Origin of the sequence: Sulfurimonas hydrogeniphila, from assembly GCF_009068765.1 — a bacterium.
Lineage (GTDB): Bacteria > Campylobacterota > Campylobacteria > Campylobacterales > Sulfurimonadaceae > Sulfurimonas > Sulfurimonas hydrogeniphila.
The window spans coordinates 1,380,036-1,437,706 of the sequence record NZ_CP035534.1; the positions used below are offsets into that span (position 1 = coordinate 1,380,036).

58 protein-coding genes (1 of these 58 only partly in view) are annotated in these 57,671 nt (G+C 37.7%); 18 read left to right on the forward strand and 40 right to left on the reverse strand.

Annotated elements, in window-relative coordinates:
* From ETP70_RS07330 to ETP70_RS07385, 12 genes are all read right to left on the reverse strand, one after another.
* Nucleotides 1-1,660 carry the 5' portion of a Kae1-like domain-containing protein gene (locus ETP70_RS07330; RefSeq protein WP_151900572.1) on the reverse strand. The gene continues 266 nt to the left of window position 1, outside the view, so 1,660 of the gene's 1,926 nt are visible here — the first part of the coding sequence; its start codon is at nucleotides 1,658-1,660; the stop codon falls past the left edge of the window.
* Nucleotides 1,661-1,701: 41 nt separating this feature from the next.
* Nucleotides 1,702-2,436 (reverse strand): cytochrome b/b6 domain-containing protein, encoded by a 735-nt coding sequence (locus tag ETP70_RS07335; protein ID WP_151900573.1) that lies wholly within the window; start codon nucleotides 2,434-2,436, stop codon nucleotides 1,702-1,704.
* An 11-nt stretch (nucleotides 2,437-2,447) separates the two neighbouring features.
* Entirely contained in the window at nucleotides 2,448-4,226 is a 1,779-nt protein-coding gene (locus ETP70_RS07340) for a nickel-dependent hydrogenase large subunit (protein ID WP_151900574.1), read from the reverse strand.
* Nucleotides 4,226-5,461: a hydrogenase small subunit gene (locus ETP70_RS07345; protein WP_151900575.1), complete on the reverse strand. Its 1,236-nt coding sequence runs from the start codon at nucleotides 5,459-5,461 to the stop codon at nucleotides 4,226-4,228. Before ETP70_RS07345 ends, ETP70_RS07340 begins: the two co-directional genes overlap by 1 nt.
* Nucleotides 5,462-5,596: 135 nt before the next feature.
* Nucleotides 5,597-6,898 carry a nickel-dependent hydrogenase large subunit gene (locus ETP70_RS07350; protein ID WP_151900576.1) on the reverse strand — a complete coding sequence of 434 codons (1,302 nt, stop codon included), beginning with the start codon at nucleotides 6,896-6,898 and terminating at the stop codon, nucleotides 5,597-5,599.
* Nucleotides 6,876-7,781 carry an NADH-quinone oxidoreductase subunit B family protein gene (locus tag ETP70_RS07355; protein ID WP_151900577.1) on the reverse strand — a complete coding sequence of 302 codons (906 nt, stop codon included), beginning with the start codon at nucleotides 7,779-7,781 and terminating at the stop codon, nucleotides 6,876-6,878. Before ETP70_RS07355 ends, ETP70_RS07350 begins: the two co-directional genes overlap by 23 nt.
* Nucleotides 7,759-8,355 carry a TetR/AcrR family transcriptional regulator gene (locus tag ETP70_RS07360; RefSeq protein ID WP_151900578.1) on the reverse strand — a complete coding sequence of 199 codons (597 nt, stop codon included), beginning with the start codon at nucleotides 8,353-8,355 and terminating at the stop codon, nucleotides 7,759-7,761. The genes ETP70_RS07355 and ETP70_RS07360 overlap by 23 nt, the downstream gene beginning before the upstream one ends.
* A gap of 71 nt (nucleotides 8,356-8,426) precedes the next feature.
* Nucleotides 8,427-8,945, reverse strand: a complete 519-nt coding sequence (locus ETP70_RS07365) for a thiamine phosphate synthase (protein WP_151900579.1) — start codon at nucleotides 8,943-8,945, stop codon at nucleotides 8,427-8,429.
* Nucleotides 8,945-9,373 carry a hypothetical protein gene (locus ETP70_RS07370; RefSeq protein ID WP_151900580.1) on the reverse strand — a complete coding sequence of 143 codons (429 nt, stop codon included), beginning with the start codon at nucleotides 9,371-9,373 and terminating at the stop codon, nucleotides 8,945-8,947. Before ETP70_RS07370 ends, ETP70_RS07365 begins: the two co-directional genes overlap by 1 nt.
* Nucleotides 9,374-9,544: 171 nt before the next feature.
* Nucleotides 9,545-9,739: a hypothetical protein gene (locus tag ETP70_RS07375; protein WP_151900581.1), complete on the reverse strand. Its 195-nt coding sequence runs from the start codon at nucleotides 9,737-9,739 to the stop codon at nucleotides 9,545-9,547.
* A 4-nt stretch (nucleotides 9,740-9,743) separates the two neighbouring features.
* Entirely contained in the window at nucleotides 9,744-10,805 is a 1,062-nt protein-coding gene (locus ETP70_RS07380) for a transposase (protein ID WP_188109961.1), read from the reverse strand.
* 203 nt (nucleotides 10,806-11,008) lie between these two features.
* Nucleotides 11,009-12,268, reverse strand: a complete 1,260-nt coding sequence (locus ETP70_RS07385; protein WP_188109950.1) for a transposase — start codon at nucleotides 12,266-12,268, stop codon at nucleotides 11,009-11,011.
* 201 nt (nucleotides 12,269-12,469) lie between these two features.
* Here ETP70_RS07385 and fliK point away from each other — a divergent pair, with 201 nt between their 5' ends.
* From fliK to ETP70_RS07400, 3 genes are read left to right on the forward strand one after another with little or no spacing between them, the layout of a single operon-like run.
* On the forward strand, nucleotides 12,470-13,402 hold the full coding sequence (gene fliK / locus ETP70_RS07390; protein ID WP_151900583.1) for a flagellar hook-length control protein FliK: 933 nt from the start codon (nucleotides 12,470-12,472) through the stop codon (nucleotides 13,400-13,402).
* A complete protein-coding gene (locus ETP70_RS07395) occupies nucleotides 13,399-13,656 on the forward strand; it encodes an EscU/YscU/HrcU family type III secretion system export apparatus switch protein (protein WP_151900584.1) in 258 nt (85 codons plus the stop codon). Before fliK ends, ETP70_RS07395 begins: the two co-directional genes overlap by 4 nt.
* A gap of 59 nt (nucleotides 13,657-13,715) precedes the next feature.
* A complete protein-coding gene (locus tag ETP70_RS07400) occupies nucleotides 13,716-15,512 on the forward strand; it encodes a sensor domain-containing diguanylate cyclase (protein ID WP_151900585.1) in 1,797 nt (598 codons plus the stop codon).
* On the opposite strand, the gene ETP70_RS07405 is transcribed toward ETP70_RS07400, so the two are convergent.
* From ETP70_RS07405 to ETP70_RS07415, 3 genes are read right to left on the reverse strand one after another with little or no spacing between them, the layout of a single operon-like run.
* Complete coding sequence (locus ETP70_RS07405; protein ID WP_151900586.1) at nucleotides 15,502-16,521, reverse strand: aldo/keto reductase; 1,020 nt, start codon at nucleotides 16,519-16,521, stop codon at nucleotides 15,502-15,504. The two genes, ETP70_RS07400 and ETP70_RS07405, sit on opposite strands and share 11 nt — an antisense overlap.
* The gene (gene polA, locus ETP70_RS07410) at nucleotides 16,521-19,244 is read right to left on the reverse strand and encodes a DNA polymerase I (RefSeq protein ID WP_151900587.1); all 2,724 of its coding nucleotides are present in this window, start codon (nucleotides 19,242-19,244) and stop codon (nucleotides 16,521-16,523) included. Before polA ends, ETP70_RS07405 begins: the two co-directional genes overlap by 1 nt.
* A complete protein-coding gene (locus ETP70_RS07415) occupies nucleotides 19,241-20,062 on the reverse strand; it encodes an HDOD domain-containing protein (RefSeq protein ID WP_151900588.1) in 822 nt (273 codons plus the stop codon). Before ETP70_RS07415 ends, polA begins: the two co-directional genes overlap by 4 nt.
* A gap of 79 nt (nucleotides 20,063-20,141) precedes the next feature.
* Between ETP70_RS07415 and ETP70_RS07420 the strand changes: the two genes are divergently transcribed.
* From ETP70_RS07420 to ETP70_RS07440, 5 genes are read left to right on the forward strand one after another with little or no spacing between them, the layout of a single operon-like run.
* Entirely contained in the window at nucleotides 20,142-22,769 is a 2,628-nt protein-coding gene (locus ETP70_RS07420) for a plasma-membrane proton-efflux P-type ATPase (protein WP_151900589.1), read from the forward strand.
* Entirely contained in the window at nucleotides 22,769-23,527 is a 759-nt protein-coding gene (gene ppk2, locus ETP70_RS07425; protein WP_151900590.1) for a polyphosphate kinase 2, read from the forward strand. Before ETP70_RS07420 ends, ppk2 begins: the two co-directional genes overlap by 1 nt.
* Nucleotides 23,524-24,789 (forward strand): MgtC/SapB family protein, encoded by a 1,266-nt coding sequence (locus ETP70_RS07430; RefSeq protein ID WP_151900591.1) that lies wholly within the window; start codon nucleotides 23,524-23,526, stop codon nucleotides 24,787-24,789. Before ppk2 ends, ETP70_RS07430 begins: the two co-directional genes overlap by 4 nt.
* Nucleotides 24,790-24,799: 10 nt before the next feature.
* Nucleotides 24,800-25,708, forward strand: coding sequence for an LOG family protein (locus ETP70_RS07435; RefSeq protein WP_151900592.1), 909 nt, complete (start codon nucleotides 24,800-24,802; stop codon nucleotides 25,706-25,708).
* Nucleotides 25,709-25,721: 13 nt separating this feature from the next.
* Nucleotides 25,722-26,465, forward strand: coding sequence for a DUF6629 family protein (locus ETP70_RS07440; RefSeq protein ID WP_151900593.1), 744 nt, complete (start codon nucleotides 25,722-25,724; stop codon nucleotides 26,463-26,465).
* Here the strand turns inward: ETP70_RS07440 and ETP70_RS07445 are convergent.
* The 6 genes from ETP70_RS07445 to ETP70_RS07470 all read right to left on the reverse strand — a co-directional run bounded on the left by ETP70_RS07445 (nucleotide 26,462) and on the right by ETP70_RS07470 (nucleotide 30,728).
* The gene (locus ETP70_RS07445; RefSeq protein WP_151900594.1) at nucleotides 26,462-27,169 is read right to left on the reverse strand and encodes a sulfite exporter TauE/SafE family protein; all 708 of its coding nucleotides are present in this window, start codon (nucleotides 27,167-27,169) and stop codon (nucleotides 26,462-26,464) included. The genes ETP70_RS07440 and ETP70_RS07445 overlap by 4 nt on opposite strands.
* 1 nt (nucleotide 27,170) lies before the next feature.
* A complete protein-coding gene (locus ETP70_RS07450) occupies nucleotides 27,171-27,674 on the reverse strand; it encodes a hypothetical protein (RefSeq protein WP_151900595.1) in 504 nt (167 codons plus the stop codon).
* A 157-nt stretch (nucleotides 27,675-27,831) separates the two neighbouring features.
* Nucleotides 27,832-28,308, reverse strand: a complete 477-nt coding sequence (locus ETP70_RS07455; RefSeq protein ID WP_230973238.1) for an HD domain-containing protein — start codon at nucleotides 28,306-28,308, stop codon at nucleotides 27,832-27,834.
* Nucleotides 28,305-29,132, reverse strand: a complete 828-nt coding sequence (locus ETP70_RS07460) for a tyrosine-type recombinase/integrase (protein ID WP_151900597.1) — start codon at nucleotides 29,130-29,132, stop codon at nucleotides 28,305-28,307. The genes ETP70_RS07455 and ETP70_RS07460 overlap by 4 nt, the downstream gene beginning before the upstream one ends.
* Nucleotides 29,133-30,128, reverse strand: a complete 996-nt coding sequence (locus ETP70_RS07465) for a hypothetical protein (protein ID WP_151900598.1) — start codon at nucleotides 30,126-30,128, stop codon at nucleotides 29,133-29,135.
* A gap of 3 nt (nucleotides 30,129-30,131) precedes the next feature.
* Complete coding sequence (locus ETP70_RS07470; protein ID WP_151900599.1) at nucleotides 30,132-30,728, reverse strand: YfgM family protein; 597 nt, start codon at nucleotides 30,726-30,728, stop codon at nucleotides 30,132-30,134.
* Nucleotides 30,729-30,847: 119 nt separating this feature from the next.
* On the opposite strand from ETP70_RS07470, the gene gatC reads away from it, so the two are divergent.
* From gatC to ETP70_RS07485, 3 genes are read left to right on the forward strand one after another with little or no spacing between them, the layout of a single operon-like run.
* A complete protein-coding gene (gene gatC, locus ETP70_RS07475; protein WP_151900600.1) occupies nucleotides 30,848-31,138 on the forward strand; it encodes an Asp-tRNA(Asn)/Glu-tRNA(Gln) amidotransferase subunit GatC in 291 nt (96 codons plus the stop codon).
* A gap of 4 nt (nucleotides 31,139-31,142) precedes the next feature.
* Nucleotides 31,143-31,484 (forward strand): arsenate reductase family protein, encoded by a 342-nt coding sequence (locus ETP70_RS07480; protein WP_151900601.1) that lies wholly within the window; start codon nucleotides 31,143-31,145, stop codon nucleotides 31,482-31,484.
* Nucleotides 31,481-32,578, forward strand: coding sequence for a type IV pilus twitching motility protein PilT (locus ETP70_RS07485; RefSeq protein WP_151900602.1), 1,098 nt, complete (start codon nucleotides 31,481-31,483; stop codon nucleotides 32,576-32,578). The genes ETP70_RS07480 and ETP70_RS07485 overlap by 4 nt, the downstream gene beginning before the upstream one ends.
* Here ETP70_RS07485 and ETP70_RS07490 read toward each other — a convergent pair.
* Genes ETP70_RS07490 through ETP70_RS07510 form a run of 5 tightly spaced genes read right to left on the reverse strand, consistent with a single transcriptional unit; the run spans nucleotide 32,575 to nucleotide 38,515 of the window.
* On the reverse strand, nucleotides 32,575-33,573 hold the full coding sequence (locus ETP70_RS07490; protein ID WP_151900603.1) for an SAM-dependent methyltransferase: 999 nt from the start codon (nucleotides 33,571-33,573) through the stop codon (nucleotides 32,575-32,577). The two genes, ETP70_RS07485 and ETP70_RS07490, sit on opposite strands and share 4 nt — an antisense overlap.
* Before the next feature lie 12 nt (nucleotides 33,574-33,585).
* Entirely contained in the window at nucleotides 33,586-34,821 is a 1,236-nt protein-coding gene (locus tag ETP70_RS07495) for a TolC family protein (protein ID WP_151900604.1), read from the reverse strand.
* Nucleotides 34,778-35,959, reverse strand: coding sequence for an acetylornithine transaminase (locus ETP70_RS07500; protein ID WP_151900605.1), 1,182 nt, complete (start codon nucleotides 35,957-35,959; stop codon nucleotides 34,778-34,780). The genes ETP70_RS07495 and ETP70_RS07500 overlap by 44 nt, the downstream gene beginning before the upstream one ends.
* Nucleotides 35,960-35,973: 14 nt before the next feature.
* Nucleotides 35,974-37,716, reverse strand: coding sequence for a molybdopterin-containing oxidoreductase family protein (locus ETP70_RS07505; RefSeq protein ID WP_151900606.1), 1,743 nt, complete (start codon nucleotides 37,714-37,716; stop codon nucleotides 35,974-35,976).
* Nucleotides 37,706-38,515, reverse strand: a complete 810-nt coding sequence (locus tag ETP70_RS07510) for an efflux RND transporter periplasmic adaptor subunit (protein ID WP_151900607.1) — start codon at nucleotides 38,513-38,515, stop codon at nucleotides 37,706-37,708. Before ETP70_RS07510 ends, ETP70_RS07505 begins: the two co-directional genes overlap by 11 nt.
* Nucleotides 38,516-38,630: 115 nt before the next feature.
* Here ETP70_RS07510 and ETP70_RS07515 point away from each other — a divergent pair, with 115 nt between their 5' ends.
* Entirely contained in the window at nucleotides 38,631-39,572 is a 942-nt protein-coding gene (locus ETP70_RS07515) for a chemotaxis protein (RefSeq protein ID WP_151900608.1), read from the forward strand.
* Nucleotides 39,573-39,588: 16 nt separating this feature from the next.
* On the opposite strand, the gene ETP70_RS07520 is transcribed toward ETP70_RS07515, so the two are convergent.
* The 10 genes from ETP70_RS07520 to ETP70_RS07565 all read right to left on the reverse strand — a co-directional run bounded on the left by ETP70_RS07520 (nucleotide 39,589) and on the right by ETP70_RS07565 (nucleotide 50,043).
* Nucleotides 39,589-40,755: a sensor histidine kinase gene (locus tag ETP70_RS07520; protein ID WP_151900609.1), complete on the reverse strand. Its 1,167-nt coding sequence runs from the start codon at nucleotides 40,753-40,755 to the stop codon at nucleotides 39,589-39,591.
* On the reverse strand, nucleotides 40,742-41,725 hold the full coding sequence (locus tag ETP70_RS07525; protein ID WP_151900610.1) for an ATP-binding protein: 984 nt from the start codon (nucleotides 41,723-41,725) through the stop codon (nucleotides 40,742-40,744). Before ETP70_RS07525 ends, ETP70_RS07520 begins: the two co-directional genes overlap by 14 nt.
* A gap of 7 nt (nucleotides 41,726-41,732) precedes the next feature.
* Complete coding sequence (locus ETP70_RS07530; protein WP_151900611.1) at nucleotides 41,733-42,158, reverse strand: STAS domain-containing protein; 426 nt, start codon at nucleotides 42,156-42,158, stop codon at nucleotides 41,733-41,735.
* Between the two features lie 9 nt (nucleotides 42,159-42,167).
* Nucleotides 42,168-43,847, reverse strand: a complete 1,680-nt coding sequence (locus tag ETP70_RS07535; RefSeq protein ID WP_151900612.1) for an EAL domain-containing response regulator — start codon at nucleotides 43,845-43,847, stop codon at nucleotides 42,168-42,170.
* Between the two features lie 4 nt (nucleotides 43,848-43,851).
* Nucleotides 43,852-45,144 carry a methyl-accepting chemotaxis protein gene (locus tag ETP70_RS12715; RefSeq protein ID WP_151900613.1) on the reverse strand — a complete coding sequence of 431 codons (1,293 nt, stop codon included), beginning with the start codon at nucleotides 45,142-45,144 and terminating at the stop codon, nucleotides 43,852-43,854.
* Nucleotides 45,116-45,601 (reverse strand): PAS domain-containing protein, encoded by a 486-nt coding sequence (locus tag ETP70_RS07545; RefSeq protein WP_151900614.1) that lies wholly within the window; start codon nucleotides 45,599-45,601, stop codon nucleotides 45,116-45,118. The genes ETP70_RS12715 and ETP70_RS07545 overlap by 29 nt, the downstream gene beginning before the upstream one ends.
* A gap of 67 nt (nucleotides 45,602-45,668) precedes the next feature.
* Complete coding sequence (locus ETP70_RS07550; protein WP_151900615.1) at nucleotides 45,669-46,373, reverse strand: response regulator transcription factor; 705 nt, start codon at nucleotides 46,371-46,373, stop codon at nucleotides 45,669-45,671.
* Nucleotides 46,374-46,647: 274 nt separating this feature from the next.
* On the reverse strand, nucleotides 46,648-47,976 hold the full coding sequence (locus tag ETP70_RS07555) for a sodium ion-translocating decarboxylase subunit beta (RefSeq protein ID WP_151900616.1): 1,329 nt from the start codon (nucleotides 47,974-47,976) through the stop codon (nucleotides 46,648-46,650).
* A gap of 4 nt (nucleotides 47,977-47,980) precedes the next feature.
* Nucleotides 47,981-49,792, reverse strand: a complete 1,812-nt coding sequence (locus ETP70_RS07560; protein WP_151900617.1) for a biotin/lipoyl-containing protein — start codon at nucleotides 49,790-49,792, stop codon at nucleotides 47,981-47,983.
* Between the two features lie 8 nt (nucleotides 49,793-49,800).
* The gene (locus tag ETP70_RS07565; RefSeq protein WP_151900618.1) at nucleotides 49,801-50,043 is read right to left on the reverse strand and encodes an OadG family protein; all 243 of its coding nucleotides are present in this window, start codon (nucleotides 50,041-50,043) and stop codon (nucleotides 49,801-49,803) included.
* A gap of 274 nt (nucleotides 50,044-50,317) precedes the next feature.
* Here ETP70_RS07565 and ETP70_RS07570 point away from each other — a divergent pair, with 274 nt between their 5' ends.
* On the forward strand, nucleotides 50,318-50,623 hold the full coding sequence (locus ETP70_RS07570) for a hypothetical protein (RefSeq protein ID WP_151900619.1): 306 nt from the start codon (nucleotides 50,318-50,320) through the stop codon (nucleotides 50,621-50,623).
* Between the two features lie 9 nt (nucleotides 50,624-50,632).
* A complete protein-coding gene (locus ETP70_RS12415; RefSeq protein ID WP_188109962.1) occupies nucleotides 50,633-50,803 on the forward strand; it encodes a hypothetical protein in 171 nt (56 codons plus the stop codon).
* 22 nt (nucleotides 50,804-50,825) lie between these two features.
* On the opposite strand, the gene ETP70_RS07575 is transcribed toward ETP70_RS12415, so the two are convergent.
* Together ETP70_RS07575 and htpG are read right to left on the reverse strand one after the other, a co-directional pair.
* Nucleotides 50,826-51,335, reverse strand: a complete 510-nt coding sequence (locus ETP70_RS07575) for a hypothetical protein (RefSeq protein ID WP_230973239.1) — start codon at nucleotides 51,333-51,335, stop codon at nucleotides 50,826-50,828.
* A 98-nt stretch (nucleotides 51,336-51,433) separates the two neighbouring features.
* Entirely contained in the window at nucleotides 51,434-53,326 is a 1,893-nt protein-coding gene (gene htpG, locus ETP70_RS07580) for a molecular chaperone HtpG (protein ID WP_151900621.1), read from the reverse strand.
* Nucleotides 53,327-53,453: 127 nt separating this feature from the next.
* Between htpG and ETP70_RS07585 the strand changes: the two genes are divergently transcribed.
* On the forward strand, nucleotides 53,454-53,765 hold the full coding sequence (locus ETP70_RS07585; RefSeq protein ID WP_151900622.1) for a hypothetical protein: 312 nt from the start codon (nucleotides 53,454-53,456) through the stop codon (nucleotides 53,763-53,765).
* A gap of 7 nt (nucleotides 53,766-53,772) precedes the next feature.
* Here ETP70_RS07585 and ETP70_RS07590 read toward each other — a convergent pair whose 3' ends face one another.
* Both ETP70_RS07590 and ETP70_RS07595 read right to left on the reverse strand, forming a co-directional pair.
* Nucleotides 53,773-54,219: a hypothetical protein gene (locus tag ETP70_RS07590; protein WP_151900623.1), complete on the reverse strand. Its 447-nt coding sequence runs from the start codon at nucleotides 54,217-54,219 to the stop codon at nucleotides 53,773-53,775.
* Between the two features lie 37 nt (nucleotides 54,220-54,256).
* The gene (locus ETP70_RS07595) at nucleotides 54,257-54,709 is read right to left on the reverse strand and encodes a hypothetical protein (RefSeq protein WP_151900624.1); all 453 of its coding nucleotides are present in this window, start codon (nucleotides 54,707-54,709) and stop codon (nucleotides 54,257-54,259) included.
* 101 nt (nucleotides 54,710-54,810) lie between these two features.
* On the opposite strand from ETP70_RS07595, the gene ETP70_RS07600 reads away from it, so the two are divergent.
* Genes ETP70_RS07600 through ETP70_RS07610 form a run of 3 tightly spaced genes read left to right on the forward strand, consistent with a single transcriptional unit; the run spans nucleotide 54,811 to nucleotide 57,608 of the window.
* Nucleotides 54,811-56,760, forward strand: coding sequence for an ABC-F family ATP-binding cassette domain-containing protein (locus ETP70_RS07600; RefSeq protein ID WP_151900625.1), 1,950 nt, complete (start codon nucleotides 54,811-54,813; stop codon nucleotides 56,758-56,760).
* Complete coding sequence (gene queF, locus ETP70_RS07605) at nucleotides 56,753-57,250, forward strand: preQ(1) synthase (RefSeq protein ID WP_151900626.1); 498 nt, start codon at nucleotides 56,753-56,755, stop codon at nucleotides 57,248-57,250. Before ETP70_RS07600 ends, queF begins: the two co-directional genes overlap by 8 nt.
* A gap of 1 nt (nucleotide 57,251) precedes the next feature.
* Nucleotides 57,252-57,608 carry a hypothetical protein gene (locus ETP70_RS07610; RefSeq protein ID WP_151900627.1) on the forward strand — a complete coding sequence of 119 codons (357 nt, stop codon included), beginning with the start codon at nucleotides 57,252-57,254 and terminating at the stop codon, nucleotides 57,606-57,608.
* Nucleotides 57,609-57,671 lie beyond the last annotated feature (63 nt).

Here is a 57,671-nt window from a genome sequence, read left to right on the forward strand (position 1 = left end):
TTGAGAGAAAAGCCGCATGGTCAAAACGGTTGTCACTTACATGGGTGTCAATTTGGATACCGCCTTTGCCTACAAATTTCATCGCTTCATTGACAACGCCCCGCATTGTTTCATCTTCAATTCCGAGTAAAATTGCCACTGCTTCAAAAAGCTTCACATCTTTTTTCTTTTGCAGATGAAGCAGCTTTTTATAAATGCGGGGCATGTTTTTTTCCAAATTGACGACAAGTCTGTCAGACCCTTCTCTGAGATTTTTTATATCTTCTATGATGTTTTTGCCATCAAAAGCCTTGGGAGGCACAACTCTGAGAACATTTTTACCGTCATAATACAAAAAAGAGGGTTCTTCGTCAAAATAGGCTCCGACACATTTTTGTCCGAAAACCTCATGTTCTGCAATCACAGACATAAAAGAAGCCTCTTCGGGCATAAAAATATGCTGATTTGGATGATACACTTCTTCTGTCCCCTCTATGACATTTACCTGTTCTACATGTAAAGAGTCAAAGTGTTGCATTTCATCAAAAAACATCTGATTTTCTTTTGCAAAGCCGATATATTCGTCAGCGATAGACAAAACATTTCGTTTTTTCAGATTATGTGAAGGGAAAGAGACTCTCTCTCCCTGGGCAATAAAAGAGACATCTTTGTTTAAAAAGACTCTCATGTCTTTTTGCGGATTGATTTCAAGGTCATAATCCATCAGCATATCAGCCTCACAGGCAGCATCAGCATCTTCATAGGCAATAAAATCTACGCCAAGTTTTTGCAATTCTGCTCCCAGCAAAATACAAAATCCGTCATCAGGATACTTTACATAGGCAGTATTGCGTCCAAGCTTTTCTTTAAGTGCTTCATTTTTAAGCGTTACATGTAAGATCGGTCGCTCAATACCAAGCAGCGCATTAAACTCCTCTGTAATCAAGGAGAGATGGTCTGTTATTTTGGCCGCATTTATCATCATAAGTACAGAATCATCATGCATTGTATCGGCTTTGTAAAAAAGACGATATCCCATCGTTGTTTTTATGAGCAGTTTTTTATCATCATTGAGTGCTTTTGCCGCCACCTCAAACATCGTACGAAAACTTCCTGCATCATTGGCATAGCGTTCACTCGATTTGTTCACAAGACGTACCGGTACACCACACTCCTGGCAGCTGTTAATGTGATGCGATTCTCTCAAACCGGCACTTTGCATCTCTTCCTTACACGATGCACAGGGAACAACAAATTTCATAGAGGTGTTTTGTCGTGCATAAGGATAGGCATGTAAAAAACTGTAATTGCCTCCGCAACAGCTGCATGATGTAAAAGGATAGTAATATCTGCGTGAGCTTACATCAAACATCTCTTTTTGACAGGAGGGACAAAGTCCCAGGTTTAAAGGGTATTCATTCTTTAATTCTGTCTTCGAAGAGACTTCTTCCTCGTTTGCATAACTTTTGGAAGCTTTTAAAAAGATGGAAGCCGGCAGTTTTTGTGCAATTGTATCAAGACACGCTTGTAGATTTTCATGTTCTGATGCAAAAGCACAAATAATTTTTCCTTCTCTTTGCGATATGTCCGCAACAATATCACAGGTTTTTACAATAGATACGACTGTATTATAAAGATAGTTTTGAGAAGATGTTGTGTGTAATTCCAAGATGAATGCCATTGAATGCCTTTAAAATGATTTTTCTGTGTCAGAAAGAAGCGCTATGCTTCTTTCTCTTTAACAAATTTGGTACCGCTGACAACAATACCAATGTCTCCCTCTTTCCAAAATATGGTACGCCATACCTGATAATAGATATGAAAAGCCACCCAGGAAAGGATAAACCACATAGTCATGTGATGCACTATGCGCACATCCATAATATTTGTTCCCGTTGCCGTTGAACCAATCATCCATGATGAAACCGGCAGGGTCCAGTCTGTCACCAAATGCAACATCCAGGGCCACCATGACCCTATAGAACTCAGCCCGGATTCAAGCCCGTGTACATAGAGTTGCAGTCCTGTCAAAAGCATCCATGCAAGCATTAAATGAAACAGCAAAAAGAAAACAGTATTGAAACTGTCACTGTGAGTAGAATCAAACTTTTTACGGCGGTTCAGCATAACAAGGTTGATGATAACTTCAAAAAACTCTTTGATGTTTCCTGCCGTCGGGATGATCTTTTTATATGGTTTTTCAAATCTTGAAAAGAAATAAAGATACGCGATAACAATACTGCTGACGTCAAATATGATTGCAATCATAAAATGCACCCATCGGTTCCATGCCATCACATACTTCATAACAGCAGGCTCAGCAATCAGTGTCTGATAATAAGGATGCCCTATATAGAGTCCGGTTACCACCGCACCTACCATGCTGAATGCGACAACCCAGTGGTTAAGTCGCATAAAAGCTGTCATCCTTTTGACTTGTTTGTATTTAGGTTTCATAATTGTTCTCCTTAGATACTGCAACCGGTATCTATTTTATAGACACCGAGTTCCTTACCCTTTGTATCAACAACATGCACTGCACACGCGATACAAGGATCAAAACTATGAATGGTACGTATAATCTCCAGAGGCTGTTCGGGATCAGCCACCTTTGTACCGATAAGTGCTGCTTCGTATGCTCCCAAACGGCCTTTGTAATCCCGTGGTGCAGCATTCCATGTTGAAGGCACTACTGCCTGATAATTTGAAATTTTTCCGTTTTCTACTCTCACCCAGTGACCGAGTGCTCCGCGAGGTGCTTCGGCAAGTCCCATTCCTTTTGTCTTCACACTTACTTTGTCAAAATCAAACTCTGTCCATGTTCGCAAATCTCCGCTTGCAGCATTTGCAGCCAACTCATCTACCCACTCAACCATAACATCAGCCATAAGCTCTGTCTCAATAGCACGGGCTGCTGTACGTCCGACTGTACTAAAGAGTACCGCTGTCGGTAAATTACCGCGTTTTAAGAAGTTCATGACATATTTTGTTATTCTCTCATCTTTTTTGGCAACACCGACAACCATACGGGCCAAAGGTCCGACTTCAACACGGGTATCATTATAAATCGGAGACTTGATCCAGGAGTATTTCTCATCAGTTTTAAGGTAGGCTATGCCATCCTCTTTTTTATCAAGTCCGGTATATTCCGGAATGGTTGTACCATCATACGGATGTTCGGGTTTTCCTGTACCTGCATACCATGAGTGTGTAACATCTTCTGCAATTTTTTGCGGATCAACATCTTCAACTTTTGACAAATCACCACCATAAACCAGTCCGCTTGGAAAAAGTGTTTTTGCCTTGTAAAAACCGGTATCGTCAAGTCTAAAATCACCATAGGTCATATAGTTAAGCAGACCTCCGCCGGTTCCGCCGACACCTTTGCCCTGCATAAGTTCAGTAAATGTTGCTTTCGAATCCGTTGCCTCATCGGCATACATTGTTCCAGCCATATAAACATCCGGAAGATAGGCCTGCTTGACAAACTTTGTGGTATCTTGTAAAAGCTGCTTGAACAAAGCAATTCTTGCAGGATTTTGAATATCCTGTACACAGGTCACCCCACCGACAACTATAGACTGAGGATGCGGATTTTTCCCGCCAAATATAGCCTGCATTTTTGCCATATCTCTTTGAATATCCAGTGCTTTGAGGTAATGCGCAACACCAATGAGGTTTTGTTCCGGAGTCAGTTTATAATGTTTGTTCCCCCAGTAACCATTCCCGAAAATTCCAAGACGGCCCTGTTTGACAAACTTGGCTACTCTCTCTTGGACCTCTTTAAGATCTCCATATCCTTCATACGGGACTGTTCCGGCTACTGCAGCCCATTTTTCTGCTTCTTTTGCCGCTTTTTTCGGATCTGCCGAGAGTGCTGAAACAACATCCACAAAGTCAAGTGCATGCAGGTGATAAAAATGCACCAAATGGTCATGCATATAGAGTGCCCCCTGAATAAGGTTACGCACCAAACGCGCATTTTTAGGAACAGTAATGTCAAAAGCATCTTCTACTGCCTCAATACTTCGCTGATAATGCGTTCCCGTACAAACACCACAGATACGCATAGCCAACAATCCCGCATCGCGTGGATCACGGCCTTTTAAAATTGTCTCAATCCCTCTAAAGAGTGTTGAGGAAGCATACGCATCTACAATTGTATTGTTCTCATCTATAATTGCCTCTATTCTTAAATGACCCTCGATTCTTGTTATAGGGTCAACTACTATATGTTTCTTTGCCATTATGCTTCTCCTCCATCTTCTTTCTTCCCTGCTACTGCACTGGCCACTGCATGAATACCTATACCTATGCCCGCTGCGGTCAAGAGTCCCAAACCAAACTCATCAACAGTTTTTTCCACACCGCCGGTAGGTGCTTTAATTTTCGCATCTGCCATTGGTCTCTCATACGCATATTTATCCCAGAAATCCGGTTCTGAACAGCCGATACATCCGCGGCCCACACCAACAGGCCAGTTCACACCCTCGTTATATCTTACTATGGAACAGTTGTTAAATGTCATTGGACCTTTACAACCGACTTTGTAGAGACAGAAGTTGTTTTTTGCACCCTCGTCACCCCACTCTTCCACATACTCACCTGCATCAAAGTGCGCTCTTCTTTCGCAGTTGTCATGAATTCTATAGCCAAAAGCAAACTTCGGACGAAGCAGTGAATCCAGTTCCGGAACCTGTCCGGTTAGGATGTAGTGTAAGATAACCCCTACCATATTTGCAGGATTGGCAGGACAGGCAGGAATGTTGATAAGAGGTTTGCCCTGTATGACATCCATCACACCTACCGCACCTGTCGGATTTGGAGCAGCCGCAGGCACTCCTCCAAAAGTCGCACAACTTCCGACTGCAACAACAGCAGCTGCATGTTTTGCCACACGCAACAAGTGGTCATGCATAGTCTCACCGCTTGCACCTATAGTTCCAAACTGTCCGTTCATGCCAAGCGGTACCGCTCCCTCAACAAACAGAAGGTATTTGTCTTTGAAAGTCTCCATCGCATCTTCAAGCTGTTTTTCAGCCTGATGTCCTGCAGCAGCCTGAAGTGTTTCATGAAACTCCAAAGAGATGATATCAAGCACAATTTCATCAATTTTCGGTCCGTCTGAACGCAGTAATGCCTCAGAGTTTCCGGCACAGTCTGAGAGTTCCAGCCAGATAACAGGCGCTCTGTTCATAAGCAGCGCAGCGTCAGCTACAAGCGGAGTAAAAGAAGCCGGAAGCATAAGCATACCGGTTACTGCACTTGCCCACTTTAAAAAATCCCTTCTCTCGATTCCCTGCATCTCCAAAACATCAGTAATGTCCAATCTGTTATTAATCGGTTGTTGCGTTTTTAACTCTTCAATACGGGCTTGACACTTCTCAAACAGCTTTTCATAATAAGCATCCCCTTTGTTCGTCTCAACGCGTGCACTTTTTGATGTAAAGAGTTTTTTTACACCTTCAATTCTATCCGCCATAGCTGACTCCTTCTCTATAAATGAATAATCATTCACTATCTTACAAAAGAATAACTTAAACAAATATAATATTTATTAAATTGAACTAAATTTATATTTTTCTTATATGGTTTTAGAACTAAACAGCTGTCTGAACTAGTGAGTAGTACACACAGAACAGACATCAAAAGTGCGAAATATGAATTTTGCATCTGCCTGTGAGCAATGCAGCATTGCCTGTTGTGCGGGGGAAGGATTTTCTTTTGTAGCGCTTGCTATATTGTACTGTGTCGGAGTGATGATTTCATAAGACTTTATAATACCCTCTTTTATTTGTACTCTGTGAATTAACGGTCCCCTGGGTGCTTCCACAACACCTTCTCCCGTTCCTGAGATGTTTTTAAGAGGAATAGTCTCTCTACAGGATGCTTCACTGATATTTATCTCATCCAAAAGTTTTTTGCAAAATCCAAGAAGATATGCGGTCTCATAAATGCGTGCCATAACACGGGTATAGGCACTGTCTTTAAATCTTCTGTGCATATTTTTTATGAGCTTAAACTCTTTTGCCATGCAACGTGCAAGCGGACCTGTTTCGTAAAACTGGTTTTTATAAAGCGCATTTTTTGCATAACTCTTCTCATCCGGCGCATAGGCATCCTGTGTCTCTACATATTTGGAAGCTACCTTGAAAAGCTTCGTCCCTTTTACTTTTGCAGCATGAGAAAACTCATGTATGCCTATACTTAAAAATGTATCTTTTGCATGACCTTTTTTGTGCATCTCCAAATCTATCAATAACTGCTCAATTTTTGCAAAATCACTCTCAAGCGGTGCAAAGTCTTTACATGATTCAAAAGATAAAAACTCCTCAACACTCGCGCCTAAAGTCTCTGCTTCAAAATACTCTGTCAGTTTTTGCAAATGACTTTTTGCCTTTGTAAGGTCCACATAGGTAAAATCACTTGTAATCCCTCCGGGAACCATATAAGAGGAATGCGGCCACTGTCCGGCAAAAATTGCCAGGATTTTTGTTGCAAAAGAGGCTCCGTAAGCTCCTTTAAGCGGAGTATTGAGCAGTTCTTCGGACTCTGAAAGTTCTCTGAGGTGCGGAACAAGCACCAAATATATCCATTTCAGATGGTTTTGAATAATTTCTAAAACCAGTGTTATTTCACGTACCTTTGCTGCTTTGTTTGTTATCTCAACAACAGAATCGCTGTTTTTATAGGCATCTTCTATTGCCCGCACACTTGCCAAAAGATGGGAATGCCCGCAAATACCACACACTCTTGGGGTAATTACCAAAGCATCCATAGCATTTTTGCCCTCAAGCATCTTTTCCATACCTCTGAAATGTGGAAAGGCTATGGTTACAAAATCGACGATATTGCCTTTCATATCAAAATAGAGTGAGGCTTCACCCTCTATCTGTTCAAGTATTGTTTTTGTAATCAATCAGAGGCTCCTCAAGTCGTTTTATGTGGAATGTTTTTGCAATACCTGTTACAGTCAGGTAGGCTCTCTTTGGTACACCGACAGGAGCATCTGCCGGTATGGACATATTTGTTTTTGTCTCAAAAAGATTTGTTCTTGGAAAGTCACTCTCTGTACAGCCAAAGCAGGGTGTTCCCGATCTTGTTTTGGAGTTCACACCATTCCAGAGAATTGTATTGCATGATCCGTGTGTCATCGGTGCACGACAACCCTGCTTGTAAAACAGGCAGCCTTCTTTTTCTCCAAAATGGTTTGCATCCACTTTCCACTCAAAATATTCGTTTCGTGTGCAGCCGTGATGCACCAGGGAGCTGTAAAGTTCTTGTGGTCTGTGCTCTTCATCAAGAACAATCTTGCGCCTGTCAATAATCATATTCAGTGTGAAACCCAGCCACTCCGGATGAACCGGGCACCCGGACAGGTTGATTATTTTTGCATTATATTCCTGCAGAGGACCGTTTTTTTCTGCTTCATTAAAAAGTATACCGGAATTTGTCTGGGGAGAAGTTGCCTTGAATATGCCGCCAAAACTGGCACAGGTACCGACTGCTATAATGTATTTGGCATTTTTTGCATAATGGCGGAGTATTTTGTCTACAAAAACACCTGCCCTTTTTAAAGACGGATCATATGCCCCTTCAAATATCAAAACATCACAGCCTGTTTTGCACTCTGCCATTTCGCTTAAAGCATATTTTGAGGGTAAAAGGGGATGCTGTAAAAATTCTGTCTTTTCTAAAAGTTCGCCTAAATAATCCAGATTTAAAAAAGAGTGGGCATTCCCGTTACATGTAAGGCCCTGCAGCCAAAAAACCTTTAATTTATGTTCTTGTTTTGAGTGCATTATAAATGTTCTCAGAAATTGACTGTTTATAATCATCCAATGGTTCAGGAAGAATTTTCTCACCGTAAAGAAATACCATACCGCCCAGATAGCCCATGAAAAGCCCAAAAGCTGAGAAGAAATCCTGATCATGCAACTCACCTGAAGCCACACCCTTTTCAAAAAATATCATCATTTCCGTAATAAAAGGAGAAACACATATCATTCCCTCACATCCGTCTTTAAACACTTCCCTGTTTGAAAGATAGACACGCAAAAAATATTCTATCATTTCAGGCCGTTCTTTGGCCGTATCAAAATACATGGAGACAATTTTTTCAATTTTTTCCTGTGTACTTATATCACTCTCATTGATAGCACGGATATTTTTGCCCAAATATTCAGAGATATACATAATGAGTTCTTTTGCCAGAATATCTTTTGAACTAAAGTAGTTGTAAAAATTACCGACACTCATACCGACTTTTTTCGCTATGTCAGGAATGGTGGTAATATAAAATCCGTTTTCAGAAAAAAGTTCCAGTGCCGCAGAAATTATTCCGTTTTTACGCTCTTCTTTTGTTGTTCTTGCCATACTCTTCCCAATAATTATATTTTCTGATTATAGCACCTTATCAGTGTAAGTGCAAAAATTATCTACCTAAATCAGCCTAAAAAGTAACGTATAGAAGCAAATCCGTAGACCTTTGTTTCACTTATCGCATCAATCTGCTCTTGCGTGACAATCCCGCCAAGGGCAAAAATTTTGACATCTGTCATCCCTGCTATACTTTGCAAATCCTGCACACCTTTGGGTTCACCCTTGTCTGGAGACGAAAATACGGGACTGTACGTCACATAATCAGCTCCCATCGCCTCGGCTACATGTACTTCATCATGCGTATGTGTACTGATGATGACTTCAAGCCCCAGTTCTTTTGCCTTTGGAATATCATCAAACTGTTGTGATGTCAAATGCACACCATCTGCACCCAATTCCTTAGCCAAGTTATAATCTTGATGCAAAAACACCTTGAGTTCGTGCAGGGGTTTGCACATTTGCACAAAGTTTTGTGCTTCTATGGCGTAGTTTTCATTCTCTTTGTCACGGTAGAGTGCAAAATCAGGCATATATTTTCTGAGTTGAAAATAAGAAGGAGCGGATGTTATGAGGTACTTTTTCATTATTTTTTCAACAAAGGATTTTGAAAATCTATTTTCTGCACATCCACATTTTTTGCATAACGCTCTGCCATTGCACTGACATGATAATCCAGCCTGTCAAGCAAATAAAGTTCGGGTTTTGTATATTTTGCTTTTGCCTCTTCTATATAATTTTGCAAAAATGCCAAAGCTTCTGTTTCATCTTCAAACTTTATCTCGGCTATCATCTTTTGTATCATCTCATATTCATCCCCGCAGGCAGACAAAAAATCATAACTCAAATCCATAGTTTTAAGGTTGTGATGTGCTTTGGAAAAAGCGAAATGGTTATACAGCATACAGCCTACAAAGTATTCAATATCCGAGGGTTCATATTCGGAGTACTGATTTGCTTCTTTTGCAAAATGTTTATGCCAGATATCTAAAATCTTTTCTATTTTTTTATCCATTTTTTCTCTCTCTGTTTTTTATAATTTTTGTAAAAGTTCTTATGTTTTCGGGAAACGATGCTTTCGCTTCGTCTTTTAGGCTTTAAAGACTAAAGCCTAGATTAAAACCTCACTACCCTTAAGTTAAGCATTTTTTGGAACCGGTACTTCAGTCATAAGTATCTACACAACTTAAAACTCCATCTGCATAAAGTCATTGAGTTCTTTTTTAATGCTATGGAGTTCTTCAATATCATAAAGTTCAAGCATATCCATAGCAGAGAAGAAGTTCCATAAACCTGCTAACAGAGCCGGAGAGGTAGATATCTTCTTTCTTGCTACCAATCTCCCGCTTAATCGAACTAAAAACTTTCTAATTGCCAGCATGTTTTTACATATTTGTATGTTCAATTTCCCATACAAGCAAACAGGCATAAGAGGCAACAAACAAGCGTTTAAATATAGCCTGTGCACTCTCTTGCTGCCATTTTTCCAAATTAAACCCTGAGCTTTTTAACAGTTTAAAATACGTTTCTATATTCCATCTGTAATAATACCACAATCCTATCCTTGTTATATCAACATCTTTTGGAAGATTGCTTAACAGAAGCCAGGTAGCAACTGTATTGTTCTTCTCATCTATGAGTCTTTGGACTATAAATCTGTTTTTTATTGGCTTGCCTTTTACTTTTTGTTTTATTGTTTTACCTTGTGGCGTATCTGTCTTTTGATAGCTGTCTCTTGTTATAAGTATATCTACCGTATTAACATAAATTTTTACTTTTTTATTTTGATACTGTATAGTTTTTACATATTTGCCTTTATCCATTTTTTTGGACAACTCTTTTTGGGTAATATCTTCATCTTCATACCTGACTTTGACATTGTCTAATGCTCGTACTATATATAAATCCTCTTTTTGCAGTCCTCTGAAAAACCCCGCACTGTCTGCTTCTCTGTCAATTACATGTACAATTTTCTTTTGTATGTTGAGGGATTGATTGATATAAGCTATTCTTTGTGTTAATTCACCGAGATGGGTAAGATGACTCTTCATTGTAGGATTATAGCTTGAGAGCACTTTATCTTGTGTCTTTAGGTTCTGTACCAAGGGAAGGATTGGTTTGCCGCTGCTGCTCTCAATTGCAAGGGAACTTTGCAACTCATATCCTCTTGATGAAGCATTATTTACATTGCTTCTGCGTTTTCGTATACAATCTGTTTTTGCCGTATGGTTTTTATAATTTATGAGTGACCAGTCATGGGCTACAAGTATATATTCATCACTGCTTTTATTAATAGTTTTAATCCCTCTTGTAAGCATTGGCTCATTGAGTGACTCTATATCTACATGCTCATTATTGTAAAATCTCCAAGCACTTTGTGCTTGTGAAAATCCTTCAGTCTTTTGTAGCAGGTTTAATCCATTGGTACTGTGTTGTTTATGATTCATATGACTTTTTACCAGTCTCATATATCTTTTTTTTTAAACGCTCTTCCATTGCATAAACTCTCTTGTTTTTTAAAATCTTATGCAATATCTATTCCGCTTTCTTTGCTTTTTTGAGTTGTGTAGATACTTATGACTTCAGTGCCGGCTGTTGCAATAATCTTGCCACTCTCAGCCGGCACTGAAGTCATAAGTATCTACACAACTTAAAACTCCATCTGCATAAAGTCATTGAGTTCTTTTTTAATGCTATGGAGTTCTTCAATATCATAAAGTTCAAGCATATCCATAGCAGAGAAGAAGTTCCATAAACCTGCTAACAGAGCCGGAGAGGTAGATATCTTCTTTCTTGCTACCAATCTCCCGCTTAATCGAACTAAAAACTTTCTAATTGCCAGCATGTTTTTACTATTTGTATGTTCAATTTCCCATACAAGCAAACAGGCATAAGAGGCAACAAACAAGCGTTTAAATATAGCCTGTGCACTCTCTTGCTGCCATTTTTCCAAATTAAACCCTGAGCTTTTTAACAGTTTAAAATACGTTTCTATATTCCATCTGTAATAATACCACAATCCTATCCTTGTTATATCAACATCTTTTGGAAGATTGCTTAACAGAAGCCAGGTAGCAACTGTATTGTTCTTCTCATCTATGAGTCTTTGGACTATAAATCTGTTTTTTATTGGCTTGCCTTTTACTTTTTGTTTTATTGTTTTACCTTGTGGCGTATCTGTCTTTTGATAGCTGTCTCTTGTTATAAGTATATCTACCGTATTAACATAAATTTTTACTTTTTTATTTTGATACTGTATAGTTTTTACATATTTGCCTTTATCCATTTTTTTGGACAACTCTTTTTGGGTAATATCTTCATCTTCATACCTGACTTTGACATTGTCTAATGCTCGTACTATATATAAATCCTCTTTTTGCAGTCCTCTGAAAAACCCCGCACTGTCTGCTTCTCTGTCAATTACATGTACAATTTTCTTTTGTATGTTGAGGGATTGATTGATATAAGCTATTCTTTGTGTTAATTCACCGAGATGGGTAAGATGACTCTTCATTGTAGGATTATAGCTTGAGAGCACTTTATCTTGTGTCTTTAGGTTCTGTACCAAGGGAAGGATTGGTTTGCCGCTGCTGCTCTCAATTGCAAGGGAACTTTGCAACTCATATCCTCTTGATGAAGCATTATTTACATTGCTTCTGCGTTTTCGTATACAATCTGTTTTTGCCGTATGGTTTTTATAATTTATGAGTGACCAGTCATGGGCTACAAGTATATATTCATCACTGCTTTTATTAATAGTTTTAATCCCTCTTGTAAGCATTGGCTCATTGAGTGACTCTATATCTACATGCTCATTATTGTAAAATCTCCAAGCACTTTGTGCTTGTGAAAATCCTTCAGTCTTTTGTAGCAGGTTTAATCCATTGGTACTGTGTTGTTTATGATTCATATGACTTTTTACCAGTCTCATATATCTTTTTTTTTAAACGCTCTTCCATTGCATAAACTCTCTTGTTTTTTAAAATCTTATGCAATATCTATTCCGCTTTCTTTGCTTTTTTGAGTTGTGTAGATACTTATGACTGAAGTACCGGTTCCGAGAAAACATCTGTTTTTTGCGTATTATACTCAAGTATGATAAACTTATACTATGATAAAATTAAACAATGCCTCCTCCAAACAGTTACATGTAATCCTTCCAAATACAAACAAAGCATTGGCGGAGGTGTTGAAAAATGCCTCGCCTCAGGAGATGCAGACGCTGACACAGTCAAAAGATTTGGGCTCCGTCTTAGAAGCTTTATTGCAACGCTCTGTCAATTCAACAGCAAAACAGGATAAACTTTTGCTTGATTTGCTGCAGAACAATCCGACACTGAAAAATTTGACAAACATAAACTCGACACTCAAAGAACTCTTACAGACCTTACAACAGAACAAAAATCCGCTGCCCTTGGAAAAAACACTTGAAGGTTTTTTAACAGATATCAAAGAGATAAACCCAAAAGAGCTAAAAACAAAACTGCAAAATTCCGGTATTTTTTTAGAAGCAAACATAAAAAATTCACAAAACCCTAAAGAACTTTTTTCATCGGACTTGAAGGCTGTTCTTTTGCAAACCCATGAAGCATTGACGAATTCATCACAGCCAAATAAACACGAAATACTCAAACATATAGATAAACTTCTGCTTCAGATAGATTACAGCCAACTGCTTTCGCACCTGGCAAATGCCTCATCGCTTTATCTCCCCTATGTATGGGATGAACTTGAAGAGGGGAATATAACTGTAAAAAATGCAAAAAACAATAAATTTTTTTGCGATATCCATCTACAACTCAAAAACTACGGAGAGCTTGACCTGAGACTGGCACTTTTTCAGGACAATCAACTCAGTATAAATATAAGTACCCAAAATGAAACACTGAAATCTCTCCTGCAAAGCAATCTGCAAAACCTGAAAAAACAGCTTTTACATGTAAACATCCTGCCAAAAGAGATTCGCTTTGTTAACGTGCAGCAAAATGATTACGAAAAACAGATAAATGACGACCTGGAAATGGGATTTGAGGTAAAAGCATGAAAGAAAAAGCAGTCGCACTCAAATACAACAAAGAAAAAAACCAGGCACCTCTTGTGAGTGCCAAAGGGGAAGGCAAAACAGCACAAAAAATCATTCAGCTTGCCAAAGAAAACGGTGTTCCTCTCAAAAAAGACGAAGATTTAGTGGAACTGTTGTCCAAGGTGGAACTTGACAAAGAAATACCTCCGCAGATGTATAAGGCTATCGCTGAAGTTTTTAGCTTTGTTTATTCAGTTACAAGAGAAAAATCATAAACAAATTAAGCGGTTATATGATATTGTTATCATATATTTAATTTCTGGGAAGGTCAATTGTGGAAGAAGAGCTTACATGTAAAAACTTAAATGAAATACAGCTTGGTCAGCTTCACATCACTCCAAAAGAGTATGAAAAAATTCTTGACATTCAAAGTGCTGTTTTAAATAAACTGTCACTCAATGACGATTATGAGGATATCCTTCAGCATTTATGCCTGTTGACAGAACATCTGTTGCCAAATTCTGTCGCATCCATTATGCTTGTCAACAAAGAGACCGGTTTTATGAGTGTACTTTGCGCCCCTTCTATACCTGATTCAGGACGAAAAGCCTTGGAAAATCTCAAACCGGGACCCGGTGGCGGCTCTTGCGGCAATGCAGTCTTTCACAATAAGCCTCAGTATGTTTTAAATACATTTAAAGACAAAAGATGGGCTGATTTAAGACAGGTTGCCTATGATTACAATCTCTGTTCCTGCTGGTCCATGCCAATTGTCGATGAAAACAACAAAGCCGTCGGAAGCTTTGCCCTCTCCTCTTTTGAACATCGACTGCCGACGCCTTTTCACAAAAAACTTCTTGAAACAGCCGCATTTATTGTTAATATTGTATTAAAAAACAAAGAAATAGAGAACAAAATACAACATATGCTTTATTATGACAGTTTAACAGGACTGCATAACAAAACATATATAGACAAATTATTGAATGACACTCAGGAACATACTCTTTTAATTCTCGATATCAATAATTTCAGCTATATCAACAACACTTACGGTTTTTCTGTAGGCGACGCACTGCTCACCAATGTTGCAGATATTTTTACAGCAAAACTGCAATATCCGAAAATATGCAAGCTTGAAGCAGACAGGTTTGCCATTATTTTACATGCAGATGCCAATGTAGAACAAAATGTTAAAAAGATACAGGAGTATTTTTACACACATGAACTGCTTATAGATTCCATAGCCTTGAATATCTCTTTTTCCTACGGAGCTGCCACGGGCAGCACAAACCTTTTTAAACATGCGATTATCTCCTTGAAACATGCAAAAACAAGAGGCAGAAGTGCCCTCTATATTTTTGACAACAAGGAAGAAAATATTTTTTTTCAAAAAAGAAAAGAGTTTATTGAGGCAAACAATATTTTGCACAATGCCCTTATTTCAAATAATATTGTTCCTTTTTTTCAGGGTATACGGGACAATAACACCGGTGAAATTACAAAATTTGAAGCACTTGCCCGAATAAAAACAGAAAAAGAAATTTTTTCTCCCTACTTCTTTTTGAAACCTGCCCACTCCTCCGGTCTTCTGCCGGAAATCACCAAAATCATGATAGACAAAACTTTTGAAATTATGTCACATAATGAGTATATCTTTTCAATAAATCTTACAGAAGATGATTTGACACGTCACTATATTCTGGATTATTTAAATGAGAAATCTGCCAAATACAGTATAAACCCTTCCCGTGTTATTTTAGAGATACTTGAAGGCATCAGTGCAAGCGGAAAGAAAAACCATATCCAACAGTTAAATGCTTTAAAAGAAAAGGGATATGCCCTTGCTCTGGACGATTTTGGTATTGAATATTCAAACTTTGAAAGAGTCTTGGATCTTGATATAGACTTTTTAAAAATTGATGCAAAATATATAAAAGACATTGACACCAATCCAAAAAGTTATGAAATCACCAAAGCGATTGCATTTTTTGCAAAAAATGCCAATATCCCCTGTGTAGCCGAATTTGTACACAATGCCAGTGTGCAAAAGATTGTTGAAGACCTGGGCATTGAATACTCACAGGGATATCATTTCAGCAAACCCAGTCAAACACTTCCTAGCCCATAGGATATAAAATTTCCTGATGCACTTTATCGCAGGCGTCAAGCACTTCCTGTGAAAGTTCTACATCCATTGCCGCCAAACTTGCATCAAGTTGTGCCGGTTGCGTGGCACCTATAATAGTGGATGCAACAAAAGAAAACTGTTTGGACCAGGCAATTGCCATAGTTACCGGGTCAAGCCCTGCATCATGCGCTATTTTTAAATATTTTTGCGTCGAAGCGAGCGTCTTGTCATTAAGAAATCTTTGTGCCATGGCTCTTTGTCTTGCATTTTTTGATTGTACATACGTTGCAAATCTTCCTGTTGCATTATTTGTCTGATTGTATTTGCCGCTCAAGACTCCGCCTGCAAGCGGCGAATACGGCAAAAGCGAAATCTGCTCTTTTTCACAAAGCACAGCAAGTTCATCCAAAAATCTGCGATTTAAAAGAGAAAAATTGTTTTGAATGGACTCAAATCTGGCATATCCTTTGAATTCACTTGTCATTAATGCTTTTGAAGTACCGTAGGCCGTATCGTTGGACGTTCCTATATAACGCACCTTACCGCTTTGTACAAGTCTGTCAAAGGCTTTAAGACTCTCCTCAATCGGCACTACGGTATCCGGCCAGTGCATCTGATACAGATCTAGATAGTCAGTCCCCAAACGTTTAAGACTTCCCTCAACCGCCTTCTCAATATGAAAACTGTCTATTGCTGTCAGTCCGTGACGAACAGGCGGAACAAACCAACCGCTTGCAGCCCCTGCAACCTTTGTAGCAAGTATAACACTCTCACGCGGTTTTGTTTTGAGCCATCGGCCTACAATCTCTTCTGTCACTCCTGCAAGTTTGGCAGAAGGAGGTACAGGATACAACTCGGCTGTATCAAAAAAATTCACACCTGCTTCATAGGCTTTGTCCATTATTTCAAAAGCAGCCTTCTCATCAGGTGTCTGTGTCCCAAACGTCATAGTGCCAAGGCATATTGGACTGACTCTCAAGCCTGTTTTTCCTATATATCGAAACTCCATTATTTTAATTCTCCCCAGTTATCTCCGATATTTAAACTTGCCCGCAGAGGTATTTTGAGTTCTACAATATGATCCATAATATTTCGGAATCTCTCTCCGAGTACATCAACTTCTTTTGCATCAACTTCAAAAATCAGTTCATCATGAATTTGCAGTAACATTTTAGCCGGCAGTTTTTCCTCATTGATAATAGTATGGATTTTATTCATACTGAGTTTTATTATATCACTCACACTTCCCTGAAAAACAGTATTGACTGCTTCTCGCTCATAGGCAGCCTTGTACATCGGCGTGGCGTTTTCATAGTCAAAATAGCGTCTGCGTTTGAGTAATGTTTCTACATATCCCTGTTCTTTTGATTTTTCCACTATAGAACGAAAGTAGGCTTTAACTGTCGGAAAGGATGCAAAATACTTCTCTATAATTGCTTTTGCCTCTTTTGTTGGAATGCCCAGAGTATCTGAGAGTTTTTTCTGCCCCATTCCATATAAAAGTCCAAAATTAACGGTTTTTGCTATGTTTCTTTTTGCTTTTGCTTCCTCTTCACCGAATAATACCACAGCCGTCTGTAAGTGAATATCTTTGTCATGCATAAATGCATCCACCAAAACAGGATCCTGTGAAAAATGCGCCAAGAGGCGCAGTTCCATCTGCGAGTAATCAATACCAATGAGTTTTTTGCCCTCACCGGCTACAAATGCTCTACGGATTTTTGCACCCAGCGGTGTTCTTGTCGGAATATTTTGCAAATTCGGGTTTTTTGAGCTCAGTCTTCCTGTTGCTGTACCGGTTTGCACAAAAGAGGTATGAATTCTATGGTGTTCATCCTCATCCGCCAATTTTAAAAGCGGGTCAATATAGGTAGAGTAGAGTTTATGAACCTCACGATACTCCAGTAGTTTTGGGATGACGGGATGCTTCTCTTTTAAAGAACTGAGCACTTTTTCATCTGTAGAATAGCCTGTTTTTGTCTTTTTTCCCACAGGAAGCCCGAGTTTTTCAAAAAGTATCTTGCCGAGTTGCTGTGTTGAATTGATGTTAAACTCACTCCCCGCAAGTTCATAGATACTTTTTGTCAAGTGTTCGAGTGTCTCTTTTACCTCAATCAAAAACTTTTCTAAAAAGGCTGTGTCGACCTCTATCCCCTCCTCTTCCATTTTCAAAAGTGTATGAATAAACGGAATTTCAACTGTTTTTGCCTCTTCTATGAGGTGTGTCGCATCCTGGAGTTCCAGTTTTTGTAAAAAGAGTTTATAGAGTTTTCGTGTTATAAAAGCGTCCTCTGCGGCATACACACAGGCATCATCAAGTTCCACGGTAGAAAAGTTTTCCCCTTTTTTTACCGTATCTTTGAAATGCACCATTTCATGCCCTAGGAGTTTGTCAGAAAGTTTGTCCAGGCTTAAAGCAGATTCCGGGTTAATAAGCCATGCCAAAATCATACTGTCACAATATACAGGCAGCTCTTTTTCATCTAAAAAACGTAAAACAAAATGCAAATCAAATTTTATGTTATGACCCACTACACGAGAGTTGAAAATACGGCGCATAGCACTTCTGGCAACATCTTTGCTTACCTGATCAGCCACTCCCAAATAAAAATGCCCAAAAGGAACATAATAGGCTTCCTCATCATTAAAAGAAAAGCTAAAACCGACAAGTTTGTTTTTTATATAATCCAGTCCCGTTGTTTCCGTGTCAAAAGCAACAACTGTATCTGCATCGAGTTTGTCAAGAACCTTGTTCAACTCTGTTTCGTCCGTAAGCAGTGTCGCTTTAAAATCCAGTTTTGAAGCTTTTTCCTCACAGGACTCTTGCAGTTTTTTGGCGCTTTCCTGACGCTCGGGGCTGACCATGTTTTTTGCATGAAGTGTACGCAGAATTGCATTTTGTTCATACTTGACCAGTTCGTCATAAATATTTAAAAACGGATTTTCCACATCCATTTTATACTCTTCAAAATCAAAATCTTTGCACTCAAACACATCAGGATGCAAAGTTACCAACTCTTTTGACATATAAGCCTGTTCTTTTGACGCTATGAGCTTTTTTTGTGTCGCGCCCTTGATTTCGTCTATATGGGCATAAATATTATCAAGCGTGCCGTACTCTTTTAAAAGTTTCTCGGCACCGACTTTTCCTATGCCTTTGACACCGGGAACATTATCCGCACTGTCGCCGAGAATTGCCTGATAGTCTACAAACTGCTTGGGTGTTACGCCGTATTTGTCATAACATGCTTTTTCATTTACATATTTTCTTTTAATAGCATCGACAATAACGACTTTGTCGTCGTCTATGAGCTGGTAGAGGTCTTTGTCATGGGAAACGACTCTGACTTTGTATCCTTTTTCTTTTGCACATTTTACGACCGTGGCAATAATATCATCCGCTTCAAATCCGCTTTTTCCAAGTGTTTTATACCCCATCTTGTTTATCCATTCTATGGCAACGGGAAGCTGTTGTGTGAGTTCCGGCGGCGGCGCACTTCGGTTTGCTTTGTAATTGACATCTATTTCATTTCTGAAAGTATCGCCTTTGGAGTCTATGGCAAAAATGATATAGTCACTGTCATGCTCTTTTTGCAAACTCGAAATAAAATTGGTAAACCCGGTTAAAAGTCCGGTCGGGAAACCGTCTTTTGTACGTAAATGCTGAGGAAGTGCGTAAAAACTCCGAAAGAAAAATCCGAATGTATCTATGACTGTAACTGTTTTGCTCATGAAGAAACCTCTGCAGCATCAAGCATATCATTGATTGCCTCTTGCAGTATGCTTGAATCATAACCGGTATCTTTGGCACGTTTGAGTCCAAAATTAACTGCCTGTTCTGACAAAGGATTATTAACAGGAATGACAGTCTTGACTATATTCAAAGCAATAGCATACTCCTGTACCTCTTCCGGTGCACTCGAAGGATTGTCCGCATAACGAATCATTTCAACAAATTCTTTCTCAAAACTCCAGTGCTCAAAGATTTTTGCTGTTACCTGAGAACTTGTCACTTCTACATATGCTTTTTCCAGCTCTGCCAAATTGTTGGAATGCTCTGCTTCTGATTGAAAACTCACACCTTCATCTTCCTGGATGACATCACTTGCTATCAGAATTTTTCCTGTTTCTTGCAAAAATGCAGCCAAATACAATGTATCAGCCTTTTGTTTATCTATTTTTGCATACCATTTACGCATAAGCGTTGCCTGCATACTGGAGATTTCTGCAAATTTCTCACTTGTTACTCCGTAAGGTTGCATATCTACATTTAAAAGTTTACGCACAGAGTTTCCAAGCGCAATAGAGCGTGTCATGCTCATACCAAAAAGTGAAACAGCCTGTGCAACACTTTTAATCTCTCTCCCAAAACCATACAAAGGAGAATTGGCATGTTTAAGTAAATTGGCAACTATCATAGGATCACGTTCCACGACCTTGACCAAGTCACCGACACCTGCCTCTTCATCCGCATAAACCCGGTTAATGTCAATAATAGTTTTTGAAAGAGGAGGAAGCGATTTTATACTCTCAATAATTGAGCTCTTCATAAAATAAGCCTTTATTTTTCTTTTATTATAACATATTGTGCTAAAATGTTTTTAGAGCAAATACAACAAGGTTATGAGAATGAAAACATATGATGATAATTTAACCGGATTGACACAAGAAGAAGTGCAAGAACGCCTGAACAAATACGGCTACAATGAATTAAATGAAAAAGAAGAGAGTTGGCTGCATCGACTTTTACGACGATTTTGGGGACCTATTCCGTGGATGATTGAAACAGCTGCTGTTCTTTCTGCCATTGCACGCAGGTGGGAAGATTTTGCTGTCATCTTGTTTATGCTGCTTGTCAATGCTTTTGTTGATTTTTATCAAGAATCAAAAGCACTGAGTGCCATCGCCGTTTTAAAGAAAAAACTGGCAAGAAAAGCACTTGTACTGCGTGAGGGAACATGGCAGAATATTGATGCAAAAGAGCTTGTACCCGATGATATTATCAAAGTAAAAATAGGGGATGTTGTTCCGGCAGACTGTAAACTCCTGGGCGGCGGAGAGTTTTTGCAGGTTGACCAGTCTGCACTGACGGGAGAATCTCTGCCTGTCAACAAGCAGGCCCAAGAGGATCTCTATGCCAATGCTATTATCAAACAGGGTGAGATGATAGCACGTGTAACAGCTACAGGAATCAACACCTACTTTGGCAAAACGGTCGGTCTTGTCGCCAAGGCCGAAAAAGAGGAGCAGGGACATTTCCAGAAAATGGTTATCAAAGTGGGAGATTTTCTCATTGCTGTGACAGTTGTCCTTATAGGGATTATTATCTGGCATGGAGTCTCCAGAGGCGAGCCGCTTTTGGACCTGCTGATATTTGCACTTATTTTAACCATTTCGGCGATTCCTGTGGCGATGCCTGCGGTTTTAACAGTGACTATGGCACTGGGTGCCAGAGTCCTGGCAACCAAAGAAGCCATCGTTACAAAACTCTCAGCCATTGAAGAAGCAGCGGGCATGGACATTTTATGTTCAGACAAAACAGGCACGCTCACACAAAACATTATGAGTCTTGCCGAGCCGTATCTTGTCGGAGACTTTACACAGGAGCAGTTACTGCTTTATGCTGCATATGCCAGTAAAAAAGAGAATGAAGATCCCATAGAAAAACCGATTTTTGACTATATTGAGGCGCATCATCTCAGCAAAAAACTTCAAAAATCAAAAATGAAAAAGTTCATCCCTTTTGATCCGGTGCATAAAAAAACAGAAGGCGTCTTTGAGGATGGCTTCATTTATACCAAAGGGGCTCCCCAGGTTATTATAGAGTTATGTGATGAAAAAGAGTTTGATAAAAAAGAAGCCTACAAAAAGGTGGATGATTTTGCGCAAAAAGGGTTTCGCACACTTGGTGTGGCCTATAAAAAATGCGAAGAGGACTTCTACCATTTTGCCGGACTCATTCCGCTTTTTGATCCTCCGCGTGAAGATTCCAAAGAGGCCATAGCCGAAGCAAATGCCAAAGGTGTGGCAGTGAAAATGGTCACCGGTGACAATATCGCTGTTGCAAAATATATTGCCGGTATTTTAAATATCGGACAGGATATAGAAAACATCAAAGAACTCAAAGGACAGAGTACAAAAGAGTACATCTATCTTTCAGAAATTATCGTACGTTCAATATTGAAGACTTTGCAAAAAGATGCGGACAAAGAGGAAATTAAAAAAGAGGTAACCCAGATAGTCGAAGAAGTGCAAAAAGAGCTTGATGCGCAGCCGCTTCCTGAGGGAACTGTCCGTCAGCATGAGAGTGAAATTGTCAAAATTATTGAAAATGCCGACGGTTTTGCACAGGTTTTTCCGGAAGACAAATACTTTATAGTAGACAAGCTCCAAAAAGCAGACCATATTGTCGGTATGACCGGTGACGGGGTCAATGATGCTCCTGCACTTAAAAAAGCCGATTGTGGAATTGCGGTAAGCGGTGCGACTGATGCCGCGCGGGCAGCAGCGGATATTGTACTTATGGCTCCGGGTTTACATGTAATTGTAGATGCGATTGAGCAGGCACGTATTGTATTTGAGAGAATGAAAAGCTATGTTGTTTACCGTATAGCAGAAACCATTCGTATTTTGGCATTTATGACACTGGCTATTGTGGTGTTTGATTTTTACCCTATTACCGCGATTATGATCATTCTTTTGGCACTGCTCAATGATATTCCCATTATGGCAATTGCTTATGACAACACAAAAGTAGAGGAAAAACCGGTACGATGGGATATGAAAATCGTCTTTATTCTCTCGAGTTGGCTTGGAGTTGCCGGAGTGCTGAGTTCTTTTACCATCTTTTATATCACAATGGTCTATTTAAAATCACATCCCGATACAGCAATGTTCCTGCCGGAAGTTCCCTCATGGATCGATATGCATGATGATAAATCATTTTTGGGATTTGTCCAGACACTCTTCTTTGTGAAGCTTATTCTCGCCGGGCATTATACGATTTTTAACACCCGTATTGCTGACTGGTTCTTTAAAAAGCCGTATCCGTCATGGCCGCTTTTCCTGGCATCTTTTTTGACAGCACTCATCGGCACGGCCATAGGTCTGTACAGTTTTGGACTCATGACCCGTATTAACTGGCAGTGGGCCCTCTTTTTATGGGGCTATGTAAGCGTCTGGTTTGTATTTAACGACATGGTCAAACGCATAGTTGTCCGATATTATGAAAAACGCTATGGAGAGGAGGCCTTGTAATGAAAAAAGACATCTACAAACAAGAGTTATATGCCCTGCAGGTTGAACTTGTGAAATTTCAAAAAGAGGTCATTGCAAAAAACTTAAAAGTATGTGTGATTTTTGAAGGTCGTGACGCTGCCGGAAAAGACGGTATGATAAAACGTTTTACAGAGCACTTAAGCCCCAGAGATGCCAGAGTGGTCGCACTTGGAAAACCCAGTGATGTAGACAAAAAATCATGGTATTTTCAAAGATATGTCCAGGAACTTCCTGTTGGAGGGGAAATGGTCTTTTTTAACCGCAGCTGGTACAACAGAGCCGGCGTAGAAAAAGTAATGAATTTCTGCACACAAAAAGAGTATGAACATTTTATGAAAGAGGTTGGCAATTTTGAGCACCTCTTGGTCAATGCGGAAATTATTTTCATCAAATATTATCTTGATATTTCCAAAGAGGAGCAGAAAAAAAGACTGCAGGAGAGAAAAAAAGACCCGCTCAAACAGTGGAAACTCAGCCCGATTGACGAACAGGCACAAAAACACTGGAAAGCCTACTCAAATGCGCGCGATGAGATGTTTAACAAAACCTCCTTTGTCTTTGCCCCCTGGTATGTTGTACACAGTGATGACAAAAAAACAGCACGGATCAATACCCTCAAACATTTTTTATCACAGGTTGATTATAAAGACAAGAACAAAGAGTGTTTACGCTTTGATCACAGTGTCGTATGCCTTTTTGATGAGAGCTGTTATACAAAAGGATTAATTTATAAATGAGTTTAAATATTGATTTGGTACATTTTCTGGTTGTCACTGTTTTTAGCTTTTTGGTCGGACTCGAAGTCAAATCATACAGAAAACAGTATATTACTTCCAAAACAGAAAATCTTTTCTTTGGAGATGTACGCACCTACAGTTTTGTAGGAATTTTAGGCTTTGTTTTATTTGCGGTTGATTCGAGTCTGCATATTCTGTATGCGGGAGGTTTTTTGTCAATTACACTCTTGTATGCCCTGCTCTATCAAAAAAATCTTCAAGAAAACCAACGCAGTATTTTACTCTACATTGTTATGCTCCTTGTCTACTCTTTTGGCGCTCTGATTCAGACAGAGGCCTTATGGATGACAGCACTTCTGTATGTCAGTATTGTCTTTATATTGAATGTCAACAAAGGTGTTGAGAAGTTTACACAAGAGATCAATATCAGCGAATTTGAAACATTAAGCAAAATGATACTCCTCTCTGTCGTCATCCTGCCTCTGCTTCCCGATACAAAAATAATTCCCTACATTCCGCTCTCTCCTTTTAAAATATGGTTGGCTGTTGTAGTGATCTCAGGTATCAGTTACAGTGGATATATACTGCAGAAATACTTTTTTCCCTCCAAAGGCTACTACCTGACAGGAATTTTTGGCGGTTCCTACTCTTCGACGGCAACAACTGTTGTCCTGGCAAGGAAGGCAAAACAGCTGCAAGGATATGCCGTCATAGATGCAGCGATTATTTCGGCAACCGCGGTAATGTATCTGCGTCTCATTGTTATTGCCTTGATTTTTAATATTGAGATTGGAAAAAGTCTGCTTTTTCCTTTTATACTCCTGGCACTTACAGGATTTCTGATTTCTCTGTTTTATTTGAAAAGCGAACAAAAAACACAGGAAAATGTTGAAATTGTCGACCACAATCCCTTGGAACTCAAAACTGCTTTTTTGTTTGCCTTTTTGTTTGTTGCCATGATTGTCATTACCCATTTTGTGACAAAACATTACGGAACATCAGGCCTGGAAATACTCTCTTTTTTAGTCGGATTTACCGATATTGATCCTTTTATACTCTCTATACTGACAGGCAAGTTCTCTATCGAAAACACCCAGACAACTGCCGCTATAATGATTGCCGCAGGAAGCAACAACCTCCTTAAAGCTATTTATGCCTTATGGTTTGGTACAATAAAAAATACCTATAAATCGGCACTGTGGATTTCTCTCTTAGGTGTCATTACCATCGTATGGGGACTCTATTTTGAACATATATTGTAAGGAATGATAAATGAAAATGAAAAAAACCGTTTTACCCTGGGAACATCCAAAACTGCAAGAAGAAGACCCGCAGTCGTTAGAACTGATAAAAACCATTATGCAAAGCCCGACATATGCGATGGCGGAAGAAGACAAAGAGTTTATCAACTCTTATGAGGCAAGAGGTGTCCGACTCGAACTTGATTATCTCAAACCGGAACTCCAAATGAACAAACACGGCATAGAACATACCATAGTTGTCTTTGGAAGTGCACGGATTGTCGAAAAAGAGACTGCAATGAAACGGCTTTCTGCCATTGGGGAAATGCTGCAGAAAAAACCCAACAACAGAGACCTCTTACATGAACTCTATGTTGCAGAACGGATGGTTGGCAAAAGTATTTACTATGATGATGCCAGAAAATTCGGTCAGCTTGTAGGAAAAAGCGGAAAGAGTGCTGAGGACTGCCGTGTCACCGTGATGACCGGAGGCGGTCCCGGCATTATGGAAGCAGCAAACCGCGGTGCGTATGATGTCGGAGCCAAAAGCATAGGACTCAATATCAAACTGCCGCATGAGCAGTATCCTAATCCTTATATTACCCCTGATTTGTGCTTTTTGTTTCACTATTTTGCCATCAGAAAACTGCATTTTTTAAACCGTGCAAAAGCTTTGGTGATTTATCCGGGCGGATTTGGAACTTTTGATGAACTGTTTGAGACACTGACACTGATTCAAACAAGAAAATCACAGACAATCCCTGTTGTGCTTGTCGGCAAAAGCTACTGGAACAAAGCAATAGATTTTGAATTTTTAAAAGATGAGGGTGTCATTGCACCGCAGGATACAGAGATCATTACATTTGCAGACAATGCAGAAGAAGCATGGGAATACATTCTCTCATGGCATCAAGAACAGGGAACACCACTCTACAGCTAAAAGGCAGTCATGTATGGATATATATTTTGCAGTATTAAACTTCACTCTCTCCGGAGCCATCGGGTTGGTAGGTATCCTCACGCTTCAAAAAGTGAGTACACCCAATGAAGTTCTTTTTGCTCTCTTGCCGCTTTTATTTGCCCTGCATCAGTTTGATGAAGGTTTTGTCTGGCTTGGAATGGGTGGGCATATTGATACACGTGCCCTGGAGATTGCCGCAGGTATTTTTGTCTATTATGCGCAGGGTTTGCTGCCCTTTCTCATTCCTCTGGCTATCTGGCTCATAGAAAAAGACGGATACAAAAAAAAGCTGGTTGGAATTTTGGCAATTTTGGGTTTTGGTCTTGCTGTCTATACAATGTATGGACTCTCAACAGTACCAACAAGTGTCAGTGTTGTAAACAACACACTGTATTACAAAAATCCATGGACTGAAAACTTTTATGATGCCGGCATTTATATACTCACAACCTGCGGCTCTTTGATGCTCAGCAGCAGTATTGCCATAGAACTTTTTGGACTTTTAAACCTCATCGGTCTTGTTGTTATATATATTCTCAGACCTTACGGTTTTACCTCTTTATGGTGTCTGTATGCAGCAGCTATCAGCGGATTATTATATTTTTATTTTATTGAACGACGTATTCAGTTTCTCCAGGAACTCAAAACAAAAAAAGACGGTATAGGTAAAAAACTCGAACAGGAATTAGACAGACTCAAAAAAGCACATCCAAAGCTTTTTACTTCACGCCTCTAATGACACTGCAACAGTGTTCTGAGAGGATTCGTCAAGTAGTCATACCCATTGTAAATCGTAAATATCCCGTATAAAATCACAGCCACTGAAGAGAGGCTCATCATCATATTTCTAAAACTCGTCGCAGAGGCAAGAGAAGATAAAAATCCTAAAGAAAACATTGCCGGAATAGTACTGATACCGAAAATAAACATTACCAAAGCACCGTAAAGCGGACTTGCCGTACTTGCAGCCGTGATGGCAAAAAAGTAAACAAAACCGCAAGGAAGCAGTCCGTTTAACATACCGAGAATAAAAAAGCTTGTATTTGATTTTGAGTGTAAAATAGCCTGAAAAGATTTTTTGTAAAAATGTGATGAAGAGATGGAATGTTCTATCAATGTAAGAAATTTTATTTTTCCCATTAACGACAAACCTGCCAAAATCATTGCAGTTCCTGCGATGATGAGCAGTGTACCGTTTGCGGTATTGCTAAAAGTTGCCACCCCGCCGATTGCGCCAAAGAGTGCTCCTAAAATTGTATAGGTCAACACACGTCCAAAGTTATACAGCAGATGAGCCACTGTTTTGGAGACCTTGGAGCTTGCAGGTTCAATTTTAATGGTTGAATAGGCAAGGACGATACCCCCGCACATACCGATACAGTGTCCAAAAGAGCCTAAAAAAGCGATAGTGACAATTGTCAATAAATTTACCGTATCCACACTATTGTCCCAGCAGCTGTTTTCTTATTTTTGGATCTTTCATTGTTTCGCCTCGGAGCATTTTTAGACGCATCGTATCGAAATCGACCATGCCCTCTTTTTTGTGCTCATAAGCTCCAAAGCCATACCCCATAGGTGTCAGTTCATTTAATGTATAATAGGCCTTTCTTCCGTCTATCCATCGGTGCGTATCTCTGCTCATCACCCAGATAACGGCCCTGTCTTGAAATTTTTTGTCACTGAGCCAATGCACAAAATCCCCATGATCATGAAAAAACCAGGTCTTCCCATCGGGTGCGACAACCTGAGAGGCATATGTCAAATCATCTATGACCATGCCACAGTCACTGTCTTGAAACTTATGCAACTCCATTTTCAAAGGCAACTGTTTAAGATTTCCCTCTTTGATAACAACCATTTTCTGCGTTTTTTCCAAAGAGAGAAAAAGTGTAACAATAACAATAACAATAATTCCGATAAGAAGAATCGGCATAAATTTTTTCATATTTTTTTAACCTTTATGTGAAATATGTCCTTCAGCCCAATTAAACAGCTTTTTTAAAACCGGTACTTCATACAATTTAGACTTTTGCACACCCAATAGTCGGCACTAAAGTACCGATTCCGATGAAGCATTATATAGCGAAATTGTTACAGTTGTATTAATCTCTTCTTTTTTTACCTTTTCCCAGATCATCATAATGCAAAAACCTTTGTAAATCCTCTTGCAAATCCTCGTCCAAAGCATCCCAGATTTCTTTTTTTTGGGCATATCTGGGGAGATCTTCTTTTTTTGACTTTTTAATATCCCGGATAAGGTAATGATAGCGTACAATTTTTTTCGTGTATTCACTGATAAAAGGCCAGTTTTTTATAATCTGATAACTTTTCTCTTCATGGTCCGTAAAACTCCATTCATGAAACTCATAATCCTCTGCATCTTTTTTATAGGCAACAAAAGGCTTTCCGATATCATGCAAAAGTCCTGCAGCAAAAAACTTGAAATCTCCCGCTTTGAGGGCATAATATGTCACACGAAGCGTATGCAGCAAAACACCGTGCTGATGCCATTTGTTCTGTGTAAAAAAGAGCGAATCCAAAAAAGCATAGGAAAATATTTTGTTGTTTGTTGTATTCACAGTGACTCCTTTGCCATAGGATGACATACTTCTACAGTATCTTTTAAATCCTGTTTTTGAATATGGGTGTATATTTGTGTTGTCAGCAGTGAAGCATGCCCTAAAAGTTCCTGTACTACCCGTAAATCGGCTCCACCACGAATCAGTGAAGTTGCATAGGAGTGACGCAGTACATGGGGGGAGACTCCAAGATATTTTTGTGTTATTTTATACGCGGAAATTCGACTGAGTTTTCCTCCCTGGTAATTACACCAGACATACTCTTTTTGCATGTTACATGTAAGCAGATAGGCATCTATTGCCTGTTTTGCAACTTTTGCCAGAGGAACAATGCGCTCTTTTTCTCCCTTTGCGTGCCTTACATGTAACCATCCGCCTTCTATATCGCCGAGTTCCAGCTCCAGACATTCGCTGATACGCGTGCCGCTTGCATATAAAAACAGTATAAGGGCATAGTCTCGCAAGCCTATCCAGTTGCTTCTGTCTATCAGGTCCAGACCGTGTAATATATCTTCATAAGATAAAAATTTCGGAAGAAGTTTTGGAATTTTTGCAAATTTCAGTTTCGTTTTTTCACTGCTGAATTGCTGTCTGTAGCAAAATTCAAAAAAGGCATTGACAGAGGAGAGCTTTCTGTTGAGTGTGCGTTTGTTTTCATACGAAGACAAGAGAGTCATAAGTTTTTGTGTATCAAGAAAAATCAACGGTTTGGAGAGTTTTTCTTCAATGGCACACAGATCACTTTTGTACGCCTCTACACTCTTTTTACTCAAAGCTCTTGTTACAGTAATATACTCTAAAAAAGCTTCCAGTTCGTTTGACATCTATTGTATAGAAATTTTCTCATTATCTACAAAGAAGGCTTTTTTACCGACAAAAACAAGCCCGTCATCCAAATCCACTTCATGAACGGTATAATCAAATGTTTTTTTATTGACCACTATCATATACCCCTCTTTTTCCAGAACATATAAATTATCTCCATCACTGATCATCCCCAAAAAGTGTGCAAAGGGAAACTTTATTTTAGAATCAACCTGCAAAGAGGGTGTCAAGGAGAGTATTTCTCCCTGTTTTGTTGTAATATACAAAGCTTTTTCATCATGCACGATATTTCGTAATTCATATTTGGCACGCAGTTCTTTTTGCGAAAGTGACAAGATTTTGGAATCACTTGCGGCAATGATTTTATCATCAAATATACTGAAATAGACAATATTGTTAAAATAGTCATCAGACGAGACTATGACAGTTCTGAGTCTTTTTTTCAGTTTTGTATTCACAATGATGACTTTGCCGTCTAATGTTGAAAAGATAACCAGATCATTCATAAAGTACGGCTGAACAATTCGAATATCATTGGCTATCGCTTTGCCGCCCTGTTCTTTGAACAAAAGCTCTTTTGAATGCATATCATATAAGGCTATTTCATTATTGGCAAACAAAACTGCCAGAATATTATCTTTGACACCTGCGGTTGCTATTGTTCTTTTTAAGGCAAAATGTTTTGTCATTTTCGCTGATTGCTCTGATGTAAGCGTCAAGTTTCCGTCAATTGCGGCAGATAAAACCCAACCGTCACTTTCACCGAGTACTCTTTGATGCTCTTTGTCTATTTGTATGCTTATATTTCCGTCTCTGTCTAAAACTTTTCCATTATCCAAAAGTGCCGTATTTGATGAAATATCAACTATTTCATCTTCAATTTTGGCATGATTTTTCCAGTCATAAGAAACTTTTTTTGGTGTAAAAACCTCTTTTGTACTACATCCGCTCAGCAATACAAGCATAATTGATGCTAAAAATATATATGTTTTCAAAGTCTATTTTACTCCATAGTGCATTAAAGCACGGGAAACCTGTGCCAATGGAGAGTTCACACTGATCATACTGAGTTTTGAATGTGCCTCTTCTATCTTTTTGTCATGCATTAGTAAAATTGCAAGTTGCACCTGAGCCAAGTCCCTGTATATTGCATCCTGTTTTTCAGTGTACTCTTCAAGTTTATTGCTATCCTGAAGATTTTGTGCCACTTCATAGCTTGACAAATCACCAAGCAGTAAAGCCTGAGAATTTTGCAGTTTTTCCAATTCTTTTATATTTTTGCTCACAACGGCCCGGGAATAGACCCAAAGATCATGCAGGTTCGGACTTAAAGTTGCCAAAGTTGCCAGTGTCGCTTCATCTTTCGGATTTTTCTGTAATGTCAAAAGTGCCTGGTTTGCCGCTTCAAGTGTATGCTGTTTGTTAATATTGTATGCAATGTCACCGGCAACAAACAGTGCAATTGCCACAACAGAACCTATCATTGCTTTTTTGTATTTTTTTACAAATTTCTCCGTAACCACTGCTTTTTCAAAAAACTTTTCTTCTGATGTCAGCTCTTCTTTTACCATTTCAATATTTTCTTTTAAACTCAAAAATTCTTCCTTATATCTATATCGATTGTTTTATAAAGTTTCTAATATTACCCATAAATAAGTTAAAGTTTTATCAAATATATGATAAAATCAAAATAAACTATTATACAGGACAGACAATGCAAGTAGATGACACACTATTAACACGACTGGAAAAACTTTCCTATTTACATGTAAGCGATGATAAACGTGAAGAAATTATATCGCAGCTCTCAGAAATAGTAAGTTTTGTAGATAATTTAAGTGAGTTGGATACAAGTGAAGTGGATAGTACTTTTGCTATGGATGACCGAGCAACACCTTTACGCGAAGATATTCCCAAATGTGACAGTACCATCAGCCAGGAAATTTTAAAACACGCTCCAAAAAGTGCAGATGATTTTTTCATCGTTCCTAAAATCATTGAGTAGTGCCATGATAAAAGTTTATGGCATTAAAAACTGTGACAGCGTCAAAAAAGCACTCTCTTTTTTTAAAAAACACAATCTGGCGTATGAACTTTTTGATTTTAAAACACAGCAGCTTCCATCTGAAAAAGTAGACTACTGGGTGTCAAAAGTCGGCATCAAACCCCTCTTCAATACCAGAAGCACCACCTACAGAAATCTCAAACTCAAAGAACTGAACCTGGACGAGCAGCAACAACAGGAGTGGCTCTGCAAAGAAAACCTGCTGATTAAGCGTCCTGTCGTAGAGTATAACGATGATGTTCTTGTCGGTTTCAATGAAGAACAATACCAAAGGAGTTTTTTATGAATGAAGAAGTAAAAACAGAGAGTTCCACGCAACGCTTAGATATCAAAAAGCTGTTAAAAAGTGTCTTGGCATTTAAATCTTCGGATTTACACCTTGTTGTAGGCAGTGAACCGCAAATCAGAATAGACAAAGAGTTGCGTGCTTTGAATCTTCCTGTCCTTACCGCCAATGATATTGAAGAGATGGCCTATTCTCTCATTGAAGACAAACAAAAGAAAGTTTTTGAAGAGCGCAATGAACTGGACTTCTCATTTGAACTCAAAGATGTTGGTCGTTTTCGTGCAAACTTTTACAGAACCATTCACGGAATTGCCTGTGCTTTTCGTATGATTCCTATAGAAATTCCGACACTGGACGAATATGGAAATCCGCCTATTTTCAAAGAACTGGTAAAAAAAGAAAAAGGACTTATTTTGGTCACCGGTCCTACGGGTTCTGGTAAATCAACAACACTCGCTTCCATGCTGCATGAGATAAATATGACAGAACGTCGTCATATTATCACCATTGAGGATCCTGTGGAGTTTGTTCATAAAAACATCAAATCTCTTTTTTCTCAGCGTGATGTGGGAAACAGTACAGAATCTTTTGCCACAGCACTCAAATACTCACTGCGTCAAGATCCGGACATCATTCTCATCGGGGAAATGCGGGATGCCGAAACCATCGGTGCCGCACTTACAGCAGCCGAAACAGGGCACCTGGTATTTGGAACCCTGCATACAAACTCTGCACCGGGAACAATCAACCGTATTATTGATGTATTTGACGGAGAAGAACAGGCCCAAATTCGGGCACAACTCTCCTCTTCTTTGGTAGCGGTTATTGCACAGACACTTATTCCAAGAATAGGCGGCGGTAAAGTAGCCACACAAGAGATACTTATTACAAATCCGGCAATCCAAAATCAGATTCGAGAAGACAAAGTGCACCAGATTTATTCTCAAATGCAGTTAAACCAGCAAGAGACACATATGACAACACAGACACAACAACTCATAGAACTGCTTCAGAAAAATATTATCTCAAAAGAAAATGCCATTAAAAACTCCAACAGACCCGAAGAGTTAATGAAAATGATAGGTTCCCTTTAGGAACCTTTTCGAAAACGAATCATTTTAAATCTTTCCCCCAAAAAGTTTGGCATGATGAGCATCTTTACTTTTTCAAGTTCCTGTTTGTATATTTTTTCATCAGCATGCTCTCTAAGCATCTCCAAAAGTTCTAAAATACCCATATCAACGAGTGCGACCATCTGCGCTTTGAATTCTACAAACTTCACCCCTGCCTCTTCATAGGCATCCTTTACATGTAAGAAGGTGACATCATAGGTGATATCGCTTTTTGCAAAGAGTTCTTCTGTGTTTAAACCCTCTTCAAAGAACGGATGCACTTCATGCTTTGTATAAATTCTGAGTGAAAAATCGGGACGGGCCTGCATCTCACCGTAATCAAAGCTTATAAATTCAAACTTCTTCGCAGCATTTGCCATCTCTTTTGCAAATGCTTCATATCCTCGTGCAATTTCCCCTCTGTCTTTGTGGTATTTTTTTGCCTTTTGCTCCACCCAGTCATCTTGCTCATCAAAAATCACTTTATGGTTTTGTACCCGTGCACTTTTGCCTTTAAAATACAGTTCACAGGGAAATGCATCAAATATTTCATTGGCTATAAAAAAGGCATTGTTACATGTAAGGTCAGAGAGAGATTTGTAATGTTTCAAAGATACAGCATCACCAAAACTTTCTGAAAAATATTCTCTTTGATGTTTCTGCAAATCATCAAAACGTTCTATAATGACAAACTCAAAACTTGACAACAGCTCCGGTCGCAGAGTATAAAGAAACTCACACACATCCGCCAAAAAGTACCCATGATGTGCCCCTATTTCACAAATAACCGCATCTTTTTGTAAAAAACCTTCATCAACAAGTGAAATAATATGCCTGGCAATGGTACCGCCAAAAAATTTGCTTGTACTGACTGCCGTATAAAAATCACCCTCTTTGCCTATATTTTTGTATGTTGCATAATAGCCGTTTTCACCATACAGCCACTCTGCCATATATTCACTAAATTTTTGACTCATTCTTTTTCCCGTTTATTTTTCATTGCTGATATACATTTCATACAGATTCAAGAGTTCCAACTGCTTGTCCAGCTCATATATTTTTGTATCTATATTTTGTATCCGCAAAGAATTTGCAAGTCTTTGCACATCATATTCTGTCTTGTACCCAGCCTTAAAAAGTTTTTTTGTATCTTCCAAAAGCTTCGTATATAATACGATATTTTCATTACTCAACGCTATCTTTTTATTATAATTTTCTATATTGTGCATGACCTGTTCATACAAAGAGTTCAATTCTCTTTGTTTGTCTTTTAACACAATTTTTGCCTTTAAGTAGTCTACTTTTGCAGATTCTATATCTCTGAATGTATTAATATCGAGTGGAATTGAAAGGGCAATACCATAATCATAGTAGTTTAACTCATTTGAATTGCTGACTATTGTCGGACCTACCTGAAAAGCCTGATTTGTCGTAAGCTTCCAGTTATATCCTGCTGTAAGATTTACTTTTGGAAGATATTTTGCAAGAGTAACATTTTTATTGTATCTGTTTTTCTCTGTCTGGGCTCTATCCATTTGCAGCACTATATTATGTTGTAAAAACTCGTCATGTTCTAAAAGTTTTAATTTCGGAATAGCGACTTTTGTATAATCCAAATCACTCAAAGCATGAAAGGAGCTTACAAGTTTTTCCTTCGCAGCCTGAATATCGTACAAAACAGACAAGGCTGTATTTTTTTGAATCACAGCATCATCTAAAAACCCTGAATCAAGCTGTCCGCTGAAATACTCCTCTTTTTTCTGTTGCAGATTTATTTCACTGTTTTTAATTTGCAGTTTTTGCTTTTGCTCTTTGAACTCTGTTTGTTTTATCTGCATCAAAACAGCAATAGTATCTTTAATCATTTTTCGCTTTGCCACATCAATAGAGTATTTCGTATAATATTTACTCGCATTGGCAAATTTTATGCCGTAATAGATCCCTCCGCTTTGAAAAATTGGCTGATTTATGCGAATAGCCGCATTTTGGTTTGACTGTCCAACACCAAAAGCATTGTTTTTGGAGTAACTGTAATTGATCTGAACAGGAACTATCCATGAGTCACGCAGTTTGGAACTCTCCGCTTCATTTTTTTCATAATCATACTGAAACTGCAACTGCTTGTAAGAAGATATGAATTGCTCCAGACCAGCATTGTCATCAGCTCCAAAAAGAGGGAAACTACAGCTGAGACATAGCAGAGTTAAGAGCACTGAAGCCTTCATCAATTTCCTCTTTTGTAATTGTCAGCGGTGGTAAAAATCTTAATGTGTTTCTTCCTGCTTTAAGCATAATGACACCATTTTCCTTTGCCAGGTTTATAATATTTGTCAGTGTATCTGCATCTTTGACACGCAGACCACACATCATACCAATCCCGACTTTTTGTGTAAATATTTCCCTGTTGGCATTATAAAATTTTTCCAAAGACTGATTGAACATCAAAGAGGTTATTTCCAAATCACCGCTTTGTTTTTTTTCATTGAGTATATCTACCACTTCACATACAGCACGGCTGCTCAGATAGTTTCCGCCAAATGTCGATCCATGATCTCCTGCGCTGAGAACATGCTTGAGTGTTGTCATGACTATTCCTACAGGAACACCTCCTCCGATGCCTTTTGCCAGTGTGATAATCTCAGGGGAGATTCCATAAGCCTGCGATGCCGTAAATTCACCGATTCTATAGGCACCGGTTTGTACTTCATCGACAATCAAAGGAATTTCACGCTCTTTTAAAAGCTTTGCCAGTGCCTGTACTTTTTCTTTGTCCTGCGGCTCTACTCCGCCCTCGCCCTGAATCAGTTCGATCATTACACCCGCTGTATGGTCGTCCAGCAGTGCTTCGATTTCGTCTATACCGTCTGCATATACAAAGCCGTCAGGAAAAGGTCCGAAATAGTTATGCATCGCCTCCTGCCCTGTTGCCTTGACTGTTGTAATGGTTCGTCCGTGAAAAGAGTGGTTGAGTGTAATTATTTTGTATCTTTTTATCTCTCCGTCACGCTCCCCGTGTTTTCTGGCAATTTTTATAGCTCCTTCATTTGCTTCTGCACCACTGTTTGCAAAAAAGCACTGCATATCATACCCGCTTGTCTCGACAACTTTTTGAGCAGCCAGTGCCTGGGGTGCTATATAGTAAAGATTCGATGTATGTGTCACACTTGCCAGCTGTTCGCACAAAGCCCTGCTCACTCTTTCATTTGCATGACCGACTGAAACAACACCGATACCGGAAGTAAAATCTATATACTTTTTCCCCTCACTGTCAAAGAGAGTAGCGTTTTTTCCTCTTACAAACTCTATATCTGCCCGTGCATATGTCGGTAAAACATATTTATTATCCATTTCTTTAATGTTCATTTTGTCTACTCTCTTTATTTTTTAGCAATTTTAACTTTATTTTCTTGAAAAACAGCACATTTACCCTCATAAGAGTGCTTTGAGGATGTCAGATTGTTGACACCCGGTGTGCCGCTGTATATAAGCACAGTATCTGTACGCAGTCTGCTGTCATTTTTTACTCTCAGAACAACACTTCCGTTTTGTGAACTTATTTCAATCTCTTCACCGTCTTTATATCCATGAAAGGGATGTATATAGAGATGTTTTTCTCTGTAAAACTGAGAATTTAAACTTCTGGGACTCTTGGGTGTTATGAGATTAAACTCATCCTCAGCCTCACTCTGCTGTGTTTCAAACTCTTCCAAAAAAACAAATTCACCGTCATTGGTATCAAAACCGTTTTGATACGGAACTGCTTCTCTGTTTTCAACCTCAAAACATCCGTTAATTTTTTTCACACCAAAATTTTTAAAATACTGCAGATACTCCTCTTCTGCTTTAATTTCTATATCAAATGCCTGACACAGATACGCTGCCAAATCATACTCACTGATACCGATGTCACTCTCAATCTGTTTATGCATCACCATCAGTCCGTTATGGGCATAGGAGGTACGTATATCATCTTTTTCCAAAAATGTTTTTGCAGGAATCACCAAGTCTGCCATTGCACTTGTTTCATTCTCGTACAAACCGAAATAAACTACATTTTGTGTTTTTTGTAAAGCATTTTTGACTCTCAAACTGTCTGGCATCTGTGCAAGAGGATTTGCACCCTGAATAAACACGGTTTCAAAGGCATCAAAGTCAGTATTGACCTTGGAGACTCGTTTGGCTTTTGTTTCAAATGGAGAGCTGATTCCCTCTTTGGAATTTCCAAGGTATGCCACACCGCAGCCCTCTTTTCCAAAAAAGCCAAGGGAGACGGCAAAGGCATCAATACTGCGCATCACATCCGCCCCGTCTCTGTATTTTTGAATACCTACACCACAGACAATAGCAACCTTTTTATCTATAGTCATATGTAAAATATCGCCAATATCGCCCAAAGTCACACCGATATCTTCAAGTGTTGCTTTAATGCGCACACCCTGGGTCAATTCGTAATACTCCTCAAATTCACTTGCATACTGTTGTATAAACGCTTCATTCAAACTGTCATTAATGTATACAAATCGTGCTAAAAGTAATGCAAGGTATATATCTGTATGCGGTTTTATCTGTACATGTAAATCAGCCATCTGGGCAATTTTGGTTTTAACCGGGTCTATCACTATAATGGTTTTGTCTTTTATAAGCGGTAGTATGTGAGAAGAAGTCGTATGCGGATTTCTTCCCCAGAATATAATCACATCTGATTTTTCAATTTCACTCAAAGGCATATTTTTGTTGCTGCCTCTGCCTTCTATTATTCCGGCTTCTCCTGCTCCGTCACACAAGCTTCCATCCGTAAGCGTTGCCCCAAAATTCGCAAAAAAGTGGTCTGTCACTTCCTGCATCAAAGCAAAATTTCCGCTGCCTCTGTAATGTAAAACATCACTTTTAAACTCTACTGCAAGCAACTCTTTTAGTTTTAACAGTGCTTCTTCCATCGTAATTTCTTTTCCCTGAAATCGTGCTTTTTCTATCCTTTCAAATTTGTCATAATGGTTGAGATGGGGGCATAAAAATCCCTTTGTATGTCCAATTTTAAGAGGTTTGAGTTTTTTTTCATCATACACTAACCCGCAGGCGTCATAACAGTCAAGAGGACAGGCCGTAAGACTACTTTTCATTATTTCTCGCTTTGAATTCAATTTTTACCAATCCGGAAAATACTTTTTGCGCATCTATAATAATTTGCGCTTTGTATTTTGAAATATTTTTTGTATCTGCTATATAAGAAACACGTGAGACTTTATACGGTGTCTCTTTTCCGTTGATATATATCACTTTTTTCTTCACATTTTTTAAATCATTTTTATCCAAATAAACACTCAGCAGAGCCTTGGAGGTATCTGCAATTTTGGCCAAAGGGGTAGAAACCCCTACCGTTTGACCCGCTTTGACGGAGATTTCATACAATACAAAGTTTTTGGCACTGATGTTTTTGTCTTTTATGGTTTTTACAAGCTGTTTTCGTCTTAACTCCAAATCGGCTATAGTGGTTTTTAGATTGTTTATCTCTTTTTGTGTTGCAAGAGAAGAGTTCTCACTGCTCAGCAAGTCATAAAACTCTTTGTCTTTTTCTATACTGGATTTTATCTTTAAATGCTTGATTTTTTGATAATTTTCTCGCTTTTTTTCTACAAGTTGTCGTAGGTTTTGTAGTATTTTTTCATTCAAAAGCAAGGTGTTTTTTTGATAAGAGAGCTTTTTCTCAACAGCCTTTAATTCATCTTCATCAAGTTCTGAATCAATTTTTATAAAGACTTTTGATGTGAGTTTTTTTCCAGTCATATTGTCATCTGTGTAAAGCACTTTGCCCGAAACATTTGATGCAATTGTTCTTATTTCATAAGGTTCTACTTTTGAATAGTATACGTTGGAAAACAAAAAGGTAGTGATAAAAAGTAATGTTACTATTATTTTCAAAAATTCTTTCCTGAGTGATATTATAAAGCTATTTTAACATTTCATTACTAATATTCAAGCCAAATTCATTTTATTTTCGCTACTATTAATGCCTATTTAAAATTAAAGGTATTATATGTCTGTATTAGACAATGTCGACGCTGCCACAAATCTGGCAAAAAATAATGAATTACAACTGTTGGTCTTTAGGGTAAGTGAGAAGAGAGACTCAGCTTTTTATGCTATCAATATCTTTAAAACCCGAGAAGTGGTCGAATCTAAAAATCATTTTTTGACACAGATACCCTCTGCTCATCCCTTGTTTGAAGGGACAATCGTTCTTCGGAACCTGCAAATACCCATTTTAAATCTTCCTGCATGGCTGGATGTGACATTAAATGAAAATGAAATTTCTCATTCCAAAATTTTAATTTGTGACTTTAACGGTATTATTATAGGACTGAGAATTATGTCCGCCTACAGAGTGATCAAAAAGAACTGGAATGAGATGCACGCACCGGACAGTTACAGACTCAAAGAAGATGGTGTAGTCATGAATGACACAAGACTTGAAGATGGAAGCCTCTGTCTTATCCTGGACTATGAAAAACTTCTTGCTGATGTCTTACCGCAGGCACTTGTAAATGTAGACAAAGATATAGAATTTTTAAAAGATATTGTCATTCCCGATAAGCTGAAATACGGAACCGTCCTCATTGCAGAAGATTCAAAAACAGCACAGCGACACCTTATACAGCTTTTTCAAAAAGCAAACATCAATATCAAACTTTTTGACAATGGTAAAAAACTGATTGACTACATTAAAACGCTCGGCGAATCTGTAAAAGAGATACCGGCAATAATTACAGATATTGAAATGCCGGAAATGTCCGGTTTTACCGTCATTCAAAATTTAAAAGCCAATCTGCTCACAAGAGATATTCCTGTAATTGTCAACAGCTCAATGACAGGAGACAATAACAAAAGAGAAGCAGAAGATTTAGGCGCAAGCGGTTTTATAGATAAAACAAAAAGTCATAATGTCATCCCTTTGATTGTTTCGGTAATGGAATCATAAAAACAGTACAAGTTTTTCAGTTAGTCTTTTCTCTTAAATCTAGCATAAAACAAACTCCATCATCCCTGTTTTTAACAGTAAGTTTTCCGTTGTGATGTTCTTCAACAATTATTTTAGACATATAGAGTCCAAGTCCTGTACCATTTTTTTCACTCTTAGTAGAAAAATAAGGGTCAAAAATATTTTGTAGGATATTTTCTGAAATTCCCCCTCCATTATCACAGATTGAGAGTACTTTATTATTAACTGTTATATCAATACAAGGGTTTGAAATATTTTTTTCCCGAAAATTATCCTGTGCATTTTTTAAAATATTTAGAATAACCTGCATAATTTCGCTGTCATACATTTTTATTTTTTCTAAACGAATATAATTAAAAGTCACTTGAATATTATTATTTTTCAAAGATGCAAGAATGATATTTAATGATTTATCAATAACTTCTTCAAACGTGCATAAAATTGACTGCTTGTTTGGTTTATAAAAATTTCTGAAATCATCAATGGTATTTGTCAGGTTTTGAACAAGATTTTCAATAACATTTAGCTGTTGTAAAAAATAATTTTGACACGCTTCCTGCTCTTGTAAATTATTCAGATTATAAGATTCCAGCTCTATTTTCATAGATAAGTTAACAGATGTACTGGCAATGGCACCAAGAGGCTGTCTCCACTGATGTGCAATCATTGAGATCATCTCTCCCATTTGTGCCAAACGGGATTGTTGTTGGAGTTGCTGATCCTGTTTTCTGTTTTTCGCTACTTCTTGTTGAATCCGCTCTTCGAGTGTTTTGTTTAACTCTCTGAGTTTCTTCTCCTGCTGGACCCTTTGTGTAATATCTTCTATAATAAAAATCGTCCCGTCAAGCATCGCTCTCATTTTTATATTCAAAATTTTATCTTTAAAAGAAAACTGTTCTATATCAACGCTTAGTTGATTTTTCTGAATCATTTTCTCCACATAGATATCAATAATTTCCGGAACCTCAAAAAAAAGTTTTTTGTAATCTTTATCTATATAATTATGTAAATTTTCTTCGTTGATTTCTAAAATTTCTAATATATTACTGTTGAGCATACTAATTTCTGAATTTTCTGAAACAGTAAGAATCCCGTAGGGAATATTTGTAATGATGCCACTTAAATATTGATGCAGGGCGAGGGACTGCTTAGTTTCTGACATTGTTCTCTTCCCTCTTTACAGCTATTATCGTTGAAGCATCATCAAGATTATATTTATTGAAAATATCTGTTGCCAACTCTAAAGTTGATAAATTACAGACCTCTTTATTTAAAAAATCATTATACTCAATACCGTCACTTGCCAGTACAATACAAAACTGCTCAGGAAGCAACTCTTGTTGTACTGATAAATCTTCAGGCAATTTCAGGCAGGAAGCTTGCGTATATGCTTGAAATTTCATCTCAGGATAAGAGAGAATAAAACCATTTCCCAAAATCAGATATTCAAGTTTATCAGGCAACAAACGCAACAGCACAAGAGTGATATCTTCAAAAGCATCATTATTCGAAAGCATAAGGTTGATATACCTTACAATGTCTTTTAAGGGCAACCGGTACTCTTCCAACAGAAGTCCTTTTACACTTTGTACGGTTTTATATGCCGACAGATCATCTCCTTTGCCTTCAATAATAGCAAATAAACTTTTATCTCCATCATAATGTTTAATAAAATATGCATCACTGTTAAACTGACTTGCCTCTTTTTTTACAGAAACTGGAGAGTATTCATATGTAGGTTCATCAATATATTTTCTAAGAATAATTGATGTTCCGCTTGTATCACTTTTTTCAATCAAAAACTCATCAACCGATCTTTTTGCAGCACCAAGCCCAAATCCCAGACTGTCTTTTGCAGAAGAGTTACCATCTTGTAAGGAGTGTTGAATATTTTTTATACCTTTGCCTTTGTCTTCAATATAAACTTCCAGCCCTTTGTTGTTTTGTGTATATCTGCAACTTACTTTGACATCCTTTGCATAGCGAATACTATTAATAACAATCTCTGTAACTGCAATTGAAAACATGCCTGCATCAAACCGGGAAAAACCAAACTCTTTCGCTATTTCGTTTATTTGTCTTGCACACTGATAGGCTTCAATCTCATCTAAAATATGGAAAACAAGTGACATAATACAACTATTTTTCTGTTTTTATAAGTTCATACCCTGTAACTTTAAAACTCACAAGCAGTGCATCTTGCAAATTTCTGATTATCTGTATTCCGCTAAACTGAATATCTGTTTTTACCATCTTCTCTGCCAACTCTGCTTTAATACCGCATATAATAGGTTCAATACCCATCAGTTTAAGTATATTTCCCAATCTGTTTATATATCCGGCAACTGCTGTATCAATTGCATCAACATTGTATAAATCTAATATTACGCATACAATTTTGTCTGATTCACTGATTTTGGTTATTTTTTTTGAGACATCTTCTATACGAGCTGAATCCAACAGTCCAAATAAGCTTACATAAATACACTCATCTGTTAATTTGTTTGCAACCATAGAAGTTTCAAGTCCGATTTGCTTCTTGCTTAGTGCCATTTTTTTATCCATTTTTTTCTCCTAAATTATTTTTTCATTTGGTTCATAAAAATAAAAACCTTGATAATCATCCACCTGAAAAGATTTTAATATTTCAAAAATCTTTTTAGAGTGTACAAATTCAGCAATTACTTTTATATTGAGTTTATGAGAAAACTCCACTATCGCTTCTACAAGAATAAAAGATTTTTCATTTTTGTCAATATCTTTTATAAGCGAACCATCTATTTTAATATAGTCTGGTGCTATGTTTAAAATATTTTCAAAATTTGAAAATCCGCTGCCAAAATCATCAATGGCAAATTTTACACCATATTTCCTAAAACGATTAATAAATATTTTTATATCATCAAAATTTTCCATACTCTGACTCTCAGTAATCTCCATAACAACCAATGAACCGACATCAGGATTCTTTCGAATATAGTCCTCAATCTCATCGATAAAAAGTTTGTTTTTAATATCATTGACTGTAAAATTAATGCCAATAGGTGTTTGTATCTCTTTTATCTTTTTCAGACTCGTAAATATTACATACGAAGAGAGTTGCGGGTAGAGTCCTGTTTTTATTGCAATATCCAAAAAAAAGTAAGGAGAGATCAGCGTGCCATCCTCATCACGAAGTCGCATGAGTGCTTCATATTTGACTACTTTTTCTTCCTGATTGACGATACCTTGGTAAACTGTAACAATATCATTATTCTCAATTGCATTTTTAATCTTGTCTTTCCAGATAAGAATATCCTGTTTTGCAGATCGGTTATCAATAGTATTGGAATACATCATATACTGTTTTTTATGTTTTTTAGCATACTCCAATGCAATTGTTGCATATTCGTACGAATTATATTGTGAAGTTGATATACCTACAGTAACTTCTATGGAAATTATGTCCTGCTCAGTTACAACCCGAAAAGATGCAAACTCTCTGAAGAAGTCTTGTAGAAAAATTTCATATTTTTCAAAGTCAATATATTCACAGTCATCCAAAACAACAAACTCATCTGCAGAAATTCTATAGGTTTTATAGTTTTTACCTGCAGTAAAATGTTGTAAAAAATGAGCAAACTCTTGTAATACAAAAGAACCTGTCTCTGCGCCATAAATTTCATTAATAGATTTAAATCCATTGATATCTATAATAAAAATAATTGGTACCGTAATTTTTTTTAAATCTTCAAACAAAGCATAGCGGTTGCACAAACCGGTTAAATCATCAAAATATAGCTTATGCCTCAACTCCTGCGTTTGTTTTTTAATTTCTCTTTCAAGGTGTTCTTGATAATTTTTAGCAAGTGTCTCCAGGTGAATCTTTTCCAATGCTTTTTTTAAAACTGTAAGAAACTGTTGATAGATAAGCGGTTTTATAATAAATCCGTCAATCCCAAGCTGAATCGCTCGTAAAATATATTCTGCATCATTATAGGCAGATAAAATGAAGATTGGAATTTTTGTATCTTGTTGGCGAATTTGTTCTATCATATCAAGACCATTCATTACAGGCATATTTATATCTGTGATAATTATATGAAATTTTTCATTTTTAAATTTTTCTATTCCCTCCTGACCGTTTGTAACGACTGTAATATGGGTAAAGATATTTTTCAACATCTCAAATGTGCTTGTTCGCGCATCTAAATCATCTTCGACAAAAAGCAAGTGAAGTTCTTTGGCGTAATTTTTCAACTCCTGCAGTGGCACTATTTTACTCCTCTATCATTAAATCAAGTAAATTAAAAAGCTCATTACTTGCATTTTCCATAACAGTAAAGTTTTTGATAATCTCTTCTGTGTTTTCAGGGAAAAGAGCTGTTTTACTCTCGGCAAACTTCATGTTTTTTATGGCAGAGTCATGAACTGCTTTGTGGTGGGCATCAAGTTTGTTATACACTTTTGTTTTGCCAAACTGCTTTTTACCGTCATTAAGATACCATTTTCCAAAACGGCATGAAAGATGATCTGCTAACGGTTCCGAAATATTCTGACTTAAGAGTGTCGAATATGCTTTTGATTTAAAGACTATATGATCAATTTTTGCAACGGATACAAGGAAAATATTGTTAATATGATTTGCATTATCGGCAGTTTCTTTTGCTGATTTGTTAAAACTTTTCAGTGTCGTATATAAACTCTCCAGATATTTTTGAGACTCTTTTGCTAATTCATACATTGTCTCAGACTCTTCCGATATTTCATTGGTTTCTTGTTTTAGAGTTGAAATAGTCATAGATATCTCTGTCGTAGCTTTTTGTGTTCTTTCTGCCAGTTTTCTTACTTCATCGGCAACAACGGCAAAACCTCTGCCGTGTTCACCGGCACGTGCGGCTTCTATCGCAGCATTGAGCGCAAGCAGGTTTGTCTGTTCTGCTATATCTTGAATCAATTCAACAATGGTAGAAATTTCTAATGACTGTTGATTGAGGGCATCAATCCCTTTTACTGTTTCAGTTATGCTTTCATCAAGTTTTTCAAAATTCTTTTGAACAGATTCTATCGATTGGATACTGTCCTGCGATGCTTTGCTGGTATCTTTTGATGTTTGTAAAATTGTCTTGGATATCTCATTACCAAACTCTATATCTTTTTTCACCTGTAAAACACCGCCAACACTGCCGCCTCCGATTTCATTAAATTTTTTCGAAAGATTTCCCTGTGTTTTTAACTGTATTCCTGACTTAATACCCTCTAATGATTTATTAATCGGCTCAACTGAACGGGCAAATATACCTTTAAATCCATCTTGAAACATCACTATACTGTTATCACCATTAGTTGCAAGTTTTATAGCAGTTTCACTGTCACGCATGAATGCCTCAACCTGGTCTAATAAATTATTGTAATTCCATGCCATATTATAGTATTTAGAATCTTCCGGAATATTGGTAACTCTTTTTTCAAGGTTGCCGTTTGCCGCGTCTGCCATGACACTGTTTATCTGATCCAGTAGTGCTTCATCACTTTTTCTTTTTTTATTTTTGAAGATTGAGAATAAATTCATCGTAGTTTTTCCCTTCTTGTTGTAATTGTTTTTCCAATATTTTCAATGAAGCACTTATGCCGCCACTCGCTTCAGCTTGACGTAACTCTCTATAGAGTTTTTCAATTATATGTACACCTCTTGCAGAGGGAGCTCTTCTAACCGAATAGTAGCCTACAATATTTCCATGGACATCTAAAGATGCAGTAACATTTGCAAAAACCCAATAATAATCTCCGTTCTTTGTAAGGTTTTTCACATAAGCATTGATATACTTTTTGACTTGAATACGATCCCACAAAAGTTTAAAAATGACACGCGGCATATCGGGATGTCGCAAAATATTATGTGGAGCATTGAGTAACTCTTTTTCTGAATAACCCGATATTGAGATAAAATATAAATTACCATAAGTAATCCGCCCCTTCGTATCTGTTTTTGAGACAATAAGCTCATCTTGCTTCATTTGTATTTCCATAAAATATCCTAGTAAAATTCTATTAGAAAAATTATATTATTTAGAAGTGTCAAGAAAGTGTCAAAAACTAGATACTCAGAGAATAACCTAAATCTTTGTGTGTTTGTATTGAGGATGAAGGGATTTTTTTTCTAAGGCGCTTAATAAAGCTTTTTATAGAATCTTCCGAAAACTCTTTCGTGTCTTCAAAAAGATAAAGGTGTAGATCAATAGCAGAAAAAACAGTATTAGGATAGCTTAAAAACAGATCTAAAAGTTTAGTTTCATTGGCACTCAATATAATCTCTTTCCCTTCCAAAAAAAGTTTTTTCAACTCTCTATTCCATAAAAATCCATCTTGAAAGGGGAGAATTGTTTCATATTCCTCTTTATAAAAAAGAGATACAGTCGTTAAAATATTCAACAGTTCTTGACGCTTAATAGGTTTTTGCAAAAATCCTATAACAGCTCCAGTATTAATAAGTTCAATAAAATAGCTTGTTTCATTATAAGCAGATATAACGATAAATTTTTGTTCTATATTTATAGATAATATTTCTTTTGTAAGTTCTATGCCGTTTAAGTGTGGCATCAAAATATCTGTAATTACAAGATCGATATTCGCAAGATTGTTCTTATATGCCGCTAAAGCTTCCCTCCCGTCAGATGCAGTATATACATGAGAGAAAAAATTTTTCAATAAAGCAGTTGTACTTTTTCTCATCTCCAGGTCATCTTCCGCATATAAAACAGTAAGTTTTTTTGTTGTAGATAATAATTCTGTATTTGTCACCTGTTCGCCTGATTTAATTAGTTACAATTTATTATATTTTTATTCTATATAGTGAATATTCAAAAATGTAATTGTTCGATACAATTATGCGAATATTATTTGATATGTCAGCCAAACTTCATACTTATGCATAAATATTTTCAGCTGTTGTTTCAAGTTGTAACAGCAGTATTGGGGTTTAAGATAGTAGAAATTGAGAAGGAAGTGTATTCATAGTGCGGGAAGAGGAGATAACGACGCAATTGCGCCGCTATTTGAATTTCGTGCCGATTAATTACTGAAAAAGTGAAATAAGCACACCAGCTGCTACTGCTGAACCGATAACTCCTGCCACATTCGGACCCATTGCATGCATTAAAAGCATGTTTGTACGGTCATATTCCATACCGACCTTATTTGATACACGTGCCGCCATCGGAACGGCAGAAACACCTGCTGAACCGATTAACGGATTGATTTTGTGTCCAGGGAAAAGGTTCATAAACTTCGCCATCAATACACCTGCTGCAGTTCCTACAGAAAATGCAATAATTCCTAAAACCATAATAAACAAAGTTTCAGGTACAAGGAACTGATCAGCTGCAAGCTTCGAACCGACACCAAGTCCCAAGAAAATAGTTGTAATATTGATAAGGGCATTTTGTAATGTATCATTCAAACGTTCAACAACACCTGATTCTTTTAAGAAATTACCGAACATAAATGCACCGATAAGCGGTGTAGATTCCGGTAAAACCAAAATTGCCAGCATCAAAACAAGGATCGGGAAAACAAGTTTTTCCAAACGGGAAACATGACGAAGTGTCGTCATCTTGATCTTTCTCTCTTTTTCGCTTGTCAGTGCTTTCATAATAGGAGGCTGAATAATAGGCACCATCGCCATATAACTGTATGATGCAACCGCAATAGCTCCCAAAAGTTCCGGTGCAAGTTTCGTTGCGATAAAGATGGATGTAGGACCATCCGCCCCGCCGATAATCGAAATTGCAGAAGCCTGCTGCAGAGTAAAATCAACAAAACCAAAATGAGCAAGCGCAACAGCACCCACAAGTGTTCCAAAAATACCAAACTGAGCCGCTCCGCCAAGCAGTGCTGTTTTAGGGTTTGACAACAGTGGACCAAAATCAGTCATTGCCCCGACACCCATAAAGATGATAATAGGAAAAAGCTCATTTGAAAGTCCCATATTGTAAATTACACCAAGGAAACCATGTTCTCCTGCAATACCGGCTATAGGAATGTTCGCCAGCAGTCCGCCAAAGGCAATTGGCAAGAGTAACAATGGTTCAAACCCTTTTGCAATTCCAAGATAAAAAAGCAAAAAGACGATAAGAATCATAATCACACGGCCCAGACCTTTATGAAAATCACTCATTTTCTGCCCTGTTGCACTCATCTCATCATCTCTTGGACTTACAAGAGCGACAATTCCTGTTGATTTGAGAAAATTTACTATCATTTCACCCATTGGTTTTGGATGATAGTTTTCTTCTTTATGTGTTGATTGTGCTTCTTGAGCAACTGTTGCATGCTCTGATGCCATTGCATTTGAAAATGCAAAGAGCATTATAAGAGCTAAAAACTTAAGTACAATTTTTTTCATTCGCTTATCCTAATACTGCTACGACTTGACCTTCTACAACTTTATCGTTTGTAGCTACATTAATAGACTTAATAACACCACCGCGAGGCGCCACAACATCTATTTCCATTTTCATAGATTCTAAAATCATGATTACGTCACCTTCGTTAACACTTTGACCCGGATTTGCGACAATTTTCCAAACATTACCCGGAAGAAGTGCTTTGATTTCTACATCATTTCCTGACACAGCAGGTGCTGCCGAAGTTGTTGATGGAGCAGTGCTCTCACCATTTACTGCTGTTACCTGAATATCTGCATCACCCTCTGCTACTTGAACACTAAACTTTTGACCATCTACTACTACTGTATAATTTCCGCTACCCATTGAACTTCCTTCACAATCTTTTTCTGTTTCTTTTTTCATTTCTGATATTTTACGAACGTTTAACTCACCTTCACCTTTAAGGAAAGTGATTCCTTTTTCCTGGCATGCAGCCGCTATAAAAATATTTTCTTCTGTTATTTCTATACCTTCTTCTTTAAGTCTGTTAATCCAGTTCTCTAAAGATTTTGCAGGATCCGCATCTGCCAAATCAAGTGCTTTTTTTGTTGTCGGCTCAAGTTTTAACTGCTCTGAAGCAATTTTAACAATTTCCGGATCCGGTTCAACCGGAGTTTTTCCGAAGTATCCTAAAACCATTTTTCCGTAACCAGGGGCAATGGCTTTCCATGGTCCCTGCATTACATTGTTAAGCGCCTGTTGGAAATAAAACTGAGAAACCGGCGTTACCGATGTACCGTAACCGCCTTTTTCTACTACTTCCTGCATTGCCGCGATAACATCCGGGAATTTATCCATGATGCCGTTGTCGCGCATCATTTGCGTATTTGCAGTCAAAGCACCGCCAGGCATTGGTGAAAATGGAATAATCGGAGAAACCATTGTCGCTTCAGGAGGCATAAAATAATCACTCAGACATGACTGTAACTCTTTCTCATAAGTAAGAATTTTACCAAGTTCAAGTCCGCCAAGGTCATAATTCATTCCCTTTGTTGCATGAAGCATTGTCAAAATATCAGGCTGAGATGTTCCACCGCTTACAGGAGAAGCTGCCATATCTATACCGTCAACACCCGCCTCAAGCGCAGCCATATAAGCAGCTACAGAAACACCGGCAGTCTCATGTGTATGCAGACGTATGTGTGTATCTTCTCCTAAAAGTTTTCTTGCCATTGTAATGGTCTCAAAAACTTTTTGAGGATTTGATGTCCCGCTTGCATCTTTAAAACAGATACTGTCAAACGGAAGACCGCTGTCCAGAATATCACGAAGTGTTTTTTCATAAAACTCGACATTATGAGCACCGTGACATCCCGGTGGCAAGTCCATCATAGTTACAACCGCTTCATGTTTCAAGCCGTGATGTTTGATTCTCTCAGCAGAATACTTCAGGTTTTCCACATCATTGAGTGCATCAAAGTTACGGATTGTCGTTGTTCCGTGTTTTTTAAACATTTTTGCATGCAGGTCTATCAGTTCTTTTGAACCGGTATCCAGCATTACAGTATTTACTCCGCGGGCAAGTGTCTGCAAATTTGCATCCGGACCTACAATTTTACGGAACTTGTCCATCATTTCAAATGCATCTTCTCTCAAATAAAAGTATAATGATTGAAATCTTGCTCCCCCACCAAATTCAAAGTGGTTAATACCTGCCATTTTTGCGGCTTCTACTGCCGGAAAAAAATCTTCCATCAATACACGTCCACCAAATACTGACTGGAAACCATCCCTGAAAGTTGTATCCATTACATCTATAAATTTCTTAGCCATTATAATCCTTAACCTTGTTTATGGTGTGCAATTGCAGCTGTTATTGCTGCAATTATCTTTTTGTTGTCTTGTTGTTGCTGTGTTGCATTCCCAGAAACAGTCTCTTCAGCTGCCTGTGGTTCAGGAAAAAATTTATGTATTATCAATGACATCAGATTGACTGAAAGAATCATTATAATTAGAAATACGAACACTGTTCCCATTCCTAAAAACATAAATTTAACTCCCTCCATAATGAGGTTTGCTTCCATAAAATTACCCTTTATTCATAATTTGTGGGCTTAGTATAGTATAAAGATGTTTAAATAAAGTTGTTGAAAAAACTTTATTTTTAAATTACTGCACAATTGTTACTTTTTGGTGACTTAATTTCATCACTTAAACTAAACACTAATTGTTTTTAGCTAAAATTAAATTACTGCACAATTGTTACTTTTTGGTGACTTAATTTCATCACTTAAACTAAACACTAATTGTTTTTAGCTAAAATGTTTTTGACAGATAAAATATTAGGATGTTTTTCAGATGATAGCAGGTATGTACGAACAGAACTTCATGGCTTATATAATTTTTGGTCTTATCTTGAATTTTGTATTTTCAATTATGTTTGGAATATATTTAAGTAACAATATCGGCATGAAAGAGATGATAGAATCCAAAGGAGACAAAGAACAGCCATTACTCATACGCTTAAGTCTTTTTATTCCTTATGCAAAAATGCTTGTTACTCTTTACAGAGTTACAATTTTACAGCTCTTTTTTCTCAACAAAGGATATACACACAAAGAGTTTTGGATTTATATGACGAATGAGCAAAAAGAAAACTCCTAAAGGAACAATATGAAAGATTTTAAGCTTAAACTTGTCCTTACTGCTTTAAGCGCAATTGTTTTCTCATTTATATTTATACTTTTGGCATTTGCCTTGCCCATACACAAAAAAGAAGAAAAAATATCCATCAAGCCAAAAGGGAAACTTGAACAGATTTCTCATTCCTTAAAAAACAGATAACTGTGTCAGAGACGCTCTTTATTTATAAAGAACTTTTCACTTCAATAAGCTTGAGTGTATCATAAGCACACTTTGGACTCAGTTTGATGGCGCAAACCTTTAAAGCCTCCAGACAGGCAAGCAAATAGTCCAGGTTGTCTTTTTTCATTAATTCATAAAGAAGTATTTCTGCATCTTTTATGCGTAAATTTCTTGCGACACCGAGATTTTTATGTGCCAATTCTCTCAATGGGGTGTAATCCAAATTGTCATGATTGTCCTGTGAATCCTGAAGTGCAGCCAAATAACTCTCAAACTGCACAATTGCCTTGATTACCTGAGCAACATAATCATCAACCAGTTGAGAAACCAACTCTGTGTCTAATCCTAATTCGTGTACGGCAATCGAAATATCATACCGGTAACCGTCAATTTTCAAATCACGCAATACCCCTGTTCCCAGTAAAGTGCATACCCGTTTGGCTTCATGCAGCAGTTGATCAACAGATTGTCTGTCCGATGGTTTTAAAAAGAATTTTAATTTTTTTAACATAATCATAAGATATCATATAATTTGTGTGAAACAGATAAAAAAGAAAAATAAAAGAAGAGAGTTTGGAGGAGTGCTACGATTGCACTCATCCAAAAAAGTTATAATGCTTTTGCTATAATTCTGTTGAGTCTCATTGCAAAATCTGCAGTATCATCAAGTTCTCTGCCATCAAAGAGTTTTGCCTGATCAAACAATACATGCGCTGCATCTTCAATCAGATTCTGATCACTCGAATCTTTTAATTTTGCAATCAATTCATGTTTAGGATTGATTTGTAAAATAGGTGCCGGCTCAGGCACTTCACCGCCCTGACCCATCTGTTTCATCATCTGTGCCATCATGTAAGAAGGGTCTTCTTTGTCTGTTTTTAAAGCAACAGGAGATTCTGTCAACTCCGTTGTCACTTCAACTTCTTTTATAGCTTCACCCAGTGTCTCTTTAAACTCTTTTGCAAGGCCTTCAAACTCTTTTTCAAGTTCTTCTTTTGCTTTTTTCTCTTCTTCACTCTCTTCAAATTTCGCATCTGATGCAGGAATAAGTTTATACTCTTTATATTCTGTCACCATCGGGAAAATGATAGTATCTACCTCTTCATTTAAGAGAAGCACATCGATACCGCGTGCCTTGAATTTTTCGAGCACAGGAGAGTGTTTGAGCATGTCAACAGAGCCTTTGTTCGCAAGATAATAAATCTCTTTTTTGTCTTCATCGACATTTTTCACAAACTCTTCGATAGTCGTCATTTCATCAGAATTCAACGTATGGAATTTGAGTAATTCTAAAATCTTTTCTCTGTTGGCAAAATCATTGTAAAGTCCTTCTTTAAGTACATTTCCAAACTCTTTATAGAATGTGTCATATTTTTCAGGCTCTTTTTTCATCATTTTAGCAAGTTCGGAAAGCACTTTTTTCACCGAAGCGTTTTTGATTTTTGCCATCACCGGATTGGACTGTAAAATTTCACGACTTACATTTAACGGTAAATCTTTTGAATCAATCACACCGCGTAAGAAACGTAGGTATGTAGGCATTAACTCTTTGTCATCATCTGTAATAAAGACACGGTTAATATAGAGTTTGATACCAGGCTGATAATCAACTCTGTAAATATCCATCGGTGCCTTGCTTGGGATATAAAAGAGTGTCGTGTACTCTATAGCACCCTCTGCTTTATGATGCATCCATTTTAACGGTTCTTCGTTTGAGTGTGCAAGTGTTTCATAAAAAGCTTTATAGTCTTCATCTTTTAATTCACTTTTGGCAATCGTCCAGAGTGCATTTGCAGAGTTAATTTGTACATTTTCTATTTCAGTGCGTGCAGGCTCTGTCTCTTTGCCCTCATCATCGGTAACAGCCGGAATATGCTTCTCTTTGTCCATAAAAATCGGGAACGGAATATGGTTAGAGTATTTTTTCACAACAGCCTCTATGCGATACTCTTCCAAAAACTCCTCTTCACCCTCTTTTAAATGAAGAATAATTTCTGTTCCGTGTCCCTCTTTTGTTGCTGCTTCTACTTCAAATTCACCGTTTCCGGTACTCGTCCATTTGTAAGCCTGATCTTCTCCTGCTTTTTTCGTGATGACCTCAACGCTGTCAGCCACCATAAATGCAGCATAAAAACCGACACCAAACTGACCAATCAGGTTAGAATCTACTTTTTGATCCCCTGTCAGATTTTCCAAGAATGCTTTTGTTCCTGATTTTGCAATTGTTCCGAGATTATTCAAAAGATCTACTTCGTTCATACCGATTCCGGTATCTGAAACAGTCAAAGTTTTTTTCTCTTTGTCTCTTTTGATATTTATTCTCGGATCAAACTTTATGCCTTTGTATGCTTCATTTGTTAAAACGAGCATATTCAGCTTGTCAAGTGCATCCGATGCATTGGAAATAAGTTCACGAAGGAAAATCTCCTTGTTGGAATAAAGTGAATGAATCATAAGTTGTAAAATCTGATTTGCTTCTGTTTGAAATTGATGTTTAGCCATAATAGTAATCCTTTTTTAAAATTTGACAGTATTTTACCAAAAAAAGTTAATAGTTGCAAGTTTTATCAATATTCTTTAGTCATTTTAACTCAAGTTTATAATATTTTTATTTTGCTATAATAACTTTATGAAAAATGATTATATAGATTTAATAGAACCTACTCCTGTTCTAAAGACAAAAAAATGTCAAATCATCGCTTTTTTACTAAAATTTTTATTGCAGTTTACTCCTGTGTTTACTGCTCTTATCGTCTGGTACATGTATGATTATTTTATAGCAGGCGCTACTTTGTTGATTACATTTATAGTTGTTGGCATTGTAAGAGCTAAAATGAGAAACAGTGTCATCCCTCTTTCTCAAAGAGAATATCACTATAATGATGAAGGGATAGCAAAATGGTTTACGGCAAAAGAATTATGCCCGAAAGAGAAAGATTAAGTACCTATTAAAGCATTGCGCGAATCATAATTGCATAATGCAGAACAAAAAGATTTAAAAAAAATATGAGCAGGGAAGTTCCGCGTGACAAAATGTTTTGTATTTTCGTTCGCTCTTTCCCGTTTGTGCGAAATGCAATAAAAAAATGAACTATTGTTGCCACGATTATAACAGCTACAATTATGAGTTTTTTGCGTAACTCCTGGACTATAATATTATCATCATGGGTCAAAAGCATATGGTACAAACCATTATCTACAATCATCACAGTACCGGTCAACAGTAAAACAACAATGGAAACCAATTCAAAGTAACCGAAAATAGGCCCTATTACCGGATAAACCTGTTGTTGTTTTTCTTTATCAAGCAGTGTAACACCCAAAATAAACATAAATATGGAACCGCCTATCCAGGCAATGGCAGCAATAAGATGAATATGTATAAATAAACCCAAATAAAATCCTTTAAATGAGTCCGTATAATATTATAATTTAAATAACGAAGTCTTGATATACAACAATATTTTTTAAATTATTCTCTAAAGCATCTTCCAATCTGCAAAACAGTTCATATATCATGTTTGCATAATCTTTTGCTTCATATTCTTTAGAGTGAATCGTACTTATATAATAATCATTATTTGAGTTTAGATGCAAGAGATTGTAGTTTATGTTTTCGGCGGCTTTGATATAATGTTCCTCATCCACAGAATCCTGAATGATACAATGAAGTTTATCATTTAAGGTAATAAATTTATCGGTACTTCTTAATCTCTTTTTTAATTCGTTAAAATCTATTGCAATTTTACATTCACAATATATTGCAATGAAGGAAAACTCACTGCCATACCGCTCTTTTCTGTAAAAGAACTCTTGTCCTTCTTCTTTAAGAACTTCCATATACTGATGTTCATTTTTTCTTATTTCTGCTATTACCTGTAACATGATTCTACTCCTATGACATACAAGATTATAATCTATTAAAATAAATAAGCCCTTATTAATGACCAAAATGCTATTATCTCTATTAAAAAGTAAACTATATTATGGCATTAATTGATCTACAAAAAATCAGCAAACACTATTCGGCACAAAAAATTCTCACTGAGGTTGACTTTCATGTGGATGCAGGTGAGCGTATAGTCATCATCGGAAAAAACGGCAGTGGAAAATCCACCTTGATGAAAATACTCAACGGGACACTCATACCTGATGGCGGACGCCGTATCATCAAAAATGATTTGGAAATCAAAATGCTGGATCAGCGTCCGGCATTTGAAGAAGGCCACACTGTCCGTCAGGCAGTTGAAGCAGGTCTTAAAGAGCTCAATGCCGCAAAAGAACGCTACAATGAACTCTCACTGCTTTTAAGTGAAGATTTTGGAAACAAACTGCTTTTGGAAGAGCATGAAAAGCTCTCTCGCTATATTGAACATCATAATGCCTGGAATCTGGATGATAAAATAGAGCGTATCATTGGGCATTTTCAGCTCAAACCTTATGAAAACAAGCCTGTTATGCTCTTAAGCGGAGGCGAACAGCGGCGTGTGGCACTTGCTTCACTCCTTTTGCAAAAACCGGATGTCCTGCTTCTTGATGAACCGACGAACCATCTTGATGTTTATATGGTTGAATTTTTAGAAGAGCTGATTCTCAAAGAGAAATTCACTCTTGTTTTTATCTCGCATGACCGATATTTCATTGACCGAATTGCGACAAAGAGTGTTGAAGTCGAAGACTGCATTTTGCGTGAATACAAGGGCGGATACAATGACTACCTCACACAAAAAGAGGAGTACCTCAGAACCCTGCAAAAGCAGCATGACAATCTGCTGGGCATTCTAAAAAGAGAAAACGAGTGGTTTGCCAGAGGGGTGCGTGCAAGGCTCAAACGAAACGAAGGGCGCAAAGAGCGTTTGATGCAACTGCGCGAAGAGGCAAAAACAAATCCTGCCAAAATCAGAAAAATGTCTGTAGAACTCCAAAGAGAAGCAAAACATTTTAACCGTGACAAAAGCGTCAACAAACAAAAAATGCTTTTTGAAGTCGAAGATCTGTCTCTCAAACTCGGTGACAAAGAGCTGTTACACGGCTTTACAACACGCATACTCCAAAAAGATGTCATCGCCATTGTCGGGCCCAACGGCAGTGGAAAATCAACACTGCTAAAAGCTCTGCTTGGACGCATAGAGCCGACAAGCGGCAAGATAAAACGCGGAGAATTCAAAGTAGGCTATTTTGACCAGCACAGAGAGATGCTTGATGATGACAAAAACCTCATAGAGACTTTTTGTCCCCACGGTGGCGACCGTGTCAATGTACGAGGCAGTGATTTACATGTATACGGCTACCTTAAAAACTTTCTCTTTCCGCGTGAATTTTTAGACAAAAAGATAGGTGTACTCAGTGGCGGCGAGAAAAACCGTGTTGCCCTTGCTCTGCTTTTTACACAGGATGTTGACATCCTCATTTTGGATGAGCCGACCAATGATCTGGATATTCCTACAATTAACATTCTCGAAGAGCAGTTGACAAATTTTCCCGGTGCCGTCATTATTGTATCGCATGACAGATACTTTGTCGACAAAATCGCAAAAAAACTCTTTATTTTTAAGCCGGACAAAACCATTGAAGAATCACATCAGCAATACTCCGAGTATCTGGAGATAGAAAAAGAGCTGCAAGAGCTGCACACTATGGAAAAAGAGGCGACAAAAAAAGAGGAAAAACCGCGTTTACATGTAACGCAAAAACCAAAAACCTTAAAACTGACGTTTAAAGAAAAAATAGCCCTGGAAAAACTCCCGGCCGAGATAGAAGAACTAGAAGCAAAAATAGAAGAAAAAAACACCTGTTTATCCGATCCGAAATGTTATGAGGAGACAGGTCTGAGCAAACTTGCCAAAGAGTTGGCAGATATGGAAGCGTTGTATGAGCAAAAAGTTGAAGAGCTTTTAACAATTCAGGAAAAAGAAGAAGAGATTAACAATGGATGAACAAGAGTATAAAGAAAAACGCGCCCAAGAGGTCAGCCAACTCGGAGCCGGACATACAGAGTACAAATATGAATATGCACCCGAACTTTTAGAAACTTTTGAAAATGTTCATCCTGAAATGGACTACTGGGTGACACTCAATGCAGACGAATTCACATCACTTTGCCCTAAAACAAATCAGCCGGATTTTGGAACACTCATTATCAACTATATTCCTGATGTAAAAATGGTGGAAAGCAAATCACTCAAACTCTATCTTTTTAGTTTTATCAACAGTGGTGAGTTTCATGAAGACGTCGTCAATAAAATAGGCAAAGATTTGGTCGCCTTGATGCAGCCGAAGTATCTTGAAGTTGTAGGTCTGTTTTACCCACGAGGCAATATCAGCATCCATCCGACTTTCAGTTATGCAAAAGAGGAAGACAAATACAAAGAGATAGAAAAATACAGATTTTTAAACAGAAATCTCAATCCGCAAAGAGTAGGATAATATGCAATTAACACCTTTACATGTAAAAGAAAATACAGGCATACAGTATATGTCTCGTGAACTTCTGTTTCTGGCACACAGCGGACAGCCTTACAGAGGAACTGTTTACATCAACTTTACCAGCAGTGGTGAGACCTTTGATTTACGTAATTTTAAAAAATACCTGACCTCACTCAGAGACAAAAAGTTTACTGCCGAAGATATTGCTTTTGAAATCTATGAGACAATTACACAAAGTATACAGACAAAGAATCTGGGTGTAGTAGTTGATTTGAGCGCACGCGGAGGTTTGCAACAGCGACTCTGTTACGGAGCAGACTTTATACCTGTAAAAAAAGAAAATATCTTTCAGGTATAATAAAAAAGACGCACAGCCCAGACTGCAGTGACTCTTCGGAATCGGCACTTCCGTGCCGACCGT

Coding starts and splice junctions, on each gene's coding strand:
- ETP70_RS07335 (WP_151900573.1), bottom strand. CDS start 2,436: ATGAAACCTAAATACAAACAAGTCAAAAGGATGACAGCTTTTATGCGA.
- ETP70_RS07340 (WP_151900574.1), bottom strand. CDS start 4,226: ATGGCAAAGAAACATATAGTAGTTGACCCTATAACAAGAATCGAGGGT.
- ETP70_RS07345 (WP_151900575.1), bottom strand. CDS start 5,461: ATGGCGGATAGAATTGAAGGTGTAAAAAAACTCTTTACATCAAAAAGT.
- ETP70_RS07355 (WP_151900577.1), bottom strand. CDS start 7,781: ATGCACTCAAAACAAGAACATAAATTAAAGGTTTTTTGGCTGCAGGGC.
- ETP70_RS07360 (WP_151900578.1), bottom strand. CDS start 8,355: ATGGCAAGAACAACAAAAGAAGAGCGTAAAAACGGAATAATTTCTGCG.
- ETP70_RS07365 (WP_151900579.1), bottom strand. CDS start 8,945: ATGAAAAAGTACCTCATAACATCCGCTCCTTCTTATTTTCAACTCAGA.
- ETP70_RS07370 (WP_151900580.1), bottom strand. CDS start 9,373: ATGGATAAAAAAATAGAAAAGATTTTAGATATCTGGCATAAACATTTT.
- ETP70_RS07375 (WP_151900581.1), bottom strand. CDS start 9,739: ATGCTGGCAATTAGAAAGTTTTTAGTTCGATTAAGCGGGAGATTGGTA.
- ETP70_RS07380 (WP_188109961.1), bottom strand. CDS start 10,805: ATGAATCATAAACAACACAGTACCAATGGATTAAACCTGCTACAAAAG.
- ETP70_RS07385 (WP_188109950.1), bottom strand. CDS start 12,268: ATGAATCATAAACAACACAGTACCAATGGATTAAACCTGCTACAAAAG.
- fliK (WP_151900583.1), top strand. CDS start 12,470: ATGATAAAATTAAACAATGCCTCCTCCAAACAGTTACATGTAATCCTT.
- ETP70_RS07395 (WP_151900584.1), top strand. CDS start 13,399: ATGAAAGAAAAAGCAGTCGCACTCAAATACAACAAAGAAAAAAACCAG.
- ETP70_RS07405 (WP_151900586.1), bottom strand. CDS start 16,521: ATGGAGTTTCGATATATAGGAAAAACAGGCTTGAGAGTCAGTCCAATA.
- polA (WP_151900587.1), bottom strand. CDS start 19,244: ATGAGCAAAACAGTTACAGTCATAGATACATTCGGATTTTTCTTTCGG.
- ETP70_RS07415 (WP_151900588.1), bottom strand. CDS start 20,062: ATGAAGAGCTCAATTATTGAGAGTATAAAATCGCTTCCTCCTCTTTCA.
- ETP70_RS07420 (WP_151900589.1), top strand. CDS start 20,142: ATGAAAACATATGATGATAATTTAACCGGATTGACACAAGAAGAAGTG.
- ppk2 (WP_151900590.1), top strand. CDS start 22,769: ATGAAAAAAGACATCTACAAACAAGAGTTATATGCCCTGCAGGTTGAA.
- ETP70_RS07430 (WP_151900591.1), top strand. CDS start 23,524: ATGAGTTTAAATATTGATTTGGTACATTTTCTGGTTGTCACTGTTTTT.
- ETP70_RS07435 (WP_151900592.1), top strand. CDS start 24,800: ATGAAAATGAAAAAAACCGTTTTACCCTGGGAACATCCAAAACTGCAA.
- ETP70_RS07440 (WP_151900593.1), top strand. CDS start 25,722: ATGGATATATATTTTGCAGTATTAAACTTCACTCTCTCCGGAGCCATC.
- ETP70_RS07450 (WP_151900595.1), bottom strand. CDS start 27,674: ATGAAAAAATTTATGCCGATTCTTCTTATCGGAATTATTGTTATTGTT.
- ETP70_RS07460 (WP_151900597.1), bottom strand. CDS start 29,132: ATGTCAAACGAACTGGAAGCTTTTTTAGAGTATATTACTGTAACAAGA.
- gatC (WP_151900600.1), top strand. CDS start 30,848: ATGCAAGTAGATGACACACTATTAACACGACTGGAAAAACTTTCCTAT.
- ETP70_RS07480 (WP_151900601.1), top strand. CDS start 31,143: ATGATAAAAGTTTATGGCATTAAAAACTGTGACAGCGTCAAAAAAGCA.
- ETP70_RS07485 (WP_151900602.1), top strand. CDS start 31,481: ATGAATGAAGAAGTAAAAACAGAGAGTTCCACGCAACGCTTAGATATC.
- ETP70_RS07490 (WP_151900603.1), bottom strand. CDS start 33,573: ATGAGTCAAAAATTTAGTGAATATATGGCAGAGTGGCTGTATGGTGAA.
- ETP70_RS07495 (WP_151900604.1), bottom strand. CDS start 34,821: ATGAAGGCTTCAGTGCTCTTAACTCTGCTATGTCTCAGCTGTAGTTTC.
- ETP70_RS07500 (WP_151900605.1), bottom strand. CDS start 35,959: ATGAACATTAAAGAAATGGATAATAAATATGTTTTACCGACATATGCA.
- ETP70_RS07505 (WP_151900606.1), bottom strand. CDS start 37,716: ATGAAAAGTAGTCTTACGGCCTGTCCTCTTGACTGTTATGACGCCTGC.
- ETP70_RS07515 (WP_151900608.1), top strand. CDS start 38,631: ATGTCTGTATTAGACAATGTCGACGCTGCCACAAATCTGGCAAAAAAT.
- ETP70_RS07520 (WP_151900609.1), bottom strand. CDS start 40,755: ATGTCAGAAACTAAGCAGTCCCTCGCCCTGCATCAATATTTAAGTGGC.
- ETP70_RS07525 (WP_151900610.1), bottom strand. CDS start 41,725: ATGTCACTTGTTTTCCATATTTTAGATGAGATTGAAGCCTATCAGTGT.
- ETP70_RS07530 (WP_151900611.1), bottom strand. CDS start 42,158: ATGGATAAAAAAATGGCACTAAGCAAGAAGCAAATCGGACTTGAAACT.
- ETP70_RS12715 (WP_151900613.1), bottom strand. CDS start 45,144: ATGAATTTATTCTCAATCTTCAAAAATAAAAAAAGAAAAAGTGATGAA.
- ETP70_RS07545 (WP_151900614.1), bottom strand. CDS start 45,601: ATGGAAATACAAATGAAGCAAGATGAGCTTATTGTCTCAAAAACAGAT.
- ETP70_RS07555 (WP_151900616.1), bottom strand. CDS start 47,976: ATGAAAAAAATTGTACTTAAGTTTTTAGCTCTTATAATGCTCTTTGCA.
- ETP70_RS07560 (WP_151900617.1), bottom strand. CDS start 49,792: ATGGCTAAGAAATTTATAGATGTAATGGATACAACTTTCAGGGATGGT.
- ETP70_RS07565 (WP_151900618.1), bottom strand. CDS start 50,043: ATGGAAGCAAACCTCATTATGGAGGGAGTTAAATTTATGTTTTTAGGA.
- ETP70_RS07570 (WP_151900619.1), top strand. CDS start 50,318: ATGATAGCAGGTATGTACGAACAGAACTTCATGGCTTATATAATTTTT.
- ETP70_RS12415 (WP_188109962.1), top strand. CDS start 50,633: ATGAAAGATTTTAAGCTTAAACTTGTCCTTACTGCTTTAAGCGCAATT.
- ETP70_RS07575 (WP_230973239.1), bottom strand. CDS start 51,335: ATGTTAAAAAAATTAAAATTCTTTTTAAAACCATCGGACAGACAATCT.
- htpG (WP_151900621.1), bottom strand. CDS start 53,326: ATGGCTAAACATCAATTTCAAACAGAAGCAAATCAGATTTTACAACTT.
- ETP70_RS07585 (WP_151900622.1), top strand. CDS start 53,454: ATGAAAAATGATTATATAGATTTAATAGAACCTACTCCTGTTCTAAAG.
- ETP70_RS07595 (WP_151900624.1), bottom strand. CDS start 54,709: ATGTTACAGGTAATAGCAGAAATAAGAAAAAATGAACATCAGTATATG.
- ETP70_RS07600 (WP_151900625.1), top strand. CDS start 54,811: ATGGCATTAATTGATCTACAAAAAATCAGCAAACACTATTCGGCACAA.
- queF (WP_151900626.1), top strand. CDS start 56,753: ATGGATGAACAAGAGTATAAAGAAAAACGCGCCCAAGAGGTCAGCCAA.
- ETP70_RS07610 (WP_151900627.1), top strand. CDS start 57,252: ATGCAATTAACACCTTTACATGTAAAAGAAAATACAGGCATACAGTAT.